Annotated in this window: 52 protein-coding genes (2 of these 52 only partly in view); 20 read left to right on the top strand and 32 right to left on the bottom strand. The window is 71.2% G+C overall.

The features are described 5' to 3' along the window. Together lysX and IEZ11_RS42565 are read left to right on the top strand one after the other, a co-directional pair. Positions 1 to 2688: the 3' portion of a bifunctional lysylphosphatidylglycerol synthetase/lysine--tRNA ligase LysX gene (gene lysX, locus IEZ11_RS42570; protein WP_189268439.1), read on the top strand. The gene continues 585 nt to the left of window position 1, outside the view; only the last 2688 of its 3273 coding nucleotides appear in the window; the start codon falls outside the window, past its left edge; the stop codon is at positions 2686 to 2688. 116 nt (positions 2689 to 2804) lie between these two features. Then, complete coding sequence (locus IEZ11_RS42565) at positions 2805 to 3638, top strand: polysaccharide deacetylase family protein (RefSeq protein WP_189268438.1); 834 nt, start codon at positions 2805 to 2807, stop codon at positions 3636 to 3638. Between the two features lie 29 nt (positions 3639 to 3667). Here the strand turns inward: IEZ11_RS42565 and IEZ11_RS42560 are convergent, their stop codons facing one another. After that, positions 3668 to 4342, bottom strand: coding sequence for a class F sortase (locus tag IEZ11_RS42560; RefSeq protein ID WP_189268437.1), 675 nt, complete (start codon positions 4340 to 4342; stop codon positions 3668 to 3670). Positions 4343 to 4686: 344 nt separating this feature from the next. After that, positions 4687 to 5034 (bottom strand): hypothetical protein, encoded by a 348-nt coding sequence (locus IEZ11_RS51470; protein ID WP_229713697.1) that lies wholly within the window; start codon positions 5032 to 5034, stop codon positions 4687 to 4689. Between IEZ11_RS51470 and IEZ11_RS51465 the strand changes: the two genes are divergently transcribed. Beyond that, complete coding sequence (locus IEZ11_RS51465; protein ID WP_229713696.1) at positions 4975 to 5508, top strand: hypothetical protein; 534 nt, start codon at positions 4975 to 4977, stop codon at positions 5506 to 5508. The two genes, IEZ11_RS51470 and IEZ11_RS51465, sit on opposite strands and share 60 nt — an antisense overlap. Positions 5509 to 5573: 65 nt before the next feature. Here IEZ11_RS51465 and IEZ11_RS42550 read toward each other — a convergent pair whose 3' ends face one another. From IEZ11_RS42550 to IEZ11_RS52110, 3 genes are all read right to left on the bottom strand, one after another. Then, positions 5574 to 6260: a hypothetical protein gene (locus IEZ11_RS42550; RefSeq protein WP_189268435.1), complete on the bottom strand. Its 687-nt coding sequence runs from the start codon at positions 6258 to 6260 to the stop codon at positions 5574 to 5576. A gap of 206 nt (positions 6261 to 6466) precedes the next feature. Then, positions 6467 to 7231, bottom strand: a complete 765-nt coding sequence (locus tag IEZ11_RS42545) for a bestrophin-like domain (protein WP_229713695.1) — start codon at positions 7229 to 7231, stop codon at positions 6467 to 6469. Between the two features lie 31 nt (positions 7232 to 7262). Further along, a complete protein-coding gene (locus IEZ11_RS52110) occupies positions 7263 to 7391 on the bottom strand; it encodes a hypothetical protein (RefSeq protein ID WP_268239959.1) in 129 nt (42 codons plus the stop codon). Positions 7392 to 8145: 754 nt separating this feature from the next. Here IEZ11_RS52110 and IEZ11_RS42535 point away from each other — a divergent pair. From IEZ11_RS42535 to IEZ11_RS42525, 3 genes are all read left to right on the top strand, one after another. Next, entirely contained in the window at positions 8146 to 9114 is a 969-nt protein-coding gene (locus IEZ11_RS42535; RefSeq protein WP_189268433.1) for an SCO0930 family lipoprotein, read from the top strand. A gap of 334 nt (positions 9115 to 9448) precedes the next feature. After that, a complete protein-coding gene (locus tag IEZ11_RS42530) occupies positions 9449 to 10261 on the top strand; it encodes an SAM-dependent methyltransferase (RefSeq protein WP_189268432.1) in 813 nt (270 codons plus the stop codon). Beyond that, complete coding sequence (locus IEZ11_RS42525; RefSeq protein ID WP_189268431.1) at positions 10258 to 12402, top strand: putative bifunctional diguanylate cyclase/phosphodiesterase; 2145 nt, start codon at positions 10258 to 10260, stop codon at positions 12400 to 12402. The genes IEZ11_RS42530 and IEZ11_RS42525 overlap by 4 nt, the downstream gene beginning before the upstream one ends. Before the next feature lie 107 nt (positions 12403 to 12509). Here IEZ11_RS42525 and IEZ11_RS42520 read toward each other — a convergent pair whose 3' ends face one another. Beyond that, a complete protein-coding gene (locus IEZ11_RS42520; RefSeq protein ID WP_189268430.1) occupies positions 12510 to 13394 on the bottom strand; it encodes a LysR family transcriptional regulator in 885 nt (294 codons plus the stop codon). 119 nt (positions 13395 to 13513) lie between these two features. Here IEZ11_RS42520 and IEZ11_RS42515 point away from each other — a divergent pair, with 119 nt between their 5' ends. The 5 genes from IEZ11_RS42515 to IEZ11_RS42495 all read left to right on the top strand — a co-directional run bounded on the left by IEZ11_RS42515 (position 13514) and on the right by IEZ11_RS42495 (position 18815). Beyond that, positions 13514 to 14185 carry a succinate dehydrogenase gene (locus tag IEZ11_RS42515; protein WP_189268442.1) on the top strand — a complete coding sequence of 224 codons (672 nt, stop codon included), beginning with the start codon at positions 13514 to 13516 and terminating at the stop codon, positions 14183 to 14185. A 2-nt stretch (positions 14186 to 14187) separates the two neighbouring features. After that, positions 14188 to 16137, top strand: coding sequence for a fumarate reductase/succinate dehydrogenase flavoprotein subunit (locus IEZ11_RS42510; protein WP_189268429.1), 1950 nt, complete (start codon positions 14188 to 14190; stop codon positions 16135 to 16137). After that, positions 16134 to 16883 carry a succinate dehydrogenase/fumarate reductase iron-sulfur subunit gene (locus IEZ11_RS42505; protein ID WP_189268428.1) on the top strand — a complete coding sequence of 250 codons (750 nt, stop codon included), beginning with the start codon at positions 16134 to 16136 and terminating at the stop codon, positions 16881 to 16883. The genes IEZ11_RS42510 and IEZ11_RS42505 overlap by 4 nt, the downstream gene beginning before the upstream one ends. Before the next feature lie 295 nt (positions 16884 to 17178). After that, on the top strand, positions 17179 to 17952 hold the full coding sequence (locus IEZ11_RS42500; protein WP_189268427.1) for a GNAT family N-acetyltransferase: 774 nt from the start codon (positions 17179 to 17181) through the stop codon (positions 17950 to 17952). Continuing rightward, positions 17952 to 18815 (top strand): lysophospholipid acyltransferase family protein, encoded by an 864-nt coding sequence (locus tag IEZ11_RS42495; RefSeq protein ID WP_189268426.1) that lies wholly within the window; start codon positions 17952 to 17954, stop codon positions 18813 to 18815. Before IEZ11_RS42500 ends, IEZ11_RS42495 begins: the two co-directional genes overlap by 1 nt. Here IEZ11_RS42495 and IEZ11_RS42490 read toward each other — a convergent pair. The 3 genes from IEZ11_RS42490 to IEZ11_RS42480 all read right to left on the bottom strand — a co-directional run bounded on the left by IEZ11_RS42490 (position 18770) and on the right by IEZ11_RS42480 (position 22800). Next, complete coding sequence (locus IEZ11_RS42490) at positions 18770 to 20155, bottom strand: DUF3500 domain-containing protein (RefSeq protein WP_189268425.1); 1386 nt, start codon at positions 20153 to 20155, stop codon at positions 18770 to 18772. The two genes, IEZ11_RS42495 and IEZ11_RS42490, sit on opposite strands and share 46 nt — an antisense overlap. Positions 20156 to 20198: 43 nt before the next feature. Next, positions 20199 to 22535, bottom strand: a complete 2337-nt coding sequence (locus tag IEZ11_RS42485; protein WP_189268424.1) for an ATP-binding cassette domain-containing protein — start codon at positions 22533 to 22535, stop codon at positions 20199 to 20201. Between the two features lie 73 nt (positions 22536 to 22608). Beyond that, positions 22609 to 22800: an antitoxin gene (locus IEZ11_RS42480; protein WP_189268423.1), complete on the bottom strand. Its 192-nt coding sequence runs from the start codon at positions 22798 to 22800 to the stop codon at positions 22609 to 22611. Positions 22801 to 22964: 164 nt separating this feature from the next. Between IEZ11_RS42480 and IEZ11_RS42475 the strand changes: the two genes are divergently transcribed. After that, a complete protein-coding gene (locus tag IEZ11_RS42475; protein WP_189268422.1) occupies positions 22965 to 25436 on the top strand; it encodes an ATP-dependent Clp protease ATP-binding subunit in 2472 nt (823 codons plus the stop codon). Positions 25437 to 25464: 28 nt separating this feature from the next. On the opposite strand, the gene IEZ11_RS42470 is transcribed toward IEZ11_RS42475, so the two are convergent. Next, complete coding sequence (locus IEZ11_RS42470) at positions 25465 to 26472, bottom strand: LLM class flavin-dependent oxidoreductase (RefSeq protein WP_189268421.1); 1008 nt, start codon at positions 26470 to 26472, stop codon at positions 25465 to 25467. Positions 26473 to 26551: 79 nt separating this feature from the next. Beyond that, on the bottom strand, positions 26552 to 26947 hold the full coding sequence (locus IEZ11_RS42465; RefSeq protein WP_189268420.1) for a (2Fe-2S) ferredoxin domain-containing protein: 396 nt from the start codon (positions 26945 to 26947) through the stop codon (positions 26552 to 26554). A 60-nt stretch (positions 26948 to 27007) separates the two neighbouring features. On the opposite strand from IEZ11_RS42465, the gene IEZ11_RS42460 reads away from it, so the two are divergent. Continuing rightward, positions 27008 to 27499, top strand: a complete 492-nt coding sequence (locus IEZ11_RS42460; RefSeq protein ID WP_189268419.1) for a phosphatase domain-containing protein — start codon at positions 27008 to 27010, stop codon at positions 27497 to 27499. A gap of 32 nt (positions 27500 to 27531) precedes the next feature. Here IEZ11_RS42460 and IEZ11_RS42455 read toward each other — a convergent pair whose 3' ends face one another. Next, positions 27532 to 27747 (bottom strand): dodecin, encoded by a 216-nt coding sequence (locus IEZ11_RS42455; protein WP_089106102.1) that lies wholly within the window; start codon positions 27745 to 27747, stop codon positions 27532 to 27534. Positions 27748 to 27945: 198 nt separating this feature from the next. On the opposite strand from IEZ11_RS42455, the gene IEZ11_RS42450 reads away from it, so the two are divergent. Beyond that, positions 27946 to 29208: an extracellular solute-binding protein gene (locus tag IEZ11_RS42450; protein WP_189268418.1), complete on the top strand. Its 1263-nt coding sequence runs from the start codon at positions 27946 to 27948 to the stop codon at positions 29206 to 29208. A 138-nt stretch (positions 29209 to 29346) separates the two neighbouring features. Here IEZ11_RS42450 and egtD read toward each other — a convergent pair whose 3' ends face one another. Genes egtD through egtA form a run of 4 tightly spaced genes read right to left on the bottom strand, consistent with a single transcriptional unit; the run spans position 29347 to position 33846 of the window. Continuing rightward, positions 29347 to 30309: an L-histidine N(alpha)-methyltransferase gene (gene egtD, locus IEZ11_RS42445; RefSeq protein WP_189268417.1), complete on the bottom strand. Its 963-nt coding sequence runs from the start codon at positions 30307 to 30309 to the stop codon at positions 29347 to 29349. Further along, complete coding sequence (gene egtC / locus IEZ11_RS42440; protein WP_189268416.1) at positions 30306 to 31193, bottom strand: ergothioneine biosynthesis protein EgtC; 888 nt, start codon at positions 31191 to 31193, stop codon at positions 30306 to 30308. Before egtC ends, egtD begins: the two co-directional genes overlap by 4 nt. Then, complete coding sequence (gene egtB / locus IEZ11_RS42435) at positions 31193 to 32521, bottom strand: ergothioneine biosynthesis protein EgtB (protein WP_189268415.1); 1329 nt, start codon at positions 32519 to 32521, stop codon at positions 31193 to 31195. The genes egtC and egtB overlap by 1 nt, the downstream gene beginning before the upstream one ends. After that, positions 32518 to 33846: an ergothioneine biosynthesis glutamate--cysteine ligase EgtA gene (gene egtA / locus IEZ11_RS42430; protein ID WP_189268414.1), complete on the bottom strand. Its 1329-nt coding sequence runs from the start codon at positions 33844 to 33846 to the stop codon at positions 32518 to 32520. The genes egtB and egtA overlap by 4 nt, the downstream gene beginning before the upstream one ends. 278 nt (positions 33847 to 34124) lie before the next feature. Between egtA and IEZ11_RS42425 the strand changes: the two genes are divergently transcribed. Continuing rightward, on the top strand, positions 34125 to 34961 hold the full coding sequence (locus tag IEZ11_RS42425) for a TIGR02452 family protein (protein ID WP_189268413.1): 837 nt from the start codon (positions 34125 to 34127) through the stop codon (positions 34959 to 34961). Positions 34962 to 35069: 108 nt separating this feature from the next. Here the strand turns inward: IEZ11_RS42425 and IEZ11_RS42420 are convergent, their stop codons facing one another. The 4 genes from IEZ11_RS42420 to IEZ11_RS42405 form a co-directional block, all read right to left on the bottom strand. Continuing rightward, complete coding sequence (locus IEZ11_RS42420) at positions 35070 to 35519, bottom strand: type II toxin-antitoxin system PemK/MazF family toxin (protein ID WP_189268412.1); 450 nt, start codon at positions 35517 to 35519, stop codon at positions 35070 to 35072. A gap of 455 nt (positions 35520 to 35974) precedes the next feature. Continuing rightward, positions 35975 to 37474, bottom strand: a complete 1500-nt coding sequence (locus IEZ11_RS42415; RefSeq protein ID WP_189268411.1) for an SPFH domain-containing protein — start codon at positions 37472 to 37474, stop codon at positions 35975 to 35977. Positions 37475 to 37607: 133 nt separating this feature from the next. Next, entirely contained in the window at positions 37608 to 37826 is a 219-nt protein-coding gene (locus IEZ11_RS42410; protein WP_189268410.1) for an NfeD C-terminal domain-containing protein, read from the bottom strand. A gap of 91 nt (positions 37827 to 37917) precedes the next feature. Next, on the bottom strand, positions 37918 to 39342 hold the full coding sequence (locus IEZ11_RS42405) for an amidase (RefSeq protein ID WP_189268409.1): 1425 nt from the start codon (positions 39340 to 39342) through the stop codon (positions 37918 to 37920). 222 nt (positions 39343 to 39564) lie between these two features. On the opposite strand from IEZ11_RS42405, the gene IEZ11_RS42400 reads away from it, so the two are divergent. Next, a complete protein-coding gene (locus IEZ11_RS42400) occupies positions 39565 to 40953 on the top strand; it encodes a glycoside hydrolase family 43 protein (protein ID WP_189268408.1) in 1389 nt (462 codons plus the stop codon). A gap of 164 nt (positions 40954 to 41117) precedes the next feature. Next, a complete protein-coding gene (locus tag IEZ11_RS42395) occupies positions 41118 to 41675 on the top strand; it encodes a DUF2637 domain-containing protein (RefSeq protein ID WP_189268407.1) in 558 nt (185 codons plus the stop codon). Here IEZ11_RS42395 and IEZ11_RS42390 read toward each other — a convergent pair. The 3 genes from IEZ11_RS42390 to IEZ11_RS42380 all read right to left on the bottom strand — a co-directional run bounded on the left by IEZ11_RS42390 (position 41647) and on the right by IEZ11_RS42380 (position 45832). Next, complete coding sequence (locus IEZ11_RS42390; RefSeq protein WP_189268406.1) at positions 41647 to 42510, bottom strand: SDR family NAD(P)-dependent oxidoreductase; 864 nt, start codon at positions 42508 to 42510, stop codon at positions 41647 to 41649. The two genes, IEZ11_RS42395 and IEZ11_RS42390, sit on opposite strands and share 29 nt — an antisense overlap. A 134-nt stretch (positions 42511 to 42644) precedes the next feature. Next, positions 42645 to 44246, bottom strand: coding sequence for an aldehyde dehydrogenase family protein (locus IEZ11_RS42385; protein WP_189268405.1), 1602 nt, complete (start codon positions 44244 to 44246; stop codon positions 42645 to 42647). A gap of 65 nt (positions 44247 to 44311) precedes the next feature. Next, positions 44312 to 45832: an MFS transporter gene (locus IEZ11_RS42380; protein ID WP_189268404.1), complete on the bottom strand. Its 1521-nt coding sequence runs from the start codon at positions 45830 to 45832 to the stop codon at positions 44312 to 44314. Positions 45833 to 45936: 104 nt separating this feature from the next. On the opposite strand from IEZ11_RS42380, the gene IEZ11_RS42375 reads away from it, so the two are divergent. Continuing rightward, positions 45937 to 46407 carry a MarR family winged helix-turn-helix transcriptional regulator gene (locus tag IEZ11_RS42375; protein WP_189268403.1) on the top strand — a complete coding sequence of 157 codons (471 nt, stop codon included), beginning with the start codon at positions 45937 to 45939 and terminating at the stop codon, positions 46405 to 46407. Positions 46408 to 46437: 30 nt separating this feature from the next. Then, positions 46438 to 47085 (top strand): hypothetical protein, encoded by a 648-nt coding sequence (locus tag IEZ11_RS42370; protein ID WP_189268402.1) that lies wholly within the window; start codon positions 46438 to 46440, stop codon positions 47083 to 47085. A 45-nt stretch (positions 47086 to 47130) separates the two neighbouring features. Here IEZ11_RS42370 and IEZ11_RS42365 read toward each other — a convergent pair whose 3' ends face one another. The 9 genes from IEZ11_RS42365 to IEZ11_RS42325 form a co-directional block, all read right to left on the bottom strand. Next, the gene (locus IEZ11_RS42365; RefSeq protein ID WP_189268401.1) at positions 47131 to 47976 is read right to left on the bottom strand and encodes an amidohydrolase family protein; all 846 of its coding nucleotides are present in this window, start codon (positions 47974 to 47976) and stop codon (positions 47131 to 47133) included. Then, positions 47973 to 48971 (bottom strand): aldo/keto reductase, encoded by a 999-nt coding sequence (locus tag IEZ11_RS42360; protein WP_189268400.1) that lies wholly within the window; start codon positions 48969 to 48971, stop codon positions 47973 to 47975. The genes IEZ11_RS42365 and IEZ11_RS42360 overlap by 4 nt, the downstream gene beginning before the upstream one ends. 122 nt (positions 48972 to 49093) lie before the next feature. Next, complete coding sequence (locus IEZ11_RS42355) at positions 49094 to 49849, bottom strand: SDR family NAD(P)-dependent oxidoreductase (RefSeq protein WP_189268399.1); 756 nt, start codon at positions 49847 to 49849, stop codon at positions 49094 to 49096. Next, positions 49846 to 50721, bottom strand: coding sequence for a fumarylacetoacetate hydrolase family protein (locus tag IEZ11_RS42350; protein WP_189268398.1), 876 nt, complete (start codon positions 50719 to 50721; stop codon positions 49846 to 49848). Before IEZ11_RS42350 ends, IEZ11_RS42355 begins: the two co-directional genes overlap by 4 nt. Before the next feature lie 91 nt (positions 50722 to 50812). Beyond that, on the bottom strand, positions 50813 to 51145 hold the full coding sequence (locus IEZ11_RS42345) for an L-rhamnose mutarotase (RefSeq protein ID WP_189268397.1): 333 nt from the start codon (positions 51143 to 51145) through the stop codon (positions 50813 to 50815). A gap of 4 nt (positions 51146 to 51149) precedes the next feature. Beyond that, the gene (locus IEZ11_RS42340; RefSeq protein ID WP_189268441.1) at positions 51150 to 52034 is read right to left on the bottom strand and encodes a carbohydrate ABC transporter permease; all 885 of its coding nucleotides are present in this window, start codon (positions 52032 to 52034) and stop codon (positions 51150 to 51152) included. Between the two features lie 80 nt (positions 52035 to 52114). Next, on the bottom strand, positions 52115 to 53032 hold the full coding sequence (locus IEZ11_RS42335; RefSeq protein WP_189268396.1) for a carbohydrate ABC transporter permease: 918 nt from the start codon (positions 53030 to 53032) through the stop codon (positions 52115 to 52117). Positions 53033 to 53044: 12 nt separating this feature from the next. Beyond that, positions 53045 to 54409, bottom strand: coding sequence for an ABC transporter substrate-binding protein (locus IEZ11_RS42330; RefSeq protein ID WP_189268395.1), 1365 nt, complete (start codon positions 54407 to 54409; stop codon positions 53045 to 53047). A gap of 144 nt (positions 54410 to 54553) precedes the next feature. Continuing rightward, the gene (locus IEZ11_RS42325) at positions 54554 to 55669 is read right to left on the bottom strand and encodes an enolase C-terminal domain-like protein (RefSeq protein ID WP_189268394.1); all 1116 of its coding nucleotides are present in this window, start codon (positions 55667 to 55669) and stop codon (positions 54554 to 54556) included. A 165-nt stretch (positions 55670 to 55834) separates the two neighbouring features. Between IEZ11_RS42325 and IEZ11_RS42320 the strand changes: the two genes are divergently transcribed. Continuing rightward, on the top strand, positions 55835 to 56453 hold the 5' portion of the coding sequence (locus IEZ11_RS42320; protein WP_189268393.1) for a FadR/GntR family transcriptional regulator. Its footprint extends 107 nt past the window's final position; the window shows 619 of its 726 coding nt (coding positions 1-619); the start codon lies at positions 55835 to 55837; the stop codon falls past the right edge of the window.

Here is a 56453-nt window from a genome sequence, read left to right as displayed (position 1 = left end):
GGCCTGGTCTCCGTCCGCAGCTACGGCGGCCGCCCGCCCCGCTTCGTCGCCTTCCTGCTCGGCCTCTTCGGCGCCCTCGCCCTGCTCAACGCCGCCGCCACCCTGTTCCGTTCGCAGCGCCTGGAAGCCGCCCTGCACGGCGACGAGGAGGCCCGCATCCGCGCCCTCCTGAAGGTCTACGGGGACCGGGACTCCCTCGGCTACTTCGCCACCCGTCGCGACAAGGCCGTCGCCTTCTCGCCCAGCGGCAAGGCCGCCGTCACCTACCGGGTCGAGGCGGGCGTCTGCCTGGCCAGCGGCGACCCCGTCGGCGACCCCGAGGCCTGGCCGCACGCCATCGCCGCCTGGCTGGACGTGGCCCGCCGGCACGCCTGGGCGCCCGCGGTGATGGGCGCCTCCGAGGACGGCGCCAGAGCCTACGTCCGCGCCGGGCTCGGCGCCCTCCAACTCGGCGACGAGGCGATCCTGCACGTCGGCGGCTTCGACCTGGGCGGCCGCGAGATGCGGGTCACCCGGCAGGCCGTCAACCGTGTCCGGCGCACCGGTGCGAACTGCCGTATCCACCGCCACGCCGACCTCACCGAGACGGAGATGGAGGAGGTCGTCGACAAGGCGGACGCCTGGCGCGACACCGAGACCGAACGCGGCTTCTCCATGGCCCTGGACCGGCTCGGCGACCCCGCCGACGGCGACTGCCTGCTCGTCGAGGCCGTCGCCGAGGACGGCCGGCTGCTCGCCCTGCTCTCCTTCGTGCCGTGGGGCGGCGACGGCGTCTCCCTCGACCTGATGCGCCGGGACCGCGCCGCCCCCAACGGCGTCATGGAGTTCATGGTCGCCGACCTGTGCGCGGCCGCCCCCAGACTCGGCGTGCGCCGCGTCTCGCTGAACTTCGCCGTCTTCCGCTCGGTCTTCGAGGAGGGCGCCCGGATCGGCGCCGGACCGGTGCTGCGGCTGTGGCGCCGGCTGCTGCTGTTCTTCTCCCGCTGGTGGCAACTGGAGGCCCTGTACCGCTCCAACGCCAAGTACCGCCCCGAGTGGTACCCGCGTTTCCTCTGCTACGGCGACGCGGGCTCCCTCGCCCGGATCGGCCTCGCCTCCGGCATCGCCGAGGGCTTCGTCTCCGTACCGTCCCTGCGCACCCTCTGGGGAAAAGGGCACCCGCGGACCGGACCGCGGCCCGTCGAGGCGCCGCCGTCCGCGCCGGTGCCCGGTGTCGAGGGAGGGGACGAGACCGGGCCCGGCGCACCGGACGCCGGCCTGCCCGACCAGTTCCGGGTCCGGCGCCGCAAGCTCGACCGGCTGCGGGCGGCGGGCGTCGACCCCTACCCGGTGGCCTCCGGTGTCCCGCCCGGCTCCCTCGCCGGGGTGCGCGACGGCGAGACGGTCACCGTCGCCGGGCGGATCATGCTGGTCCGCGACTTCGGCGGCATCGTCTTCGTGACGCTGCGCGACTGGTCCGGAGACCACCAGCTCGCCCTCACCCGCGACGGGTCGGGACCCGCTCTCGGCCGCTTCACCGCCGACACCGACATCGGCGACCAGATCACCGCCACCGGCCGGGCGGGACGCAGCGGCCAGGGCGAACCGACCGTGTTCGTCACCGACTGGCAGCTCACCGCCAAGTGCCTGCGCCCGCTGCCCGACAAGTACCGCGGCCTCGCCGACCCCGAGGCCAGGGTCCGCCGCCGCTACCTCGACCTCGCCACCAGCCCCGCCGCCCGCGACGTGGTCCGGGCCCGCTCCACCGCCGTACAGGCGCTGCGCCAGGGCCTCCTGGACCGTGGCTACCTGGAGGTCGAGACCCCGATCCTCCAGCAGATCCACGGCGGCGCCAACGCCCGCCCCTTCACCACCCACAGCAACGCCTACGACCTCGACCTCCACCTGCGCATCGCCCCCGAGCTCTACCTCAAACGGCTCTGTGTCGGCGGCCTGGAGAAGGTCTTCGAACTCGGCCGGACCTTCCGCAACGAGGGCGTCTCCCACAAGCACAACCCCGAGTTCACGATGCTGGAGGCCTACCAGGCGTACGCCGACTACGACGTGATGCTCGATCTCGCCCGCGAGCTGATCCAGGGTGCCGCGACCGCCGCCCTCGGCGCACCGGTGGCCCGCCGGGACGGACGCGAGTACGACATCTCCGGCACCTGGCCGGTCAGGACCGTGTACGGGGCGATCTCCGAGGTGCTGGGGGAGGAGATCGGCCCCGGCACCGAACTGCTGCGGCTGCACCGGCACTGCGACCGCCTCGGCGTGCCGTACACCGCCGACGACGGCCCCGGCGACGTGGTCCTGGAGATGTACGAGCGCCTGGTGGAGGAGCGGACCCAGCTGCCCACCTTCTACAAGGACTTCCCGACCGACGTCTCCCCGCTGACCCGGCAGCACCGCACCGACCCCAGGCTCGCCGAGCGCTGGGACCTGGTCGCCTTCGGGACCGAACTCGGCACCGCCTACTCGGAACTGACCGACCCCCTGGAACAGCGCCGCCGGCTCACCGCCCAGTCGCTGCTCGCCGCCGGCGGCGACCCCGAGGCGATGGAGCTCGACGAGGACTTCCTCGACGCCCTCGAATACGCGATGCCGCCCACCGGCGGGCTCGGCCTCGGCGTCGACCGGCTGGTCATGTTCCTCACCGGCCTGACCATCCGCGAGACGCTCCCCTTCCCGCTGGTCCGCCACCGCTGACGCTTTTGGGCCTTTTCTTGCCGAAACCTTCCACTGCTGGTCCGTGCGGGTGCTTTCCGGCCGCCGCACCGGTGTCGAAGTGGTGCGCCGGAGCCCCGCCGGGCGACTGATGAGTCATGCAGAAGGATCAGTTGTTCACCCGACGCCGGCTGCTGCTCGCCGGCGGTGCCGCTCTGGGAGCCGCGGGTACCGCGGGAATCGTGCTGGCGAGCAGTTCCGAGGAGGCGGCCGGCGGAGTCGCCCCGGCCGCGGGAGCGCAGGCCCGCCCGGCGCTCAAGTCCTCCTCCTTCCGGCTCCAGCCGCTCACCGGATACGGCCCGCCGCCCTCCGGGCAGGCCAAGCTGAAGGTCCGCAAGGAACCCATCACGGAGATCTCCCGGCGCGGCAGACACATGATGCTCACCTTCGACGACGGCCCCAACCCGAACTACACGCCGCACATCCTGGACACCCTCGCCAAGTACGACGTGCGGGCGATGTTCTTCCTGTGCGGGGAGTGCATCGTCGTGAACCGGGAGCTGGTCGCGCGGATGGCCGAGGAGGGGCATGTGGTGGGCAACCACACCTGGACACATCCACTGCTGACCACCCTGAACCGCCGTGAGATCCGCGACGAGATGACGAGCACCAGCGAGGCCATCGAGGACACCTACGGCGAACGCCCGCAGTGGTTCCGCGCGCCCTACGGCGCCTGGAACCGAGCGGCCTTCCAGCTCGGCGCCGAGATGGGCATGGAACCGATGGCCTGGACGGTGGACAGCACCGACTGGACCGTCCCGGGCACCCGCACCATCGTCGACACGATCGAGAACGGCGCCGCCCCCGGTGTCGTGGTCCTCTCCCACGACGCCGGGGGCGACCGCTCGCAGAGCGTCCAGGCCCTGCGCGAGTACCTGCCCTATCTGCTGGACAACGGCTACCACCTGACCGTGCCGCGCCGCCGCACCTGACCGGGGCCCGCGCCCGCCCGGTGGTGGCCTCAGCGGGCCTCGACCAGGCGGGCGAAGACCACGACGTTCCCGTCGTAGCCGTTCTGCTTCGAGAAACCGCCGCCGCAGGTGATGACCCGCAACTCCGGCGTGCCCTTGGAGCCGTAGACCCGGTCGCCCGGGAAACCGGCCTTCGCGAAGACCTCGATCCCGTAGATCTCGAACACGGCCGTCCGGCCGTCCTGGCGGTCGACCTCGATCCGGTTCCCCTTCTTCAGGGAACCGAGCCCGTAGAAGACCGCCGGTCCCTTCGTGTTGTCGACATGGCCGACGATGACGGACGTGCCCTTCTCCCCGGGCGAGACACCCCCGGTGAACCATCCGGCCAGGTTCGGGTCGTCCGGCGGCGGTGCCGCGATCCAGCCGTCCGTGTCCAGACCCACCGGCAGCACCGGAGCGTCGACCCGGATCGCCGGGATCCTGATCCGGTCCGCCGCCGCGAACGACAGCGCGGCGGGCGCCGTGGCGAAGGTGCCCGGGACCGTGGTACGGCTGTCCGGGGCGGCGGCCGAGGCCGGCTGCGGCGGACCGGCGTCGAACTCTCCCGAACCGTTCCGGATGAGTGCCAGACCGGTCAGCAGAACGAGCGCTATCACGCCCCAGGGGGCACGCTTCCGCCGCCGCTCCTCCTCTTCGGCCAGCTCGGAAAGTTCGGACGCAGACATTCGCCAGCCCCTCTCGACGCGGCCGCCTTCAGGTGCGTGTCGCACATGGGAAAAAGCTAAGTCCCCCGCGCGCGTGCGGCGACGGGGCGACGGGCGAACGGGTGGCCCGCGGGTCTTCCGGTGCGCCATCCGAGTTGCCGTTCCCAGGTTTTTTCTGACGGTCCGTGACCTGCGGCAATATCTGATTGTGCGCTTTTCTCCCGGCGTGTCCCCTCACCAGGACGGACCATTCTCGAAATGCGGGCGTGTTCAGGGCATCTGAGGGTCTTGTCGGGAGGTGCTTTCTCGCCGATCCACCGGGGACCGTTCCCGGGGCGCCTTCCGCGGAGGAAGAGATGCGAAACTCACGTGCGCTGGCGGCCGCGTGCACCGTGGTCGCCGTTCTCGGCGCCGCCGCCCCCGTGGCCGTCGCCGACGGCCTGGGCAACCCAGGCGGCCCGCCCAACACCCAGGCCCCGGTCGTCGGTGGGACGGGCGTCGCCCCCGGGACCGGTGTCGGTGGTGTCGGTGGTGTCGGCGCTGTCGGAGGTGTCGGTGGCGTAGGCGCGGTCGGTGGCGTCGGCGCCGTAGGCGGTGTCGGCGGCGTCGGGGTCGCCCCCGCTGTCGGTGGTGTCGGTGTCGTGCCCGGAGTCGTGGTTCCCGGTTTCGGCCTGGGCGGGTTCGGGGGTGACGGGCGTTTCGACAACGGCCACGGCGGACGGGGCGGGGAGGGGCGCGACGACTTCGACGGCCGCGGTGACGGGCGCTTCGACAACTTCGACGGCCGAGGCGACGGCGCGCGTGACATCGTCGCCCAGCCCCGGTCGATCGCCACCGGCCAGCGGCTCACCGTCACGGTCAACAACTGCCGCAGCGGCGTCATGACCTCCCGTGCCTTCCACACGACACCGCTGTTCCCGTTCGGCGGCGACATGGCGCGCGGTGTCGCCACCATCGAACGGAACGCCAGCCCGGGCCCCTACGACCTGACCGTCCGCTGCGACGGCCGCACCCTGCTCCGGCCGGCCGCGTTCTTCGTGCTCGGCGGGGTGCGCGGCGGACTCGGCGGCAGCATCTCCACCGGGGCCACCCCGACCGACATGGCGATCGGCGGCGGCATGGTCGGCGCGGCCGTACTGGCCGGCTGCGGGTTCTGGCTGCGTCGCCGGCACGAGAAGCGGATCTGACCCGGCGGGCCTGTGCCGTGGTCCCCCGGTGGACCGGGGCACAGGCCCGCCCGGCCGCGTCCCGGTCAGGCGCCGCCGTCCTCGTCCGCGCGCCTGCGCGAGAGCCGGTACGCCGTGCCGACCGAGCCGACGACGAGTGCCGTGCCGAGGCCCAGCTCCTGGAGGTCGAACCCGCCGATGCTGCCGCCCTCGCCTGCCTGGACACCCCGTCCGGGCGGAATGGGCTGCGGGTTGAGCGACTCACCGCTGCCGGAGCCGCTGTCCGTGCCGGCGCCGGTGCGGCCGTCGCCCTGCCCGTCCGTACCGCTGTCGGCGCGTCCGTTCCCGTCCTCGTCGCCGTGCTCGTCGGTGCGGCCGCCGGTGTGCCCGTCGCCGCCTCCGGCCGGTTTGCCGTCGGCGATGGCCAGTTCGGTCGACAAGGTGGAACCGTCGCAGTCGAACGTCACCCGGTAGGACGCCTTGGGCTTCGCGTTCCGGTCGACCGTGGCCGTCACCGAGTCCCGCTCCGACGGGATGCTGACCGTGTCGAACACCCCCGAGGTGACCCTCGCGGTGCCCCGGCAGCCGCCGCCGCGGTCCAGGTGCAGACTCACCCGGCCGCCGGCCGCCACGGTGGCGGGGGTGACCCGGAAGCCGAAGGGCGTGGCGTCCCGGCCCCCGTCGCCGCTGTCGCTCGCGAGGATGGCCGGAGCGGAGAGGGCGAGGGCACCGACACCCAGCAGTGCGGCCGAAGCAACGCGTATCGCGCGCATGGTGGTTCCTCCGGTCCCCGAGGAGCAGCATGCGGACCTGTTCCGCCAGTGCCGGGAATGCACCTCGATGATCGGAACGCTAGGAACATCCGCACACGCGCGCGAACGCTGTAGGGCGAACGGGGGGCATGCCTGAGCCGTCCGGGGGACACCGGCGGCGTGGCGCGGTGTCCCCCGGGGCGCTTTGCGGTGTTCGCTGCCCTTCGCTACCCCTTGAGGTGCGGGAAGAGGTTCAGGAACGGCTGTACCGTCGCCGTGATGCCCCGGCTGTACGGTTCGTCGAAGTCCCAGATCAGGAACAGCATGAAGGTGATGGTCGCCGTGAACAGGCCGGCGAGGACCAGCTCGCGCCGGGTGCGTTTGATCTGCAGCGCGAAGACCATGCCGATGGTGATCGCGGCTCCGGTCAGCAGCCCGATCCACACCACGGTCGGCATGGTCGCCCCGGTCGAGTCGGCCCGGGCGCTGCGCGCCTGGTCGAGAGCGGCCACCTGGTCCACCAGCGGCTGGTAGGCCTGCGCCTGGAAGTCGCTGGCGGGCTGGTAGTCGGTGACGTCCTGACGGATCTGCGCGAGCAGATCGGTACCGCGCTGCGAGAGTCGGCCGTGGTCGGCCATCTCCTTCCACTCCTTGTCGACCACCTGGGCGGCGTAGGCGTCGACGTCCGCGCGGATCCGGTCACGGACGTCGGGCGGATACACCCGCACCCGTTCGTAGATCTCGTGCAGCGCCTGCGCCTCCGCCTGCACATGGTCCTGGGCGCCGCTGCGGGCCTCCCACACCCCGGCCACCGCCAGTCCCAGGACGATGGCGTAGATGACGCCGATCCACATGGTCATGTACTCGATGACGTCCGGCGTCTCGGAGGGATCCTCGTCCTCCGCCGCCCTCTTGTCGCGGAGCAGGGTGATGACGACGACCACGGCGACGGCCGCGAGCATCCCGAGGACGAGAACAAGCCATTCCGGCAACGGAAGCCTCCAGGAATCAGTGGGTCGGCCGTCAGCGCGCGCGGAACGCGGCGACGGCGATGATCGCGGGTACGGCGATGAGCAGGACGTAGGTGACCGGCGAGGTGCGGTTCGGGGCCGCCGTGCCGGTCGACGGGACGTGGTACGGCGGGTAGGTCACCGGGGTCGGTGAGGGCCGCGGGGTGGGCTTCGGCGACGGGGTGGGGGTCAGCGTGGGCGTCGGCCTGGGCCTGGGCCTGGGCCGGGGGGCCGGTGGCGGGACGGGTGTGGGTTTCGCGGCCGGCGCCGGCCGGGGCGGCGGTGCCGGCCGCGGGGTCGGCGGGGCGGGGCGCGGCGGCTTCGGCTTCGGGCTGGGTCTGGGGGTGGGCTTCGGGGTCGGTTTCGGCGGCGGGGTGGGCGTCGGCGTCGGTGTCGGGCTGGGTGAGGGACAGGGCGGCGGGGTGGGGGCCGGACACGGCGGGGGAGTGGGCCAGGAGCCGCCGGCGACGGCCACCGCGTGGATGCCGTCGGGGCCCGTCGAGGCGGAGGCGCAGGCGTCGGCCGACGCCGTGCCGACCGGGCAGCCCATCAGGGTCCACGTCAGCGTCAGCAGGGCCAACACCCGTGGGACGGGCGCGAGTCTGGTCGCTTCGGGTGCATGCACGACGGAGATCATGGAGCGTCGGGCGCCGTCGCACGCCCGAGTACCGACTGATTGGCCCGAACGGGCGACTTGTGGCGTAAACCGGTTTGAATCACACGGCCCGGCGGATGGCTCGAAGCGTACGCCCGTGCGGGGCGGGGCCCGCGGCCACCGGGTGCCGAAAGAAATTTGTGCGCCCGTTGAACACTTCGGCCCCCGGCATCCGTACCTGGTGTCGTGCGGCGGCGCAGAGGCGCTGCGATAACCAGGCGATTATTAATGGGAGTTGACGATGAAGACCTCGTGGAGGAGCGCCTCGCTGGTGGCCACGGCCGCGGGGGTGATGGTGTTCGCGACGGCGTGCGGTCAGGACAACGTGACCACTCCGTCCTCGGCGGCCCAGAACGTCGGTGCCACGGCCCCGGCCGGCATCGGCAGCATCACCAACCCCTCCGCCTCCACCGGCGCGGGCAACGGCTACGGCGCCGACGGCAGCCAGGCCTCCAGCTCCCCGGCCACCGTCGCGCCCGCCGGCAAGCTGACCGTGGCCAGCAACCCCGACCTGGGCAAGGTGCTGACCGACGGCAGCGGCCTCACCCTCTACCGCTTCGACGCCGACACCGCCAATCCCCCCAAGTCGAACTGTGACGGCGACTGCGCCACCACCTGGCCGCCGGTCCCCGCCGACGACGCCACGGCCGGTGCGGGCATCGACAAGTCGCTGCTCGGCGAGGTCACCCGCTCCGACGGCAGCAAGCAGCTGACCGTCGGCGGCTGGCCGGTGTACCGCTACGCCAAGGACGTCAACGCCGGTGACGTCAACGGCCAGGGCGTGGGCGGCAAGTGGTTCGCGCTGGCTCCCGACGGCAAGAAGGCCACGCTGGCCGACCTGCCCGGCCTGTCGGTCCGCAAGGACGCCAAGCTCGGCGACATCATCGTCGACAAGAACGGCATGACGGTCTACCGCTTCATCAAGGACAAGGCGTGGCCCAAGGTCGTCTCGAACTGCACCGGCGACTGCCTCGTGAAGTGGCCGGCCGTCGCGGAGGTCGCCTCCAGTGACACCAAGGGCATCGTGAAGAAGGGCCTGATGGGCTTCACCCGCCCCGACAACGGCGCGAAGCAGCAGACGGTCAACTGCTGGCCCATCTACACCTTCTCCGGTGACGCCAAGGCCGGAGACACCAACGGCCAGGGTGTCGGCGGCACGTGGTACGCCGTCTCGCCCGAAGGAAAGCTGGTCGGCGCGCCGGCCAGCTAGGGATCACCTTCCCAGGTCCGACCGCCCGCCCCCTCCACACCGCACGGAGGGGGCGGGCTCTTTGGCGTCCGATTCCGGTGCTTCCCGACTCGCCCCGTCTGCAGCGCCCCGTCAGGGGCGCGGGGCTGTGTCGACATGCGGCTCCGCCGCGTGGGCGCGAGCAACCACGAATCACCCGCACCCGACGAACAAACCGAACGCGCCCCAAACCGAACACCGAATTCCCAGGCAGTGACCGGGAACGGACGGTCAATTTCCGTTTCGGCTCGCCCTGTTCGCAGGCGATCAGTAGCCTCTGCTCGAACACCGGATCGCCTCAGCCTTGGAGAGATACATGGAGCGTCCCGCCTGGGCCCCCCGGAGCATCGACATCTCGGTGCCGAGCGTTTCGCGTATCTACGACTTCTACCTGGGCGGTTCGCACAACTTCGAGGTCGACCGGGAGGCCGCCCGCAGGGCGATGGCACACCTGCCCGGCCTGCCGAAGATCATGCAGGCCAACCGTGCCGTCATGCGCCGTGCGGTGCGCTACGCGGTGGGCACCGGCATCGACCAGTTCCTGGACATCGGCTCCGGCATCCCCACCTTCGGCAACGTCCACGAGGTCGCCCAGGAGGCGCACCCCGGCGCCCGCGTGGTGTACGTCGACCACGACCCGGTCGCGGTGGCGCACAGCAACGCCGTCCTGGCGGGCAACGAGGACGCGGACGTGGTCGCGGCCGACCTCCGCAAGCCCCAGGAGATCCTGTCGAGCCCTCAGGTGGAGCGCCTCATCGACCTGAATCGGCCAGTGGCGTTGCTTCTCGTTGCCATACTTCACTTCGTGGAAGACGCGGACGACCCGTACGGGGCGGTGGCACAGCTGCGCGACGCACTCGCGCCCGGCAGCCTGCTTGTTCTCACGCATGCCTCGTACGAGGGAATCCCGTTGCCGGCCGAGCGGGCCGAGGGCGCGGTGGACGTATACAAGGACATTCGCAACCCGCTGATCATGCGCTCGCGCGACGAGATCGCGCGGTTCTTCGAGGGGTACGACATGGTGGAACCCGGACTGGTGCCGATGCCGCACTGGCGGCCGGAGTCGGCGCCGGAGGACGAGGATCCGTACGCCTTCTCCGGATTCGCCGGCGTGGGGATCGCGGCGTGACCGCGGAGCCGGGCGGCCCGGAGGACAGACTGCGCAGGTTCGCGACGATCTGGAGCCGGGCGGTGTTCCCGGTCACCTCGACGTCCCTGACCCGCCCGGAGTTCGAGGAAGAACTGCTGCCGCTGGCCCGCCGGCTCAGCGAGATCCTGCTGGCGCACGGCTTCGACGCCGACGAGGCCCGGCAGGTGGGCGCCGCGCTCATCGACGCGCACTGCACCGACCCCGAGGCGCTGACCCGCACCCTCGACTGCGTCGACGCGTACCTGGTCCTGTACTGCGGCGAGGACGGCCCCCAGGAGGAGCTGCGGATGCGGTCCTCACGGATCCAGCACGCGATGGCCGCCGGGTTCGCCCAGGCGCTGCGCGAGCGCACGCTGGCCGAGCAGGAGGCCATCGCGCAGGCCGCGTTGCGCGCCCAGGGCGTGGTCGCCCAGGCACTGCACGCCAGCGAGGCCCGCTTCCGGGCCGTCTTCGAGGGCGCGGCGATAGGAATCGGCATCGCCGACCTCGACGGCAACGTCCTCCAGGTCAACGGCGCGCTGCTGCGCATGTTCGGCGGCTCCGAGCAGACCCTGCGCAGCCGCAACGTCCTGGAGTGGGCGCACCCCGAGGACGCGCCGCAGACCTGGCGGCTCTACGAGGAGCTGGTGCGCGGCGAGCGCGAGCACTACCACGTCGAGAAGGCCTTCAACCGCTCCGACGGCACGGTCCTGTGGACCAACCTGACGGTCTCCCTGCTGCGGGACGCGGACGGCGAACCGCAGTACCAGCTGGCCCTCATGGAGGACACCACCGAGCGCCGGCTGCTCAACCTCCGGCTGCGCTACGAGGCCACCCACGACGCGCTCACCGGCCTGCCCAACCGCACGCTGTTCTTCGAGCGCCTGGAGAAGGCACTGTCGGCCGGCGAGGGCCAGCGCTTCGGCCTGTGCTACCTCGACCTGGACGGCTTCAAGACCATCAACGACAGCCTCGGCCACTCGGCCGGCGACCGGCTGCTCGTCGAGGTCGCCGACCGGCTGCAGTCCTGCGCGACCGCGCCCGGCGAGATGGTCGCCCGGCTCGGCGGCGACGAGTTCGTGGCGCTGACCACGGGCCCGGCCACCCAGCGCGAGGTCGACGACCTGGCCGACCGCATCATGAACGCACTGGTCACCCCGATCAGCATCGACGGCCGCGACCTCATGGTCCGCGGCTCCATCGGCATCGTCGAGGGTCCGGCGGGCGAGCGCACCCCGGCCGAGGTGCTGCGCAGCGCCGACATCACGATGTACCGGGCCAAGTCGGCGGGCGGCAACCGCTTCGAACTGGCCGACCCGGAGGCGGACGCCCGCGCGATCACCCGGCACGGTCTGACCACGGCGCTGCCGGCCGCCCTGGACCGGAACGAGTTCTTCATCGAGTACCAGCCGCTGGTCCACCTCGGTGACGGCAGCGTGCGCGGTGCCGAGGCCCTGGTCCGCTGGCTGCATCCGCAGCACGGCGTCCTCGGCCCCGACCGGTTCATCCCGCTCGCCGAACACACCGGTCTCATCGTCCCGTTGGGCCGCTGGGTCCTGGAGGAGTCGATCCGGCAGGCCCGGGAGTGGCGGGAACGCTACGGTGAGGACACCGTTGCCGGCCCGCTGCGGATCAACGTCAACCTCTCCCCGTGCCAGCTCAGCCATCCCGGCCTGGTCCAGGACACGGTGGACATCCTGGAGCGGACCGGAGTGGCCCCCGAGGCGCTCTGCCTGGAGGTCACCGAGTCGGCGCTCATCGGCGCCGACGACGACCTCCTCAAACCCCTGCGGCGCCTCGCCGAGATGGGCGTGGACATCGCCCTGGACGACTTCGGCACGGGGTACTCCAACCTCGCCAACCTCCGCCGCCTCCCGGTGAGCATCCTCAAACTGGACCGCTCCTTCACCCAGAGCATGCAGCAGTTCCCGGCGGACCCGGTCGACCTCAAGATCGTCGAGGGAATCGTCTCCCTGGCCCACAGCCTGGACCTGGCGGTCACGGTGGAGGGCGTGGAGACCGGCGCCCAGGCCGAGCAGCTGCGCATACTCGGCTGCGACACCGCCCAGGGCTGGTACTACGCCCGACCGGGCCCGCCGGAGAGACTCCACGACCTCGCACTGGTGGACGCGACGGGCTGACCCGCCCGCGGCACCGGCCGGTCGGTACGGCGCGGGCCCCGCGCCCCGAAAGGGGCGCGGGGAACTGCGCGACCAGCCCCCCCACACCCGCACCCGACAACGCTCCGTCACTTCTCCAGCAGCATCCGCTGCAGCTCCCGAGCGGCCCGAGGCGGCGCCACGTCACTCCGGTGCGCCAGCGCGATCGTCCGGTACAGCCCCGGCCGGGCCAACGGGGTCACCCGTAGCCCCCGCCCCGACCGGGCGGCGACCATCCGCGGCACCACGGCCACCCCCAACCCGGCCCGCACGAACCCCAGCACCGCGTCCATCTCGCCCCCCTCGACCGCGAACCCCGGCTCGAACCCGGCGGAGCGGCACGCCGCGACGGTCAGCTCCCGCAGGTCGTACCCGTGCCGGAACATCACCAGCCGCTCCCCCTCCAGATCGGCGATCCGCACCCCGCCCCGCCCTCGGCCGGGCGCCGTCGCCTCGGGCGAGGACACCACCACCAGGTCCTCCCGCAACAGCTCCACGGTGGTCAGCGCGGGCGAGCCTGGCGGCAGCGGCAGCACGATCAGCGCCAGGTCCAGCGCCCCGCGCGCCAGCTCCCGGACGAGATCATGGGACCCGCTCTCCTCGATCAGCAGCTGGATCCCCGGATAGCGGTCGTGGAAGGCCCGCAGCACGTCCGGCAGCAGCCCGGTGCACAGACTCGGCGTCGCCCCCAGCCGCACCCGGCCGCTGCGCAGCTGCACCAGTTCCTGCACCTCGTACCGGGCGGTGTCCGCGTCCGCGAGGATCCGCCGGGCGAGCGGCAGCAGCGCCTCGCCCGCGTCGGTGAGGGTGATGTTGCCCCGCGCCCGCAGGAAGAGATCCGCCCCCAGCTCCCGCTCCAGCGCCCTGATCTGCTGGGACAGCGACGGCTGGGCGACATGGACCAGCTCGGCGGCCCGGGTGAAGTGCCGGGTCTCCGCCACGGCGACGAAGTACTGAAGCTGCTGGAACTGCATGGTGACACGATAGTCGCTGCCTATCGAATCAAGCCGTAGCATGTCTTGGACCGATGGGGCTGTTCGGCCCTACCGTCCTGGACATGGCTCTGGCAACGCGGACGGACCGACGGCCGTCCATGGCACGCACGATGTGGGACAGCTCCGTCGGCAAGAAGACGGTGATGGCCGTCAGCGGCCTGATCATGCTGCTCTACCTGGTCGTGCACATGATCGGGAACCTGAAGATCTACTTCGGGGCGGGCGAGTTCAACGGCTACGCCCACTGGCTGCGCACCGTCGGTGAACCGTTCATGCACTACGAGTGGACGCTCTGGCTCGTCCGGATCGTCCTGGTCGTCGCGGTCGTCGCGCACGCCACGTCCGCCTACCAGCTCAGCCGCCGCGACATCAGGGCACGCCCGAGCAAGTACGTGCACAAGAAGCCGCGGGCCTCCTACGCCACCCGCACCATGCGCTGGGGCGGGATCATCCTCGGCCTCTTCATCGTCTGGCACGTCCTCGACCTGACCACCGGCACCGTGCACTCCGGCGGCTTCCAGCCGGGCCACCCGTACCAGAACGTCGTGGACACCTTCTCCACCTGGTACGGCGACGTCATCTACATCGTCGCGATGCTCGCGCTCGGCCTGCACGTCCGGCACGGCTTCTGGAGCGCGGCCCAGACGCTCGGCGCCGGCAGCCGCTCCCGCGACCGCGCCCTGAAGACCGTCGCCGACGTCCTCGCGCTGCTGCTCACGGCCGGCTTCATCGCCGTACCCGTGGGTGTCATGACCGGAGTGGTGAGCTGAACATGACCGACTACGTGAACTACACGACCGGCGAACCCGTCGCCGACGGCACGGCCCCCGACGGCCCGATCAACGAGCGCTGGGACAAGCGCCGTTTCGAGGCCAAGCTGGTCAACCCCGCCAACCGGCGCAAGCACACCGTGATCGTCGTCGGCACCGGGCTCGCGGGCGGTTCCGCCGGCGCCACCCTCGCCGAACAGGGCTACCACGTCGTCCAGTTCTGCTACCAGGACTCCCCGCGCCGCGCGCACTCCATCGCCGCGCAGGGCGGGATCAACGCGGCGAAGAACTACCGCAACGACGGCGACTCCGTGCACCGGCTGTTCTACGACACCGTCAAGGGCGGTGACTTCCGGGCCCGGGAGTCCAACGTGCACCGGCTCGCGCAGATCTCCGTCGAGATCATCGACCAGTGCGTGGCACAGGGCGTGCCGTTCGCACGTGAGTACGGCGGTCTGCTCGACACCCGGTCCTTCGGCGGTGTGCAGGTGTCCCGGACCTTCTACGCCCGTGGGCAGACCGGGCAGCAACTGCTGCTCGGCGCCTACCAGGCGCTGAGCCGGCAGATCGCCGCCGGGAACGTGGAGATGCACCCGCGCACCGAGATGCTCGACGTGATCGTCGTCGACGGGCGGGCGCGCGGGATCGTGGCCCGGGACCTGGTGACCGGGAAGATCGACACGTACTTCGCGGACGCCGTGGTCCTCGCCAGCGGCGGCTACGGCAACGTCTTCTACCTGTCGACGAACGCCATGAACTCCAACGCCACCGCGATCTGGCGGGCACACCGGCGCGGCGCCTGGTTCGCCAACCCGTGCTTCACCCAGATCCACCCCACCTGCATCCCGCGCACCGGCGACCACCAGTCCAAGCTCACCCTGATGAGCGAGTCGCTGCGCAACGACGGCCGGATCTGGGTGCCCAGGGCCAAGGGCGACACCCGGCCCGCCCACCAGATTCCCGAGGAGGAGCGCGACTACTACCTGGAGCGCATCTACCCGTCCTTCGGCAACCTGGTCCCGCGCGACATCGCCTCCCGCGCCGCGAAGAACGTCTGCGACGAGGGGCGGGGTGTCGGGCCCGGCGGGCAGGGCGTCTACCTCGACTTCGCCGACGCCATCCGGCGGATGGGGCACAAGGCCGTCGAGGCCAAGTACGGCAACCTCTTCGACATGTACCAGCGGATCACCGACGAGGATCCGTACCAGGTGCCGATGCGGATCTATCCCGCCGTGCACTACACGATGGGCGGGCTGTGGGTCGACTACGACCTGCAGACCACCGTCCCGGGGCTGTTCGCGGTCGGCGAGGCCAACTTCTCCGACCACGGCGCCAACCGGCTGGGCGCCTCGGCGCTGATGCAGGGCCTGGCCGACGGCTACTTCGTCCTGCCGGCCACCATCAACGACTACCTCGCACGTCACCCCCACCAGGAGGCGGTGACCCACGAACACCCCGTCGTGCAAGACGTGTTGGCGGAGACCGAGGACCGGCTGAACCTGCTGCTGTCCGTCGACGGCGACCGCACCCCCGACTCCTTCCACCGCGAACTCGGCGAACTGATGTGGGAGTTCTGCGGCATGGCCCGGACGGACGCGGGGCTGCGCAAGGCACTTGAGCGCATCCCGCAGATCCGCGAGGAGTTCTGGCGGCGGATCAAGGTGCCGGGGACCGGCGAGGAGTTCAACCAGTCCCTGGAGAAGGCCAACCGCATCGTCGACTACCTGGAACTGGCCGAGCTGATGTGCCTCGACGCGCTGCACCGCGCCGAGTCCTGCGGCGGCCACTTCCGGGAGGAGTCCCAGACGCCGGACGGCGAGGCCGCCCGCGACGACGACGAGTTCGCCTACGCGGCCGCCTGGGAGTTCACCGGTACCGGGGACGCCCCGGTACTGCACAGGGAAGACCTGGTCTTCGAGTACGTACACCCCACCCAGCGGAGCTACGCATGAAGCTCACCCTGCGCGTCTGGCGGCAGCCGAACGCCGACGCCGACGGCGCGATGTCCACCTACGAGGTGGACGGCATCTCCTCCGACATGTCCTTCCTGGAGATGCTGGACACCCTCAACGAGGAACTCATCCTGCGCGGCGAGGACCCGGTCGCCTTCGACCACGACTGCCGTGAGGGCATCTGCGGCGCGTGCTCCCTCGTGATCAACGGGGACGCGCACGGACCCGAGCGCACCACCACCTGCCAGCTGCACATGCGGTCCTTCGCGGACGGCGACACGATCGACATCGAGCCGTGGCGGGCGTCGGCCTTCCCGGTGATCAAGGACCTGGTGGTGGACCGGTCGGCGTTCGACCGGATCATCCAGGCCGGCGGGTACGTCTCCGCGCCCACCGGGTCCGCGCCGGAGGCGCATGCCACGGCGGTGCCGAAGGCCGACGCCGACTTCGCGTTCGAGCACGCGGAGTGCATCGGGTGCGGGGCGTGTGTCGCGGCCTGTCCGAACGGGGCGGCGATGCTGTTCACGTCCGCCAAGGTGAATCACCTGAACGTGCTGCCGCAGGGCGCGCCCGAGCGGGAGACGCGGGTGCTGGACATGGTGGCGCAGATGGACTCGGAGGGGTTCGGTGGCTGCACGCTGACGGGGGAGTGTGCGACGGCCTGCCCGAAGGGGATTCCGCTGGTGTCGATCACCAGTATGAACAGGGAGTGGTTGCGGGCTGCCCGGAAGGTGGGGAAGCGGTAGCGCCGTTGCGGGGTGCTGCGCCGTCGTGGCTGGTCGCGCAGTTCCCCGCGCCCCTTTCGGGGGGCGCTTCAGTGAACGTTCGCCGGAAGCCACGGCCCCGTCTCGCGTTTCCTTACGGCCGTCTGATCACGGTGGCGTTAGTCTCGGGCCTCTGTGAGTGACCGGAAACGGTCCGACCCCCGGCATTCAGCAGTCCCACATCCACGGGTCCCGCGCATGTCACGCCGAGTCCAGCCTGCCACGGAAGAAAGCAGGTGCAGATTTCCTCAGCTTCCGCTCGGCGCAGGAGACCTCCATGACCGCCATGCCCGCCTCACCCCCCGCTCTCGCCGCCCCGCCCGACGGCACCGGCTATCTGGTGCAGCTCGCCCGTGACGAGGACGACGTCCGGGCCGCACAGCGGCTGCGCCACCAGGTGTTCGCCGGAGAGATGGGCGCCCGGCTCGACGGGCCGGAGCCGGGCCTGGACGTCGATGCCTTCGACGCGTACTGCGACCACCTGCTCATCCGCGAGGCCCTCACCGGCGAGGTCGTGGGCACCTACCGGCTGCTGCCGCCGGAGCGTGCCACGGTCGCCGGCCGCCTGTACTCCGAGGGCGAGTTCGACCTGAGCCCGCTCGCCGGGATCCGCTCCGGGCTGGTCGAGGTCGGCCGCTCCTGTGTGCACCCCGCCCATCGCGACGGCGCCGTGATCGGTCTGATCTGGGCCGGCATAGCCCGGTACATGGTGGACCGCGGCCACGAGTGGCTGGCCGGCTGCTGCTCCGTCCCGCTCGCCGACGGCGGTGCCCTCGCCGCCGCCACCTGGGACCGGGTCCAGGCCAAGCACCTGGCGCCGGAGGAGTTCCGGGTACGGCCGCTGCGGCCCTGGGTGCCCGCCGGTCCGGCCCCCGAGGGACGCGCCGAACTGCCCGCCCTGCTGCGCGGCTACCTCCGCCTCGGTGCCTGGGTGTGCGGCGAGCCCGCCCACGACCCGGACTTCGGGGTCGCCGACCTGTACGTGCTGCTGTCGATGCGCCGCGTCAACGCGCGCTATCTGCGGCACTTCCTCTCGCTCGTCCCGGCCTGATGAGCGTCTGGCTGCCCAGCGCGCCCTGCACTCCGGGCGCGTGCGTGGAGCGCGCAGGGTCGCTGACCGCCCTGCCCCGGGCCGTGCTGCGGTTCGCCGCGGTGCTGGCCCTGATGCTCGTCGCCGTCACGCTGGTGCCGCTCGGCGGGTGGATACCCGCCGCATGGGTGCGGCGGTTCTCGCGGACGCTCGTCCGGGCCGCCGGGGTCCGCGTCCGGATCACCGGCAGCGCCCCGGGCACCGGAGGGGTGCTCCTGGTCGCCAACCACATCTCCTGGCTGGACATCCCGCTGCTGGCCGCCGTACGGCCGGCGCGGATGCTCGCCAAGAAGGAGATCCGTGCCTGGCCGGTGGCCGGCGCGCTGGTGGCCGGGGCCGGGGTGCTGTTCATCGACCGGGACCGGCTGCGGGCGCTGCCGGAAACGGTCGGCCGGATCGCGGGGGCGCTGCGGGAGGGGGCCGCGGTGGTCGCCTTCCCGGAGGGCAGCACCTGGTGCGGCCGGGCCCAGGGGCGCTTCCGGCGGGCCGTGTTCCAGGCCGCGCTGGACGCCGGTGCGCCCGTGCAGCCGGTGCGGCTGCGCTACCGGCTGGAAGCGGGAGCGGCCAGCACCGTGCCCGCCTATGTCGGCGAGGACACGTTGCTGGCCTCCCTGTGGCGAGTGGTGACGACCCGCGGCCTGGTGGCCGAGGTGGACGTACGGCCGCTGATCGCGGCGGGCAGCCACCCGGATCGTCGTACCCTCGCCCGCGCCGCCCAGCCGGGGACCCACGAGCCCGCCTGGACGCACGCGGCTCTGGTGAGCCCCGAGCGGGGTTCTCAGTGGTCGGTCTCCAAGTGGAGCTTGAGCAGGTCGACCCCGTAGTCGCCGCCGTTGGGCGTGCGGATGATGGTGTGGATGTGCTGCTGGGTCGGGGTGCCGTTCGGGCCGCCCATGCCGCCGCCCGGCCCGCCGGAGGGCATGCCGCCGGTGGGCTGCCCGGTCATCTGGCCGGTGGGCTGTCCCGAGGGCTGTCCGCCGCCGGAGCCGGTCTTCGTGCCGTAGGCGAGCGGGGACTGGGCGTCGTACTCGATGAGCACGACCGGGCTGTGCACCCGGTAGTAGAAGGCCGAGGTGTCCTTGGTCCTGCCCAGCCAGTAGAAGTACGTCTGGTCCAGGTGCTTCTCCACCTCGGTCATCTTCACCCCGGCATGGCCGTCGTCCATGTAGCCGACGTACACCCGGACCAGGTCGAGGAGCTTGTCCCGCTGGGCCGGGGTGAGTTCGGAGCCGGGCAGGCCCTGGTAGGCGAGCTTCAGGTTGTCGGAGCCGGCGCCCGCCTTCATGTCGGTGCCGGACTTGCTCACCTCGGCGTCGATCACCTTGGCACGCTGGGCCGAGGTCAGGGAGCGGATGAGGGCCAGACCGGCCCTGGTCTCCGGCTTGAAGAGGGTGATCTTCTCGCCCTTGTAGGTGGCCGAGGTCGGCTCGGAGCCCATGAAGGTCGGCGTCATCACGACCTGGTCGCCCAGCACGAAGTAGTTGATGGCGACATGGTGGCCCTCGTACTGGAAGCCCCAGGGCTTGCCGGTCGACGGGGTGCCCATGAAGGTGAAGAAGTAGGCGCCCTCGGTCAGGGTCTCCCGGTTGCCGCCGTTGTAGTCGCCCAGGAACTGGTTGAGCTTCATGATGTTGCGGGTCTGGGTGAGACCCTTCGCGGACAGCGCCGCACCGAGCAGCGCAAAGCCCAGCTCCCGCTTGCGGTCCGTGATGTCACCCATCCGGACGCCCTTGCGCTCGTAGCCGTCTACGTTGCTCCAGGCCAGCCACTCGTCGTCGGCCACGTCGAAGGTGCAGGACTTGCGCTCCTGCCGGCTGAGCCCGTCGAGGAACGCCTGCGCGGCCTTGACGACCTTGTCCGTGGAGACGCCGGTGGAGTGGATCGAGTACAGGTCGTCCACGACCTTGCCGTCCGTGGTGAGGCCCGTGAAGTCCTTGTACTTGACCTCGGTCTGGCCGGGGCCCATGCCGCCGGCTCCGCCGGGGCCGCCCGACGGCATGCCGCCGTCGGGAGCTCCGGAGGGCGAACTCGACCCGTTGGACGAGCCGTTGGAGCAGCCGGTCATGGTCGCCAGGGCGGCGACACCGCCGGCGAGCAGCGCCTTGTTCATGAACCAGCGGCGGCTGCGTTCGGCTTCGGGGGTGCGGGGGTGGTGTCCGTGCATGCGCCCAAGCTTCCGGGGCAACCTGAAGCCTTCCTGAAGACCGTCAGGGAAGGGAACGGGACAGATGGGGCGCGGTGACGCTGTCCCCGGTCCGGGCGACCTCGGCCGGCGGGCCCGCCGCGACGATCCGGCCGCCCCGGTCCCCGCCGCCCGGCCCCGGGTCGATCACCCAGTCGGCCTCCGCGACGACCGTCATGTCGTGCTCGACCACCACGACCGAGTGTCCGGCGTCGACCAGTCCCTGCAACTGGCGCATGAGCACCTCGACATCGGCCGGATGCAGCCCGGTCGTCGGCTCGTCGAGGAGATAGAGCGAGTGGCCGCGCCGACCGCGCTGCAACTCGCCCGCCAGCTTGATGCGCTGGGCCTCGCCGCCGGACAACTCCGTGGCGGGCTGGCCGAGTCGGAGATAGCCGAGGCCCACGTCCAGCAGCGTGGCCAGGCTGCGTGCGGCGGCCGGGATGTCGGCGAAGAACTCCGCCGCGCCCTCCACTGTCAGGTCCAGCACCTCGGCGATGTTCCGTCCCCGGTATGTCACTTCGAGCGTCTCGGGGTTGTAGCGGGCCCCGCCGCAGTCCGGGCAGGGCGCGTAGGTGCTCGGCAGGAACAGCAGCTCCACGCTGACGAACCCCTCGCCCTGGCAGGTCTCGCAGCGGCCGCCGGCGACGTTGAAGGAGAAGCGGCCGACGCCGTAACCGCGGTCCCGTGCCTGTCCGGTGGCCGCGAACACCTTTCGCACCACGTCGAACAGGCCGGTGTAGGTGGCCAGGTTGGAGCGCGGGGTACGGCCGATCGGCCGCTGGTCGACGGAGACCAGGCGGCCGATCCCGGGCGTCTCCTCGGTGATCTCGCCGATCAGCGTCGACTTACCCGACCCGGACACCCCCGTCACGGCGGTGAGGACACCGAGCGGGAACTCGGCGGTGACCGCACGCAGGTTGTGCCGGGTGACCGGACCGATCCGCAACCAGCCCGTCGGGGACCGGAGTCGATGCACCGGCTTGGGCTCCCGCGCGAACAGGTAGCGGGCGGTCGCCGACTCCGCGACCCCGGCCAGCTCGGCCACCGGGCCGCTGTGCAGCACCTCGCCGCCGTGCTCGCCGGCCCGTGGGCCCACGTCCACCAGCCAGTCGGCGCCGCGCACCACGTCCAGGTGGTGCTCCACCACGAACACCGAGTTCCCGGCCGTCCTCAGCCGCTCCAGCACCGTGAGCAGCGCCTCGGTGTCCGCCGGGTGCAGTCCGGCCGACGGCTCGTCCAGGACGTAGACCACCCCGAACAACCCGGAGCGCAACTGGGTTGCCAGGCGCAGCCGTTGGAGCTCGCCCGCGGAGAGGGTGGGGGTGGCCCGGTCGAGGCTCAGATAGCCGAGGCCCAGCTCGATGACCGGGGCGAGGCGCGAGGTGAGGTCCGCGGTGAGGACCCGCACGGTCTGTGACCCGCCCCGGCCGCCGAGGAGTCCGGCCAGCTCGGTCAGCGGCAGCGCGACGAGCTCCGCGATCGTACGGCCCGCGAAGGTCACGGCGAGCGCCTCCGGCCGCAGCCTGCCGCCGCCGCACACGGGACAGGGCGCACTGGTCAGGAACCGCTCCGCCCGCGCCCGCAGGGCCGGGCTCCTGGAGTCCGAGAAGGTCTTCAGCACATACCGGCGGGCGCTCATGTACGTGCCCTGATACGGCCGTTGGATGCGGTCGGCGTCCCGGACCGGGTGCACGGTGACCACCGGCTGCTCGTCCGTGAAGAGGATCCACTCCCGCTGCCCGGCGGGCAGTTCCCGCCACGGCCGGTCCACGTCGTGGCCCAGTGCGTCCAGGATGTCCCGGAGGTTCTTGCCCTGCCAGGCGCCCGGCCAGGCGGCGATCGCGCCCTCGCGGACGGACAGCGACGGGTCGGGTACCAGTGACTCCTCGGTGGTCCGGTGCACCCGGCCCAGGCCGTGGCACTCCGGGCAGGCGCCCGCCGCCGTGTTGGGGGAGAACGCGTCGGAATCCAGCCGCCCGGCACCCGGCGGGTAGTCCCCGGCGCGCGAGAACAGCATGCGCAGGGAGTTGGACACGCTGGTGACCGTGCCGACCGAGGAGCGGGAGGTGGGCGCCGAGCGGCGCTGCTGGAGCGAGACCGCCGGCGGCAGCCCGCTGATCTCCGCGACCTTCGGCGCCCCGACCTGGTGGATCAGCCGCCGCGCATACGGCGCGACCGACTCGAAGTAGCGCCGCTGGGCCTCTGCGTAGATCGTCCCGAACGCCAGCGACGACTTCCCCGACCCGGACACACCGCTGAAGACGGCCAGCACGTCCCGGGGAATGTCCACGTCGACGCCCTTGAGGTTGTGCTCACGGGCGCCACGGACACGGACGTACGTGTCGTGGGGACTGTGCATCGGGCGGACACTCCGGGGCAGGCGGCTCGCGGGGCAGGGACAAACCCCGCGATCCTGGCCCGCGCGCCCTTCGCTACTGCGGAGGGTTGCCCTGCCTCCGCTCGCGCTCGATGTAGTCCTCGGCCTGCTTCTGGGCCGCGTCGACCTGGGACTGGTACTTGTTGCCGGTCCGCTGGTCGATCATGTCGCCGCCCTTTTCGACGCCCTGTCTGGCCTGGTCCTCGTGGCCCTTGAGCATCCCCTTGAGCTTGTCCAGCATGGACATGGCAGCCCTCCTCGGTGGTTGCGGCTTCCACCCCCAGCCTCACCGGCCGGGGCGCCGTCCGCATCTCGGCGGCCGTCCCCGTGCGGGCCCGGCGTGCCTGTGCGAGCTTGGAATACGCGGAATCCCGCCTACCGCAGAGCCGAGCGCAGAAAGGCCCGGGCCTCATGAGCACTCCCGGTTTCGGATTCGGACGCAGTCCCTTCGAGGAGTTCGACGAGCTGATGTCCCGCTTCTTCGGCGGTTCGGGGGCGGGAGCCCAGCCCCGCCGCCCGCAGCGCGTCGACATCGGCAGCCTGCTGTCCGAGCGGGCCCGGGAGCTGGTCGCCGAGGCCCGCGACCTCGCCGCGGCCGAGGGCAGCGAGGAACTGGACGCCCGGCACCTGCTGGCCGCGGCCACCACCCACGACTCCACCCGGCGGCTGCTCACCGAGGCGGGCGCCGACCCCGACCACCTGCGCGAGCGGCTCACCGCGGGCCACGGCGGCGGTGCGAAGACCGAGCCCACCGCCCTCACCCCGGCCGCCAAACGCGCCCTGCTCGACGCCTACCAGATCTCCCGCGCCGAGGGCGCCTCCTACATCGGCCCCGAGCACCTGTTGCGCGCGCTCGCCGCCAACCCGGAGTCGACGGCCGGGCGGGCGCTCGGCGACAGCGGCTGGGAGCCGGCCCGGATGCCGGCCGAGGGCGCGGGGGAGCGCAAGAAGCCCAGCACCACGCCGACCGTCGACGAGTACGGCCGTGATCTCACCGAGGACGCGCGGGCCGGGCGCCTGGACCCGGTGATCGGGCGGGACGAGGAGGTCGAGCAGACCATCGAGGTGCTCTCCCGGCGCAGCAAGAACAACCCCGTCCTGATCGGCGACCCCGGTGTCGGCAAGACCGCCATCGTCGAGGGCATCGCGCAGCGGATCGTCGCCGGGGACGTGCCCAGGACCCTCGAAGGCAAGCGGCTGGTCTCCCTCGACCTGGCCGGGATGGTCGCCGGCACCAAGTACCGGGGCGAGTTCGAGGAACGCCTGAAGAAACTGCTCGACGAGGTCCGCGAACACAGCGACGAACTGGTGCTGTTCCTGGACGAGTTGCACACCGTGGTGGGCGCGGGCGGCGGTGGAGACGGCTCCCTCGACGCGGGCAACATCCTCAAACCCGCCCTCGCCCGGGGAGAGTTGCACCTCATCGGCGCGACCACCGTCGACGAGTACCGCAAGCACATCGAGAAGGACGCGGCCCTGGAACGCCGGTTCGCGCCCATCCTGGTCGGCGAGCCGACCGTCGACGACACCATCGAGATCCTGCGCGGCCTGCGCGACCGCTACGAGGCCCACCACCAGGTCCGCATCACCGACGAGGCGGTCGTGGCGGCCGCCGAGCTGTCCGACCGGTACATCACCTCCCGGTTCCTGCCCGACAAGGCGATCGACCTGATGGACCAGGCGGCGGCGCGGGTCCGGCTGCGCTCGAAGACCCCGCCCACCGACGCGCGGGACATCGAGCACCGGATCGCCGCCCTGAACCGCGAGAAGGACCAGGCCGTCGCGGACGAGGAGTACGAGCGGGCCAAGGAGGTCCGCGACCGCATCAAGGAGACCGAGGCCGAGCTGGCGCAGGCCGGTACCGCCGAGGAACACGCGCCCAAGGTCACCGCCGAGGACATCGCCGAGGTCGTCTCCCGCACCACCGGCATCCCGGTCGCCGAGCTCACCGAGGAGGAGCGGGAACGGCTGATGAAGCTGGAGGAGCACCTGCACGAGCGGGTCGTCGGCCAGGACGAGGCGATCACCGCCGTCGCCCGCGCGGTCCGCCGCGCCCGGGCCGGCATGAGCGACCCCAACCGGCCCGTCGGCAGCTTCCTCTTCCTCGGCCCGACCGGCGTCGGCAAGACCGAACTGGCCCGCGCCCTGGCCGCCGCCCTCTTCGGCGACGAGACCCGCATGATCCGCCTCGACATGAGCGAGTTCCAGGAGCGCCACACGGTGTCCCGGCTGGTGGGCGCCCCGCCCGGATACGTCGGCCACGAGGAGGCCGGCCAGCTCACCGAGGCGGTACGCAGGCAGCCGTACGCCGTGCTGCTCCTGGACGAGGTGGAGAAGGCGCACCCGGACGTCTTCAACACCCTGCTCCAGCTCCTGGACGACGGCCGCCTCACCGACGCCCAGGGCCGCACCGTCGACTTCAAGAACACCGTGGTCATCATGACGTCGAACATCGGCGCCGACCGCATCCTGGCCGCCGGCACCGAGGACTACTCCAAGGTCCGCGAGGCGGTCATGCCCGCCCTTCAGCAGCACTTCCGGCCGGAGTTCCTCAACCGCATCGACGAGATCATCGTCTTCCGAGGCCTGGACCGCACCCAACTGCGCGAGATCGTCGACCTGTTGCTGGAGCACACCCGGAGCCGGCTGCGCGCCCAGGACGTCGCGCTCGACGTCACCGACGCGGCGGCCGTGCTGCTCGCCAACCTCGGTCACGCGCCCGACTTCGGCGCCCGTCCGCTGCGCCGCACGATCCAGCGCGAGGTCGACGACCGTCTCGCCGACCTGCTCCTCTCCGGTCAGCTCCTGGCGGGCGAGCGGGCGGTGGTGGACGCGGCCGACGGCGAGATCGTGATCCGGTCCGACAAACCGGCCACGGTCTGATCGCCCTGATCTCCATGGATCGCTCTGCTCAGGAGCTCACGATCCCGGCCAGCCGCCGGTAGGAGTCCAGCAGCGCCGTGCGGTCGTACGTGCTCGTGGTGACCAGCACCTCGTCGGCGGCCGTCTCCTTCAGGACCGTCTCCAGCTCGTGCGCGACCTGGTCCTCGGTGCCGGCGATGTGGCCGGCGAGCCCGGACTCGTAGAAGCCGCGTTCCTTCGCGGTCATCGTCCGGGTCTCGACGGTCTCGGCCGGGGGCAGTGGCGGGAAGCTGCCGTGGGTGCGGGAGTACGCCATCGACCAGGCCTCCGGGACCAGGATCCGGCGGGCCGCCTCCGGGGTGTCGGCGACGGCGACCGTGCCGGAGATCACCACATACGGCTCGGTCGCCCAGGGGGAGGGCCGGAAACGGTCGCGGTAGCGGTCGATCCCGCGCCGCATCCTCTCGCGGCCCCGCAGGTCGCCGATGACCAGCGGCAGCCCGGCGCGGGCCGCGATGTCCGCGCCCTCGCCCATCGCCAGCACGAACGGCGGCACCCGCAGCCCCTCCGCCGGGCGGGCCCGCACCCCGGTCGGCGAGGTGCCTTCGAACCAGCCGAGCAGCTCGCCTAGCTGCCCCGCGAAGTCCTCGGCGTCACCCTTGTCCCGGCCCAGCGCCCTGCGCACGCCGTCGGTGAAGCCGACCGACCGGCCGAGCCCCATGTCGATCCGCCCCGGATACAGCGACTCCAGCACCCCGAACTGCTCGGCCACCACCAGCGGCCGGTGGTTGGGCAGCATGACCCCGCCCGTGCCGACCCGGATGCTGCGGGTCGCGGCGGCCACGGCCGCGGCCAGCACGGTCGGCGCCGACCCGGCGACCCCGGGCACACCGTGGTGCTCGGACACCCAGAAGCGGTGGTAACCGAGCGCCTCCACCTCCCGCGCCAGCGCCACGGTGTCCCGCAGCGCCTCGCCGGGCGCATGCCCCTCGCGGGTGCGGGAGCGGTCGAGGACGGAGAACCGGGTTGGGGCGACGGTGGCGGCGGTGGCGTTCACAGAGGGTTCAACAGCCGCCCGGCCACAGGATTCCCGGCCACAGGATTCCCGGCCACGCGATGCCCGGCCCAGGCGGGCGTCAGCGGCGGGAGCGGGCCCGGGCGCCTCGCGGCGGGCGGATGAACTGGAGCTCCAGGGTGACCGGAGGCTCGGACAGCCCCGGGCCGCCGGCCGCCGCCCAGGCCAGGACCTCGTCCGTGCAGTCGTCGTCCATGGCGAAGCCGACCCACGCCGGGCGGCCGCCCGCGCGCCGGCCGGCCGTCGAGGGCTGTACGACGAGCACGTTGGCCTGGTCGCAGGGGCCGAGGCAGTCCGTCGTACGCACCGCGAAGCCGCCGTCGGCCGCCCCGGCCCGCAGCCGCTCCAACTGCCCGACGTGGTCGGTGCCGGGGTGCTTGCCGGGGTTGCCGCAGCAGCAGCCCCGGCAGAGGACGACCGTGCAGGGACGGTCCGCGGTGAACTCGGAGAACAGCATGCGCGCAGTGTTTCAACCGCTCTCCGGGCCACTGTCGGCGGCCCGTTCTAGGGTTGCCGCGTGGCAGAGAGCAGCAAGCGTCCGATCGCCGTGTTCGACATCGACAACACCCTCGCGGACACCGCGCACCGACAGCGATTCCTGGAGCGCAGACCCAGGGACTGGGACGCGTTCTTCGCGGCCGCGCCGCACGATCCGCCGATCGCCGAGGGGATCGCGCTGGCGGTGGCGACCGGCGAGGAGTGCGAGATCGTCTATCTCACCGGGCGGCCCGAACGCTGCCGGCGCGACACGCGGGACTGGCTCGCCGCCCACGGGCTCCCCGAGGGGCAGGTGCACATGCGGCGCAACGCCGACCGCAGGCCCGCCCGCCACACCAAGCTGGAGATCCTGCGCCGGCTCGCCGAACGGCGCGAGGTCCGCGTCCTGGTCGATGACGACGAGCTGGTGTGCGACGCCGCCGAACGGGCCGGGTTCAGCGTCGTACGGGCCCGCTGGGCCGACCGCTCGGCGGCCCTGGAGCAGGCCCAGGAGGGTGAGGGGCGGACCTGAGACCGGGGCTCGGCCGGTCGGACAGGAGCCCGTCAGCCCTCGTCGTCGATGCGGAAGCCCACCTTCAGGCCCACCTGGTAGTGCTCGATCTGCCCGTTCTCGATCTGGCCCCTGACCTGCGTCACCTCGAACCAGTCCAGGTTGCGCAGGGTCTGGTTGGCGCGTGCGACACCGTTGCGGATGGCCTGGTCGATGCCCTCGTGCGAGGTGCCGACGATCTCGGTGACCCGGTAGGTGTGGTTCGGCATCGGGGAGCTCCTCTCGTCGTCACTCCACGGTGCCGCATCCGGAAGCGGAGCGCGAGGCGTCGGTTCCGAAACGCCGACAGCCCTTGACCCTCCGTATTGGTCCATACCAAAATCCCGTACACCCGCACGAGCCCCGGTGCTCGTTTCCCCCACGTCGGGCCCCTTCGCCTGTCCGTCAGACAGAACAGGACCCCCCTCGTGACACATCGCCGCACGCTCGGCCTCGTCTGCGCGTCCGCCGCCCTGCTGAGCGCCTGTGGAGTCCTGCCGGGCGGAGGGGGCGGGCGGCACACGGTCACGGTGTGGCTGATGCGGAACAGCGCCTCGGCGGACTTCCTGCGCCGGTTCACCGCGGACTTCGAGCGCACCCATGAGGACATCCGCCTGGACATCCGCATCCAGGACTGGACCGGCATCGTGGACAAGGTGCAGGCGGCCCTGAAGAGCGACTCCGACGACGCCCCGGACGTCATCGAGGTCGGAAACACCCAGGTCCCGCAGTACGTCGAGGACGGCCGGCTCACCGACCTCACCCTGGAGTCGATGCGCGACTGGGGCAAGGACCGCTGGCTGCCCGGCCTCGCCGAGCCCGGCCGGGACGACTCCCGCCAGTACGGCATCCCCTGGTATGCCGCCAACCGGGTGGTCATCTACCGCAAGGACCTGTTCAGGAAGGCCGGGATCGGCTCCCCGCCGAAGACCCGCGAGGAGTGGCTCGCCGACACCGGGAAGCTCGACTCGGACGGCAGACAGGGGATCTACCTCGCCGGGCAGGACTGGTACACCCTCTCCGGATTCGTCTGGGACGAGGGCGGCGACCTCGCCCAGGAGACGGACGCCGAGTGGAAGGGCACCCTGGACAGCCCGGCCGCGCTGCGCGGGATGGAGTTCTACCGGCAACTCCAGGCGCTCGGCAAGGGGCCCGTCGACGCCGACGAGGAACACCCGCCGCAGGCCCAGGTGTTCGCGGGCGGCCAGATCGCGCAGATCGTCGCGGTGCCGGGCCTCGCCCAGTCGATCGTGCAGGAGAACCCCGAACTGAAGGACGAGATCGGCTACTTCCCGGTGCCGGGCCTCACCGCGGCCCACCCCGGCGCCGTCTTCACCGGCGGCTCCGACCTCGTCGTACCGCAGAACACCGACCGTCCCTACGACGCGACCGCCGTCGTCGGCGCGCTCACCGGCGCCAAGTGGGACACCGACCTGGCCCGCACCATGAACTACGTGCCCAACAAGACCACGCTGGCGAGCGCGGTGGCCGGGGAGGAGGGGGTCGCCGCCATGGCGGCGGGTGCCGCGCGGGGACGGGCGACCCCCCACACCCCGGACTGGCCGGCGGTCGAGGCCGACAACCCGATCAAGGGCTACATGACCAAGGTGCTCCGCGGGGCGGACCCCGCGACCGAGGCCCGCCGCGCCTCCCGACGCATCACCGAACTGCTCGCGCCTGATTTCGGCTGACCTGGCGCATGACCGGACAGGCGGTGCGAAGTCGGCCGCGGTTCGGCAGCGTCCCAAAGGGCGCGGGGAACCGCGCGACCAGCCACGACGGCGCCGCGGACGACCGACGACACGGCGCGGCACACCCAGCGGAGCGGCTCAGCGCGCGAAGCTCAGCGACAGCGCGAAGCGTCCCTGCGAGTCAGTCCACCAGTTGGCCAACTCCAGCCCGGCGGTGGCCAGTTCGGTGCGCACGCCGTCCCGCCGGAACTTCGCCGACACCTCCGTGCGCAGTTCCTCGCCCGCCGTGAAGTCCACGGCCAGATCGAGCGCGGGCACCTTCACGGTCTGCGCCGCCCGGGAGCGCAGCCGCATCTCGATCCACTCGTTCGCCGTGTCCCACAGGGCGACATGGTCGAAGGCGTCCGGGTCGAAGTCGGCGCCCAGCTCCCGGTCGACGACGGCGAGGACGTTCTTGTTGAACTCGGCCGTCACCCCGGCCGCGTCGTCGTACGCCCGGACCAGTACCTCCTCGTCCTTGACCAGGTCGGTGCCGAGCAGCAGCGCGTCGCCGGGGGCGAGCAGGCGGCGCACCGAGGCCAGGAACCCGGCCCGCTCGGCGGGCAGCAGGTTGCCGATCGTGCCGCCGAGGAACGCCAGCAGCCGCGGCCCCGGCGTCGCGGGCAGCTCCAGCCGGCCGGTGAAGTCGGCGATCAGGGCGTGCACGGTCAGTTCCGGCCGCTCCGCGACGAGCGCCTGGCCGGCCTGCGTCAGCGCGCTCTCGCTGACGTCGACCGGGACGTACACCTCAAGGCCGGTGAGCGCGTCGATGAGCAGGCGGGTCTTCTCGGAGGAACCCGAGCCCAGCTCCACCAGGGTGCGGGCACCGCAGGCGGCGGCGATCTCGCCGGACCGAGTGCGCAGGATCTCCCGTTCGGCCCGGGTCGGGTAGTACTCGGGCAGCTCGGTGATCTGCTCGAACAGCTCGCTGCCCCGGGCGTCGTAGAACCACTTCGGCGGCAGCGTCTTGGGGGTGGCGGTCAGGCCGGTCAGGACATCGGCGCGCAGCGCGGCGTCCGTCGCGTCCTCGGGAAGGGTGCGGGTGACACGGAAGGGACTCACGTACAGGGCTCCTTCGGGGAGGTGGGCGCCCCTGCCCGGACGGGGCCGGGAGTGGGGGAGGGTGCCGGGTCCTCGACCGGGTTCTGGACGGGTTTGTCGATGGGCTTCTCGATGGGTTTCCCGATGGGACTCCCGGCCGGTTTCCCGACGGGGGCGAGTTCGACGCCCGCTCGGCTCGCGGTGAGCAGGGTGCGGTCGGGGACCTCCCGCCAGCGCGGGTCGTCGTCGTACGGCTCGGAGGCGACGACGACGCGGTGGCCGGGTTCCGAGAGGTAGCAGAGGCTGTCGCCCCAGGCGGTGGCGGCGATGGTCGCGCCGTCGGTGAGCAGGAGGTTCAGCCGGGCGCCGGGGGCCGCCTCGGCCACCTGCTGAACCGTTTCGGCAAGGGCTGGGCCCGGCGCCGCACCGGACCGCAGCCGGTGCAGGACCAGTGCCCAGACGAACGCCGAGTCGGTGCGCGCCTCCATGGACAGCAGGTCGGCCGGGGGCAGCAGCGGGACGAGCGGGGTCATGGACCCCGGCCAGCCGGGGATCGCACCGTTGTGGCTGAACAGCCAGCTGCCCGCGGCGAACGGCGCCGCCGCGGCCTCCCCGTCCGCACCCGCCAGGGACGCGTCCCGTACGGCGGCCAGCAGCGCGCCGGTGCGGACCACCCGGGTCAGGTCGGCGAAGGACCCGTCGGCCCAGATCGGCACGGCCCGCCGGTAGCGGGCCGGCCGCGGATCCGCCGGGGCGTACCAACCCACCCCGAAGCCATCCGCGTTGACCGTCCCGTACTGCTGCCGCCTGGGTGCCCACGACTGCCGGTACAGGGAGTGCTCGGGCTCCACGAGGAGCCGCCCGAGTGGCTCCTCGGGCCCCAGGAAGGCCAGGTGACGGCACATCAGACGGTCTCCGCGGCGGAGCGGGCGGTGCGGAAGCCGGAGAAGATCTGCCGCCGGATCGGGTAGTCCCAGTTGCGGAACGTCCCCCGGCAGGCCACCTGGTCCACGGCGAACGAACCGCCGCGCAGCACCTTGTACTCGGGGCCGAAGAACACCTCCGAGTACTCCTTGTACGGGAAGGCGGCGAAGCCCGGGTACGGCTCGAAGTCGCTGGCCGTCCACTCCCATACGTCACCGATCAACTGCCGTACACCCAACGGGGACTCGCCCTGCGGGTAGCTGCCGGCCGGGGCCGGGCGCAGATGCCGCTGGCCCAGGTTGGCATGGGCCGGGGCCGGGTCGGCGTCGCCCCACGGGTAGCGCCGGGACCGGTTCTCGCCGGGGTGGTGCCGGGCGGCCTTCTCCCACTCGGCCTCGGTGGGCAGCCGGCGCCCGGCCCAGCGGGCGTAGGCGTCCGCCTCGTACCAGGACACGTGCAGCACCGGCTCCTCGGGCGGTACGACCTCCGTGATCCCGAACCGGCGGCGCAGCCACTGGCCGCCCTCCCGGTGCCAGAACTGCGGGGCGGAGATGGCGTGCTGCCGGATGTGCGCCCAGCCCTCCGGCGCCCACCAGCGCTCCTGCTCGTAGCCGCCGTCCTCGATGAACGCCAGGTACCGGCCGTTGGTCACCGGGGTGGTGTCGATCCAGTAGGACGCCACCTCCCGCCGGTGTGCGGGGCGTTCGTTGTCCAGCGCCCAGGGTTCGGTGGAGGTGCCCATGGTGAACGGGCCGCCGGGGACCAGGACTTCGGCGGGGCCGGTGAACGGCGGCGCCGGTTCCGGGTCCGGGGCGGTCAGGGCCTGCGGGCCCTTGCGGAGCTGATGGGTGATCAGCATCGTCTCGTCGTGCTGCTGTTCGTGCTGCGCGATCATGCCGAAGGCGAAGCCCGCCTCGGTCAGCCGGGTGCCGCTGAACGCCGCGCCGTCCAGCAGGTCAAGGGCGCGCCCGCGCACCTCCGCCGCGTACTGCCGGGCCTCGGCGGGCGGCAGCAGCGGCAGCGAGGGCCGCTCGGAGCGCGGATGCTCGAAGGCGTCGTAGAGGCTGTCGATCTCGGGGCGCATCGCCTCCCGGCCGCCGACGTTGCGCAGCAGCCAGAGCTCCTCCTGGTTGCCGATGTGTGCGAGGTCCCAGACCAGCGGGGACATCAGCGGGGAGTGCTGGGCGGTGAGGTCGGGCCCCTCCACGCAGCTGGTCAGCAGCGTGGTGCGGTCCCGGGCCGTGGTCAGGGACCTCAGCGCCCGCTCCCGCAGGGCCGCGATATCGATGTCGACGTCGGTCTCGGTCATGCGCTGATGTCCTTCCCATGGGCGCGACCGGCCGTGCCGCGCAGTCGGTCCAGCAGGTCGTCGGCCGGGCAGCGGCCCCGCAGGACGTACCGGTCCCGGTACGCCGCCACGGCATCGACGACCCCGGGGGCCGCGCCGAGCCTCGGCAGGGCCTCCAGCGCCGCCGCGAAACAGGTGACGGCCGCCTCGTGCAGCTCCGGGTCGCCGAGCCCGGACCGGGCCGCGTCGAGCCAGAGCGGATTGTGCGGGGCGGGCTGCGGTCCTGCCCGCTCGGCCAGCGGTTTCACCGTCCGGTATGCGGTCTCGGCGGCCTCGGGGTCGTCGAACAGCGCCGCCGTCACCGCCAGCGGCACGATCCACCCGTCGTCGCCGGGCTGGGCGTCGATCATCCGCAGCTCCAGGTGGCCGCGCGGTCTGACCGGCGGGAACAGCGTGGTGAGGTGGTACGCCAGATCCGCGCCGGTGGGCGCCCCCGACCGGGTCCAGGCCCGGAAGGTGAGGTCCTCGGGAACCTCCCAGGGGCCGCCGTCCCGCCGTACGCACATCACCGGCGCGTCGAGGACGTGCCGGGCCCAGGTCGCCCGCGGGTCGCCGTCCAGCGGGGGCGCGCCCGCGCGGCCCGCGCCGATCTCCATCCACAGCAGCTGCCGGGTGGAGACCCAGCCGGTGGGCCGGTTCCCGACCAGCGGGGAGTTCGCGAACGCGGCCACCAGCACCGGGCCCAGCTGATGGGCCAGCCACCAGCGCCGGGTGTACCCGAGCGGGCCGGGCTCCTCGTGGCCGGCGTCCAGGCAGACCTGGACGGACGCCGAGGAGCACATCATGTGGCGGCCCGCGGTGCCGGTGCGGTCCAGGCAGGCCTCCATCGCGTCGTAGCGCGGTTCGCGCAGGAAGCGGCGGGGCGTGTGCCAGGGATCGTGACCGGCGCCCACGAGTCCGAGGTCCTGTTCGGCGAGGACCTTGCGGACGGCGTCCAGGTCGGCGGAGACGGTGCCGATGCACTCCGTGAGGGAGGCGGCGGGCGGCGAGCTGAGCTCCAGCTGGCCGCCGGGTTCGACGGTGAGTGCCGAACCCAGGGGCACCGTGCGCAGTGCGGCGTATGCCGCTTCGAGTCGTTCGGGTGTTACCGGGAGCTGCGGCTCGCGCAGCTCGTGGACCAGCCATTCCACTTCGACCCCGAGCGTGCGGGGTGGGCCGGTCTTGAAGCAGATGCCCTTGACCAGGGCCTCTACCTCCGCCTCGGTGACAGCGGTGCGGTCGTCCGAGAAGTCGGTCCTCACAGAGCCGTCGGTACAGTCGCCGCCGTCGGATATCGAGTCGGACATGTCGGGATCCTCCTGAGATTCCACCATGCCACCGCCCCGGCCGTGGATGCGTCCGGGACGGCATCGTCCGTTCCACCCAAGACCGTCGCGTCCATTCGCACAAGGGTGCCCATGGGGCCGTTCTGGATCGGTAACCTCTGCTTCCTCGTGTGTTTCCGACCGTTTCGGGCCATGGAAACTCCGTTGCACGGCATCACCAGCATCGCCCAGGATGCCTACATGAGCACGACGGGGGAGGCCGCGCGGGCCGCGGCCATGGCGTCCACGGGGGTGGCGCCATGAGTGCGCGCCTGCGCGGCATCGCCCAGCAGACCGAACAGATCGTGGCGGCGGGAAGCTACCGCACACCCGACGGCCGGGAGATCCTCCTGGCGCCCGATATCGCGGCCGCACGGGCCGGGACGCGGCTGTACGGCCCGGAGCCGGTACCGGTCCCGTCCGCCTCGGCCCCTTCCGCCCCGGACCCGGACGCCGTCTTCGAGGTCACCGGCGAGAGCAGCCTGGAGGCCGCCCGCCGTCTCGCCGACCGCCCGGTGGCCGTGCTCAACTTCGCCTCGGCCCGTAATCCGGGCGGCGGCTATCTGAACGGCGCCCAGGCGCAGGAGGAGGCCCTGTGCCGGGCCTCCGCGCTGTACACGTGCGTGCGTGAGGCCGCCGCGTTCTACGACCATCACCGCGCCCACCGCGACCCGTTCTACACGGACCGCGTGATCCACTCCCCGGCCGTCCCGGTCTTCCGCGACGACCGCGGCCGCCTCCTCGCCGAGCCCTGCCGCGCGGGCTTCCTGACGGCCGCCGCACCCAACGCGGGCGTGATCCGCCGTACGGCCGCGGACCGCGTCGGCGAACTGCCGGGCGCCCTCGCCGTACGGGCCGAACGGGTGCTGGAGGTGGCCGCCGCCCACGGCTACCGGCGGCTCGTCCTCGGCGCCTGGGGCTGCGGGGTCTTCCAGAACGACCCCGCTCAGGTCGCCGGCGCCTTCCGGGGCCTGCTGGGTCCCGGCGGACGGTTCGCGGGCACCTTCGCACACGTGGTGTTCGGGGTCCTGGACCGCACGCCGGGATCCGCGGTCCGGGCCGCCTTCGCCGAGACGTTCAGGACCGCTGAGGTCTGAGCGGACCCGGTGAAGCCGGCTACGAGCCCGTGCCCCGTAGGGGCGCGGGGAACTGCGCGACCAGCCACGACGGCGCGGCGGACGGCATATCCCAGCGGAGCGCCCCGCTCAGTTCCAGCCGTAGCGCTCGTGCAGCCGGTTGCGTACGAGGTTGAAGCGGCCGCGGTCGAGTGCGCAGGCCTCGCGGCGCATGCCGTCCTCGTGCAGCCGCAGTACGCGGTCCACGTCCACCCAGGAGTCCCGCCCGGTGCGGTCCCACGGCCCGCTGCCGATCGCCACCCACTCGCGGTCGTTGTCGTGCCGCTTGCTGGAGAGCTGGACGGCGAGCAGGGTGCCGGCCGCCTCCCGGGCGACGACCAGCACCGGCCGGTCCTTGCCCCGCCCGTCGTTCTCCTCGAAGGGCACCCAGGTCCACACGATCTCACCGGGGTCGGGATCGCCGTCGTGGGCGGGGGAGTACTCGGTGTGCACCTTGCCGACCTCGCGCGGGTCGGCCTCGGTGGTCGCGGTGCGGCCGTACCGGCCGGGGATGTTCTCGTCGTCGATGTACGCAGTCACGAGGGCACTTTAAGGGGCCGCAGCCTGCGGGAACAGGCGGGGTCCCGGTCCGGCGCAGCCCCGCTTCGATCAACCCGGCGGTGATGTCAGGGCGTTCGGTGCGCGGAAGCTGACCGGCCCCGGGGACCGGCTCGAACCGGCCCGGTGGGAAGGCCTTCGCGAAGGCGGCTCCGTACGCGGGCGTGACGATACGGTCGCTCTCGCCCCAGATCACCAGCACGGGCTGCCGCACCCGACCCAGTGGGGACAGCAGCCCGGGGGCGGTCATCCGGCCGCCGTCGGCGAGCGGCCGCATGGTCGCCATGTCGGCCTGACGGCGGGCGAGTTCGGAGGCCGAGCGGGCCACAGTGCTGGAGCCGCTGCGCCGGCTCGACGCGCAGGAGCGACCACAGGGGTCCCCCGGCGCGGCCGGTTCGGGGACCCCTGCTCTGCTGCTGTTAGCCGTCACTCGCCTGCTACGGCTGCTGCTCGCCGTCCTGCTCCATCGGCACCTTCTGGGGCTTCGGAGCCGTGACCCCGTTCAGGGCCGGTGAAGTCCTGCCCGGTGTCTGACCGTTCTGGTTCATCGAGGCAAGGAGCTGGCGGGCCAGCCCCAGTCCGGTGCCGCCCATCGTGAGCGCCTTCGCGAACAACTCGGCCATGCCGTCGGCGCCGTTGAGCAACACCATGTTGTCGACGTTGCCGAAGGCGGACGCGCCCGCCTTGACGATCTCCGGCCAGTTCTCGGCGAGTTGCTGGGCGACGACGGCCTCCTGGTTCTCGGCGAGCGCGGCCGCACGGGCCTTGATGGCCTCCGCCTCGGCGAGACCTTTGGCCTTGGCCGCCTCGGCCGCCGCCAGCCCCCTGGCCTGGGCGGCGGCCGCCTCGGCCTCACCCGTGGCCCGGGTCGCGGCCGCGTTCGCCGCACCCCGGGCCTTGGTCGCCTCGGCCTCGGCGGCCGCGGCCGTCTTGACCCGGGTCGCCTCGGCCGCGGCCGCCAGTTCCGTCTCCTTCGCCTGGGCCTGGGCCGCCGAGATACGCGCGTCACGCTCGCCCTCGGCCAGCGTGCGCTTCTCGTAGGCCGTGGCGTCGGCCGGCTTGCGGACGTCCGCCTGGAGCTGCTGTTCGCGCCGGTACGCCTCCAGTTCGGCGACCCGCGTCTCCTGGACGACGACCTCCTGCCGGGCGGCCGCGTCGGCGAGCGGACCGGCCTGGCGCGCCTGGGCACCGGCCTTGTCGCGCTCGGCCTGGTAACCGGCCTGGAGGATCTCGCTGTCCCGGGTGGCCTCCGCCATCCGGGCGAGCGACTGCTGTTCCGCCTCGGTGGCGAGACGGTTCGCCTCCGCCTGGGCGATCCGCGCGTCCCGCTGCACGGCGGCGGCGTGCGGCATGGCCAGGTTCTTGATGTACCCGGTCGGGTCCTCGATCTCGTGGATCTGCAGGGAGTCCACGATGAGCCCCAGCTTCTCCATCTCCGTGCCGCAGGCGGCCCGGGTCTGTCCGGTGAGCTTGTCGCGGTCCCGGATCATGTCCTCCACCGTCAACCCGCCCACGATGGACCGCAGATGACCGGCGAACACGTTGTGCACCCGCTCGGACACCAGCTTCTGCTGGTCCAGGAAACGACGGCCCGCGTTGGCGATCGACACGAAGTCGTCGCCGACCTTGAAGATGACCACACCCCGCACCTTCAGCGGAATGCCCTGGAAGGTCACACAGTCCACCGACAACTGGGTCTCCTTGAGGTCAAGGGAGAGCTTGCGCACCGCCTGCACGCCCGGCATCACCAGCGTCCCGCGCCCCGTGACGATCCGGAAACCCATGCCCTCTTCGAGGCCCTCGGTCCGATGCTTCGAACCGGAGATGATGAGCGCCTCGTTCGGCTCGGCGACCCGCCACATCATCTTGAACATACCGACCAGCGCGAGTACGGCTGCTAACGCCGCCCCCGCAACGACGCCGACGACCATCGGCATTCGCCCCCTTTGAATGGTGCCCTTCCGGCACCGAACGAGGGGAGTGTGCGCCCGTCCGAGCTCCTGTTGAAGACGCTGACGGCTCCTTGTTGCCGTCTTGACGCACAAGCGCCTCACCTGGGGTCAGTGATGCTCAACTCTCGTACGCGGGCGTGACATAGACCGTCCGCGGGGCCAGGTACTCGACCACCATGACCACCGTTCCCCGCTCGAAGCGGCCGGTGCCGTCGGCGGCGTACGCGAGGAAGTGCTCGGCGCCCCCGCGGACCCGGACGATCACCTCGCCGACGAGTCCGGGCCCGATCGTTCCGGTGACCCGCCCCATGAGCCCCACCATCGACGCATCGTCCATGGCCAGAGGGTACGGTCCGGTCATGCGACAGGAAAGCGGCGGGTGTTGACGCGACCGGAGTTCACGCGGCCCCTGTTCATGCGAGCCGTGTTCATGCTGCTGGGGAGTCCTCGGTCACCGGCTGCGGCGGCCAGAGCTCGTGCCAGCGCAGTTCGGCCTCCAGTTGGGCGGCGACCGAGACCAGCAGCGGCTCGCTGTCCGCCGGCCCGAGCAACTGGGCGCCCACCGGCAGTCCGTCCCCGGTGAACCCGGCGGGCACGTTCACCCCCGGCCACCCCAGCACGTTCCACGGCCAGGCGTACGGGCAGGCCGCGATCATGGCCCGGTCGGTGGCGAACTGCCCCAGCCACAGCAGCGCGCCGACGTGCGGCGGGGGAGCGGCGGTGGTCGGCGCGAGCACCATGTCGTACGACGTGAAGAAGGTGCCGATCCTGCCGCGCAGGGTGGCCTCCGCGCGCCGGGCGGCCCGCAGCGGGGCCCCGTCGAGCAGCCGGCCCAGGCGGGCCGCCTCCAGGGTGCGCCGGTCGAGCAGGTCCGGGTGCGGTGCCTCGCGGACGCGTTCGGCGATCCCGACCGTGGCGCGCGGCACGAAGGTGAGCCCGATCTGGCCGTAGGGCGGGTCGGCCTCCTCGACGGTGTGACCCAACGCGGCCAGTTTCCGGGCGAGTTCGAGGACGCGGGTGCGTACCTCCGGCCGGAGCCGGGCGGGGAGCGCGGTGAACGGAGGCTTGAGGGAGAGGGCGATCCGCAGCCGCCCGGGGTCGCGTCCGACCGCGTCGACGAGAGTCAACTGAGCAGGCCGGTGCGGGTCCTGCGGATGGTTCCCGCTCGCCGCGTCCAGCAGCAGGGCCGCGTCCGCGACGGTGCGGGCCAGGGTGCCGTTGACCGTGATGCCCTGGAACGACTCGCCCCGCGGCCAGGTGGAGATGCGGCCGCGCTGCGGTTTGATACCGACGAGATGGGTCCAGGCGGCCGGGATGCGCACGGATCCGGCGCCGTCCGAGCCGAGCGCCGCCGGCACCAGCCCCGCCGCGACGGCGGCCGCCGAGCCGCCCGAGGACCCGCCCGGAGTGTGCCGAGGCTGCCACGGGTTGCGGGTGGCGCCGAAGGCCGGCCCCTCCGTGAACGGCCACTGCCCCAGCTCGCAGGTGTTGGTCTTGCCGACGATCACGGCCCCGGCCGCGCGCAGCCGCCGTACCGCCTCCCCGTCCTCCGTCACCGGCGGGAACTCGCCCCGGCAGCCGAAGGCGGTCGGCTCGCCGGCCACGTCCATGTCGTCCTTCACCGCGACCGGCACCCCGAGCAGCGGCCGGCGCACCCCGGCGGCCAGATCCCGGTCGGCCGCGTCCGCTTCGGCGAGGGCCGCGGAACGGCGCACGATCCGGAAGGCGTTGAGGGAGGTCTGGGTGGCCTCGATGCGGGCGAGACATGCCTCTACCAGCTGACGCGACGTCAACTCACCGTCGGCCAGGGCGCGTACGGACTCGGCGAGGCCTGCGGAACGGTCGTACGGCATGCGGGGATCCACCTCCGGGGCACAGCGTTTACCGGAGAGTAACGTCCAATCGGCCGGCGCCGGACAGGTTTCGCACAGCCGACGTCCAGCTGTGGCCCAGTCCTGCGCAAAGCATTGACGTGAACCTGCCGCTGCTCTTAGTTTCTGGCGACTTCTCGAACCATGTTCGAAATACCGGACGCGCCGCTGCGTCCATGTCTGCACGAGCCCCGGAGAGCCGCCGTGACCACACGTCCCCCCACCCCGTCCCGTCGCACCCTGCTGCGCGCCCTGGCCGTCCTGCCCGCGACGGCCCTGGCCCTGGGCGAACTGCCCACCCTGCTCGGCGCGGCCGAGGCCGCCGCCCCCGCGAGCGGCTACGCCACCCGCTACACCATCGTCCCGTTCCTCAACAGTGACGACGGCACGGTGAACGTCTACCAGTCCGACGACGCGACGGACTTCCGCCTCCTCCAGTCCTCCGCCTACACCCCGCCCAGCAACCGCATCCGCGACGCGAGCATCTTCAAGCACACCGACGGCTACTACTACGTCACCTACACCACCCACACCTGGGAGGACGAGAGCACCACGATCGGTTTCGCCCGCAGCTCCGACCGGGTCAACTGGACGTTCCTGTACGACTACACGATCCCGATCACCGACCTGTCCCGGGCCTGGGCACCGGAGTGGTTCGTGGACAGCGACGGCAGCGTCAACGTGATCGTGTCCTGCTCGACGACGGACGACGAGTGGATCTTCACCCCGTACGTCCTGACGGCGACCGACTCCGCGCTCACGTCCTGGACCTCCCCGGTCGCCCTGTCCGGCATCGGCTCCAACCACATCGACACGTACATCGTGAAGGTCGGCTCGACGTACCACGCGTTCACGAAGAACGAGACGGCGAAGTACATCGAGTACGGCACCGCCTCCAGCCTCAAGGGGCCCTACACCATCTCCAAGACCGGTGACTGGGCCGGCTGGGGCAGCTACCGCGAGGGCCCGTCGGTGATCCAGCTCGACAACGGCGGCTGGCGGATCTTCTTCGACGGCTACGGCGACGGCAACTACTACTACAGCGACAGCTACGACACGTTCGCCACCTGGAGCACCCCGACCGCGCTCGCGACCCTCTCGGGCACGGCCCGCCACTTCACCGTGATCAAGGAGACGGTGTCGGGCGGCACTTCGGTGACGAAGAACGCGACCCGTTCCTTCCAGTCCGTCAACTACACCACCCGCTACTGGGAGGAGGTGTCCTCCCTCCTCAACCTCCCGGTCGTGACCAGCTCCAGCGCCTCGGCGGACAAGACGGCCGCGACCTTCACGGTCGTGGCGGGCCTGGCCGACTCCAACGGCTACTCCTTCCGCGACTCGTCCGGCAACTACCTGCGCCACTACAACTTCCGTGGCCGCTTCGACGCGAACGACGGCACGACCACCTTCGCCCGGGACGCCACCTTCGTCGCCCGCACGGGTTCGTCCAGCGGCTCGGTGCGCTTCGAGTCGTACAACTACCCGGGCTACTACCTGCGCCACTACAACTACCAACTGCGCGTCGACATCTCGGACGGCACGGACCTCTTCCGCCAGGACAGCTCGTTCGCGGCGGTGTCAGCCTGGGCCTGACCCGCACCGATGTCGACCTGGGTAAACATTCTGATGATCCGTCAGTAGTTCCCGCGAGTTCCCGGGACTTCCCGTGGAAATGTGCAACGGGTGCGGGGGCGGGAGGGTGGAGTGACCAGGCGTGAGGGCCCGGCGAGCACCAAGACGCTCGCCGGGCCTTCGACGTGGAGGCGTGGGTGCGGCCCCTGTGTGCGCTGGTTGTGGCAGGAGTTGCGGCTTGTACGTCACACGTCCATCAGCGGTCGTTCGTTCTGCAGGGTGGGGCCGACCGGGTGAGTGCGTCGTTGTGGCCGTTGTCGGCGGACGGGCTGCTGCTGTTGGCCACGCCGGGTCTGCCGAAGCAGGAGAACGGTGTCGGCCGTCGCGCCAAGTGGGCGGTCTGGACGGCGTTCTTGCGGGGGATCGCCGTCTCCTTGGCTTTTGATCGTCTTCGCGGCGCCGCCGCTGGAGTGGCGGTCGGTGCTGGTGGCCGGCCGCCGGTGGCCTTGTCGCTGTCGGTGGAACTCCTGGACCACCGGACCGGTGGCCATCGTCCGGACGGGACAGGGCGGCGGCTTGACCGGGATGGGGCGGATCCAGGTGCGGCGGGGCTGACGCTCACGCGCAGTACCCATGGCTGCCCCGACCTCTCCAGGAGGGCGGGGCAGACTCGGTGTTCGGCGCCGGACGCCGCGGCGCGAATCAGTGGGCCTGTCAGTGGCCGGACACCTGTGCGGAGGTGATCGTCGCGCCGTCGCCGTTGGCCTCAAGCGCAACGTGCTTCCACGTCTCCCAGGTTTCGAGGCGGGACTTGTAGAGGTCGGGCACGAGCTGGGTGGGGAAGGTTCCGAAGAAGACGCGCAGCGGCGGCTGTTCGGCGTCGACGATCTTGAGCAGGGCGGGTCCGGCGGCCTTCGGGTCTCCGATCATGCCGGCGGGGAGGCTGTCGCGCTGTTCTGCCATGGCGGCGCGCAGCGGGTCGTACGCGGACTGTGTTTCGGCCCAGACGGCGCTGTTGCCCGCCCAGTCGGTGGCGAATCCGCCGGGCTCGACGAGTGTCACGTCGATGCCCTGGCCGGCGACTTCCTGGGCCAGGGATTCGGTCAGGCCCTCCAGCGCCCATTTGGACGCGTGGTAGCCGCCGAGCAGGGGGAAGGCCGCGACACCGCCGAAGGTGGAGATCTGGACGATGTGTCCGGATCCCTGTTCGCGCAGGATCGGCAGGACCGCCTGGGTGACGTTCAGTACGCCGAAGAGGTTGACTTCGAGCTGGTCACGCAGCTGCGCGACGCTGATCTCCTCGACGGCGCCGAACAGGCCGTATCCGGCGTTGTTGACGACGACGTCGATGCGGCCGAGACGGCTGTGGGCCTCCTGGACCACGCTGAACGCCTGTTCGCGGTCGGTCACGTCGAGCTGGAGCGGCACGATCGCGTCGCCGAACTGCTTGACGAGGTCGTCCAACGCGGCGGTGTCGCGTGCCGTGGCGGCGACGCGGTCACCGCGGTCGAGGGCGGTGAGAGCGAACTCGCGGCCGAATCCGCGGCCGGCTCCGGTGATGAGCCATGTCTTGGACATGAGTGTTCTCCATGGGTCTGTCGGGCTTGACGTGGATGGTCGAGGTGCTGCCGGGATGTTTCGAGCGCAGGGAGGAACGGTCACTGGCTGCGCCGCGAGCGGCAGTGGCTTGGTGTGAGGGGGTCGGGCTGCGGTCAGAAGTCCTTGCGGGCCATGTTTGCGCGGGTGGCGGACCCGACCATGCGGGTCAGGTTGAGCCAGGTCGGGCGGGTCGTGTAGCGGGCGTTCGCGGCCATGAGCCGGTCGAAGGGGGCCTTCTTGGTGTAGAGGAAGTGGGTCATCGACACGAACTGGTCGTAGAGGACCGCCTTCTGTACGTTCGCGTAGCCGAGGAGGTTGCCGAAGTTGCCGTGGCCCGAGACGACTTCGCCGTCGCGGTCGGCGCCGCCCCAGATCAGGTAGGGGTTGGTGAAGAGCAGTGCGGGGATGGTGTTGACGGCGATGGCTCCGTACCGCAGGTCGTCGATCGCGGTGTCGAGCGCCGCCTGGTGGGCCTTCTTGGTGTCCTCGTCGATGACGATCATGCACGCGAGCGAGCCGAGCAGCCGGTTGTTGCAGTACGTGACCGCCTGGGCGAGGAACTTCTCGGCGTCCGCGGGCGCGTCGAGCGTGATTTCGGCGATGACCTGGCAGAAGGCCTCGTTCGCCGCGGCGAAGCCGTCCGGTTCGGCGCCGACGATGAACAGTCCGTCGCTCGCCGCCTGTCTGCCGTGCTCGGGAACGAGTACCTCGGCGTCCGGGTACTGGGCGGCGAACCGCTCCTTGGCGGCGCCGCTGCCGGGGTAGTAGCTGCTGATGGCGGGGGTCTCCTCGACGAACGCCTTGCGTATGGCGTCGAGGAACTGCTGGCGCTGGGGCCAGTGCTTGGAGGTGACCAGGGTCTGGGCGCGCCCGCACACGGCCCCTCCGTTGATCTTCGCGAGGGACACGTACTGCTGGGCCTGGTGGACGATCTCCTTGTCGGTCCAGGGCCGGTCGCCCGGCACGACGATGCACGGGTTGTTGCCGCCGCACTCGGCGACGACGGGGGTGTCGGTGGCCGCCGTGATCGCCTGGGCGGTGGCGGCGCTGCCGGTGAAGTAGATCGCGGTGAGCCCGGGCAACTGCGTCAACTCGACACTCTGGTCGGCGTCGCAGTAGGCCAGTGCCCCGATCTCGACCAGGGGGGCGAAGACCTTCTGCCAGACGGCGTCACTGGCGGCGTTGAGCGGGTGGGGCTTGTGGATCACCGCCTTGTTGTCCCAGAACAGCGCCTTGACCGTCTCGGTGGACGCGCTGTAGTTCCCGGCTCCCAGCACGGCGATGACTCCGGGAGCTCCCTCGCGGGGGTCCACCTGGCGGGGTTCGCCCTTGACCCGCAGGTGCCCGCGCTGCCGGCCGGCGGTCATCCCGTCCTTGCGGGTCTGGGGGTAGACCTCGATGTCGTAGGTCCCGTCGCCGATCTCGGTGATCTGCTTGGCGGTCAAGGGCTTGCCGCGCAGGATCGACTGGTACAGGTCGACGGTGGCGGCGATGGTTCCGCCGATCAGGCCGACGGTGGAGTTCAGGTTCAGGCCTACGGAGAAAACGTGCTGTTCGACCAGGCCGTCCTTCATCGTGCCGTCGGCCTCGGCGAGCTGCTCGGCGTACTGGGCCATGTTGCGCTGGATCTGGTCGAGCAGCTTCAGCCGCTTCTCCAGCGAGGTGGCGGCCCAGGCGTCGGGCTTGAGGGTCTGAAGAGCGTTCGTGGCGTGCATGGCTGGTTCTCCTTGTCAGGTACAGGAAGTACTGGTGCCGGGGGAGTTCTGTGGTGCTCGGGCGGTCAGAGGACGACCGGGGCCTCGCCGCTGCGGATCTCCTCGGGGATTCCGTTGCGGAAGAGAAGCGCGCTGAGCAGCGCGCCGCCGGCGAAGATGCCGGCCGCGACGGCGTAGGCCACCGAGTAGCCGTGCAGGGCCGCGTTCTGGAGTGCCGCGGCGCCGGTGCCGTGCGAGGCGATGTAGTTGCCGGCGGCGGACGCGCTGAGCGTGCTCAGCAGCGCGATGCCGATCGAGCCGCCGACCTGCTGCGTGGTGTTCACCAGCGCTCCGGCGACGCCGTGGTCGCTCTCCTGCACGCCGCTGGTTCCCAGGTTGGTGGCTGTCGGGAAGATCATGCCCACGCCGACGCCGAGCAGTACCAGCGCAGGCAGGATGCTCTGCGCATAGCTGCTGTCGGCATCCAGCCGGGTGAGCCACAGCAGGTTCCCGGCGGCCAGCAGCATGCCCGCCGGGATGCTGACACGGGGGCCGACGAAGCGCGGGAGCACGCTCAGCGCGAGGACGGAGCCGGCGAGAGTGCCGCCGATCAGCGGCAGGAAGGCCAGCCCGGTCCGGACGGGGGTGTAGTGGAGCGTGACCTGCAAGTAGTAGGTGAGGAACAGGAACGCTGAGAACACTCCCGTGTTCACCAGCAGCAGCGCGAGCAGCGAGGCGGCACGGTTGCGGTCGGCGAAGATCCGCAGCGGCATCAGCGGTGCACCCGCCCGTGCCTGCCAGGCGAGGAACCCGGCCAGCAGGACCGCGCTCGCGGAGAGGCTCGACCAGGTGGCGGTGCCCGACCAACCGACGACCTCGGCACGACTGAAACCGAACACGAGCGCGAACAGGCCGCTGGTGACCATCAGCGTGCCCAGCACGTCGATCCGTGCCCGTGCCGCCGGCCGGTCGGGCCTGACGGTCAGCAGCGTGCCCACGACCGCGACCACCGACAGTACGAGGTTGACGTACATCGTCCAGCGCCAGTTCAGGTGTTCGGTCAGCAGGCCGCCGACGAGCAGGCCCACGGCGGCTCCCAGCCCTGCGACCGTCCCGAAGACGCTGAAGGCGCGTGCGCGCTCGGCCGCGCGGGTGAAGGTCGCCTGGACGGTGCCCAGGGCCGCCGGTGCCAGCAGTGCGCCGCCGACGCCCTGCACTGCGCGGGCCGCTGCGAGTACGCCGAAGTTGCCGGCCGCCCCGCCGAGCGCGGACCCGATCCCGAACACGGCGAGGCCGACCAGCAGGGTCCGGCGCCGCCCGAGCGTGTCGGCGATGCGTCCGCCGATCAGCAGGAGGCTGCCGAACGTCAACGCGTAGGCGGTGATGGCCCACTGGCGCGAGGAGTCGGAGAAGCCCAGCGCCCGCTGGGCCTCGGGCAGTGCGACGTTCACCACCGTGACGTCCAGTGCGATGACCAGCTGCGCCAGTGACATCACCGCCAGGACCCACCAGCGACGCCGGTCGGATATGGACTGCGTGCTCGCCGCGGACGACGCGGACTTCCCCCCGGTGGCGCCGGTCGGCGCCGTCTCGGCATGCCTGGCCATCACTGGCTCCAATCAATGAGTTCCTCAATGAAGTTGTCCAACATAAGCATGAGTGATTCAATGAAGTCAAGAAGGTGTTTGGGTGCGGACGGGAGGACCCCACGATGCGATCAGAAGTCGACCAAGAGGCCGAACGAGTGAGCCTGTTGCGGTTGGTGGTCTCCGCCTCGGACCTGGTCCGGCGGCAGACGGAACTCACGCTCCGGGGGACCGAGCTCACCGAACCCATGATCACGATGCTGTGGGTCCTCCAGCCGAGCACGGACATGTCCATGCGCGAACTGGCGGCCAAGCTGAACTACGACCCGTCGAACGTCTCCCTGCTCGCTGACCGACTGGTCACGATGGGCCTGGTGCAGCGCCTGCCCCACCCCACTGACGGCCGCCGGCGCGTCCTGCGGCTCACCGAGCGAGGCGACGCGCTCTACCACGAGATACTCGCCCAGCTCTTCGAACGGTCGCCGATCTTCAAACTCTCCCCCGAGGAGCAGCAGCAGCTCAGAGATCTGCTCACCAAGATCCGGTCGTTCGAGTCGGCCGCGGACGACCACATCAGACGGGTGCTCGACAGCTGAGGTCGCCCCCGCGGCCACGCCCACGAGACGGTGCGCGACTACCGCGACGGCCAGCTCGACGGCAAGGGGGCGGAGGCCGAACCGGGCGCCCCGGTCACCGCGCAGACCGTCGAGGAGGGTTCCTGCGGCGAGACGGTGATGGCGATCGGTCTCACGCCCCGTGCCCGGGACGCCCCGGGCAGGGATCGTCCGAGCGTGGTGAGCTGTCCGGTCGTGCTGCGTGACTGGCTGTCCGCCGGGGAACGGGTGGCCCTTATGGGAGCGGGCGGCATCGGCCTGCACGCGGGAGTCCGGCGGGGTGCCTGCCAGGGGAGAGTGCGAAATCGCGGCCGCCCCGGGCCGGCTCGCAACCTGATCCGCGAGGTCTCCGACGCGAGCGACACCAGACCGCAGCGGTGCCGGGCCCGCGTCCAGCAGGAGGGCGGACGCAGCCTTACGCCGGTGGCCCAGCTGCGCGAGAGCTGGGCCACCGGCACGCCGGGAACGGCAAGGACGAGTCGGGCGGAGATCTCCCCGGCGATGCGCCGACTTGGGCTCATCAGGTTTCTTCGGGCCGACGGTTCGGCCGGACGGGACGAGGGACCAGGGCGGGTGAAGCCGCGGACGAAGTCGCTCGACTTCCTGATCTCGTCTGCCTGTCTCCCACTCGGCACTGCGCTCTCTCAAGGCCGGAGCTGACGTGTTGAAGATCGTGTCGAGTCGTCTCGTCCGTGACGGGCTGGTTCAGATTCGGTAGACGCGTGTGGCCGTCGCGGCGAAGAGAGCGGTGCGCTCATCGGCGGAGAGGCCGCCGGCGAGGGTCCGGGCACTGGAGAGGACGACGTCGTAGTCGGCGGCGAGCGTGCAGACCGGCCAGTCGGAGCCGAACATCAGCCGGTCGACGCCGAAGGCCTCCAGGGCGATGTCCATGAACGGTTGCAGGTCGTGGGGTGTCCAGCTGCTCCAGTCGGCCTCCGTGACCAGTCCCGAGAGCTTGGCGACGACATTGGGCAACCGGGCCAGTTCCCGCAGGTGCCGGGCCCACGGGTCGACCTGGCCGGTGGCGACGGGGGGTTTGGCCAGGTGGTCGAGGACGAAGACGAGGCCCGGAAGCGCGGCGGCGGCCCGGATCGCGGCGGGCAGTTGCCACGGGGTGATGACCAGGTCGTACACCAGGCCCGCATCCTGGACCGTCCGCAGCCCGTGCTGCACGGCGGGGCGCAGGAGCCAGTCGGGGTCGGGCTCGGACTGGACCTGGTGCCGGATACCGACGAGATGTGTGCCTCCGTGACCCTCTTTGAGCGCATGGAGTCGGTCTGCGACGTCGGCAGCGGTCAGGTCCGTCCAGCCGACGACGCCCGCGACGAGGTCGCTGCCCGCGCACAGGGTCAGGAGTTCGGGGGTCTCCTCGGCGACGGTGACGGTCTGCACCACCACGGTCCTGGTCACACCTGCGGCACGGGCCTGCGGCTGGAAGTCGGAGAGCAGGAACGAGCGGCGGAGCGGCCGCAGGGCCTCCTCCCTGGTCCAGTCCTGGTCACGGACGGCCAGGTCCCAGAGGTGGTGGTGGGCGTCGACGATCTGTGTCATGTCGCGGCTCCCGTGTCCGTGGGCAGCGGGGCGTCCCAGGGGAGGAGCCCGCTCAGGCGCAGGGTGTTCCAGAGCTCGGCGGGGACGGGGCGCTGGATCATGCGGGCCGCGTCCTCGGCCTCTTCCGCGGTGCGGGCGCCGACCAGGACGCCGGCGACGGCGGGATGGCCGAGCGGAAACCGCAGGGCAGCCGCTCGCAGCGGGGTGCCGTGCTGCTCGCAGACCGCTTTGAGGGCGAGGGCACGATCGAGGACGGCCGGGTCGGCAGGTCGGTAGTCGAAGGTCGCCGCCGGGCGCGGGTCGGCGAGGAGCCCGGAGTTGAAGACGCCGCCGACGATGACGGAGACGCCTCGGTCGGTTGCCTGGGGGAGCACCGTGCTCAGGCCTGTCTGGTCGAGCAGGCTGTAGCGGCCGGCCAGGAGCACGACGTCCACGTCGGTGTCGCGAATGAAGCGCTCCAGCATCCCGGTCTGGTTCATGCCGGCGCCGATCGCTCCCACGATGCCCTCGGCGCGCATCCGCTCCAGCTCCGGATACGCGCTGCCGAACGCCTCGTCCTCGTGGTCGTCGGGGTCGTGGAGGTAGACGATGTCCACGCGGTCCAGGCCGAGGCGGGTGAGGCTCTCCTCCAGACTGGCGCGCACGCCGCGGGCGCTGAAGTCCCAGACGCGGCGGTGCGTGGCGGGGACGGCGAATCCGTTGGCACTGTCGTCGCCCGCTGGTGAGGCGGGACGCAACAGCCGTCCGACCTTGGTGGAGAGGGTGAACTCCTCGCGGGGTTTGGCGCGCAGGACCTCGCCGAGACGGCGTTCCGAGAGGCCGAGACCGTAGTGCGGTGCGGTGTCGAAGGTGCGAATGCCGTTGTCCCAGGCCGCTTCGACCGCCGCCGAGGCCTCCTTGTCGCCGACCGCGGTGAACAGGTTGCCGATCGCCGCCGCCCCGAAGGCCAGCTCTGTGACGCTCACGGTGCTGCGTCCTAGCGTCGTCGTGCGCATGAGTGGGGGGTGCCTCTCTTGGGTGGGGCCCGACCGGGCCGACGGGGGGCGAGTCTTCGGCCTCGCAGGCTCGGACGGTGCTCGCCCTGGTCGGGGCTGGGCAGTCTGGTGCGGGGGTGGGGTCAGCTTGCGACGGGGCGCAGCCGCAGGCCCGCCATCCCGCCGTCGACGGCCAGGGCCGTGCCGGTGGTGGAGCCCGCGAGCGGGCTGGCGAGATAGACGATGGCTGCCGCGACCTCCTCGGGGGAGACGAGCCTGCCGTGCGGTTGACGGGCGTTGAGGGCGGCGCGCTCGGCTGCGGGTTCGGCTGCGGCGTCGAGCAGACGGGAGACCCAAGGGGTGTCCACGGTGCCGGGGTTGACGCAGTTGACGCGGATGCCTTCGCGGATGTGGTCGGCGGCCATGGCCAGAGTGAGGGAGAGCACAGCCCCCTTGCTCGCGGAGTACAGGGCGCGCTGGGGCAGTCCTGCCGTGGCGGCGATGGAGCACACGTTGACGACGGCGGCGTGGCGGGAGGCGCGCAGGTGTGGCAGGGCGGCCCGGGTGGTACGGACGATGCCCAGGACGTTGACGTCCAGGACCGCGTGCCACAGCGCGTCGGGGTTGTCCTCCACGGTGCCGACGGCTCCCCTGCCGGCGTTGTTGACCAGGATGTCCAGGCCGCCCATGGTGGTGACGGCCGCCTGGATCGCACCGCGGACGGAGTCGTCGTCGCCGACGTCGGCCCGGCAGCCGTGCATCGGTTCGGTGATTCCCCGGGGGTCGAGGTCCAGGACGCAGACCTCGGCTCCGCGGTCGGCGAGGAGACGAGCGGTGGCGGCGCCGATACCCGAAGCACCGCCGGTGACGACGGCCCGCAGGCCCTTCAGCTCGCTCATGCCGTCGCCTCCCTTGCCGCGGTGAAGGTCTGACGCTGGCTGCCCAGGCCGTCGATCTCCAGCTCGACGACCTGGCCCGGTCGCAGATACGGGGCATCGGGCAGCCCCAGTGCGACGCCCGCGGGTGTCCCGGTGTTGATCACGTCGCCGGGCTCCAGGACCATGTACTGGCTCAGATACCAGATCACGTGGGCCACGTCGAAGATCATCTGCTTGGTGTGGCCGTGCTGTCGCTGTACCCCGTCCACGCGCAGGCGCAGGCCCAGGGACTGCGGGTCCGGCACGTCGTCCGCCGGGACCAGGACCGGTCCCAGGGGGTTGAAGCCCTCGCAGGACTTGCCCAGGTCCCACTGCGACGAGTACTCCAGCTGGAACTCCCGCTCGGACACGTCGTTGCTGATCGCGTAGCCGGCCACGTACTCCAGCGCCGTGTCCGGCGAGGCCAGGTAGCGGGTGCGCCGGCCGATGACGACGGCGAGTTCGACCTCCCAGTCGGTCTTCGTCGAACCGCGCGGAATCGGCACCGTGTCGTAGGGACCGACCACCGTACCGGGATCCTTCATGAACACCACCGGCCGTGCGGGGATGGCGGCACCCGTCTCCTCGGCGTGGTCGCGGTAGTTCAGCCCGATGCACACCACCTTTCCCGGGCGGGCCACCGGCGCCCCGACGCGCACACCGGAGACCGGCAGTTCCCGGAGGCCCCGGTCAAGGGCGTCGCGTACCAGACGCAGCCCACCGGCCTCCCAGAAGCCCCGGTCGATGTCGCGGGTCACCGGAGACAGGTCGAGCACCCGCTCCCTGCCGTCGACGTCGGCTGTCAGGACGGCCGGGACCTCGTGTCCGGCGTCTCCGTACCTCATCAGCTTCATGGGGAAGTTTTCTCTTTCAGGGATTGCACCAACCGGCTCGGGCCGGTCGTCGGGTTGGGCCACGCGATGGCCCGGGTCGCTGCCGTGCCGGTCAGTCAAGATGGAAGACCTCTTCCGCCTCGGCCCAGCGTTCGCCTTCCGCAGCGCCGGCCAGGGGCAGCTGGCAGGGGTCGGTGAGGGTCCACCACCGCTGGGTGTCCGGGTCCGCGGCGATGGCGGCCATGTCCGAGGCGTAGTCCTCACCCGTGTACTCGTAGTACGCGAACAGGGTGTCGTCCCGGAGGAAGATCGAGTAGTTCGTGATGTGTGCTCGGCGCAGTGCCGCGAGCACGGGGGCCGGGACGGCACGGTGCAGTGCGAGATATTCCTCGGTCCTGTCCGGGCGCAGCCGGACGACGGAGCCGATGCGGAGGGGCGCTGCCATGCCGTCACTCCTTGGTCGCGCCGGCGAGCATGCCGGACACCAGGGCTCGTTGGGAGAAGAGGAAGACGATCAGGACCGGCACGATGGTGATGAGGGTGGCCAGGGCCAGTTCGGGCCGCAGGATCTGGTTGCCCGTGCCGCTGGAGGTGTTGAACAGCGGCGAGGCGGCGAGCAGGTTGTTCAGCCCTACCTGGGCCGGGTACTTGGAGCTGTCGGGCAGCATCACGAACGGCAGGAAGAAGTTGTTCCAGTTGCCGACGAAGTTGAAGAAGCCGACGAGGGCGATCACCGGCTTGGCCAGCGGCATCGCGACGAGACGGAAGACCTGCCACTCCGAGCAGCCGTCGATCCGCGCGGCGGCCAGCAGGTCGGCGGGGACGTTGGAGGAGAAGTAGATGTAGGTGAGGTACACCCCGAACGGGAAGAAGGAGAAGGGCAGGATCACCGACCAGATCGTGCCGTCCAGGTGTACGGCGTTGATCTCCAGGTAGAGGGGCAGCACCATCGCGGCCGTCGGCATGAGCATCACGAGCATGGTGATCGTGAGCAGCGTCCGTCGCCCGATGAACTGGGTGAGGGCCAGCGCGTACCCGGCGGGGATCGACGTCACGAGGGTGACGACCAGCGCACCGAACGTGTAGACCGCAGAGTTCTGCAGCCAGGTGAGGATGGCGCCGTCCTGAAAGGCGTAGAGGTGGTGCCAGGCGTCGGTGATCGAACCGAGGGACCCGAAGGAGAACGGGTTGTCCCGCACGATCTGGCTGTCGGTCTTGGTCGGGGCCAGGAGGAGCCAGACCACCGGCACGCAGAAGAAGAGCAGGAACAGGCCCATCACGATCAGCCAGGCCAGCCGGGCGGCCAGCGAGCTGGGGCGGTGGATCCGGCGCATGGGTTTCCTCGGGCTGGTACGGGCGCCGGCGGTGTGGGGCGGCTGGGTGCGGCGGACGGTGGTCGGGGGAGCTGTGGTCATCATTCGTCCCTGTCGAACAGGCCGGTACGGAAGACGACGAGCGCCGCACAGGCGAGGCCCAGGATGAGGAGGTCGACGGAGAGCGCCGCCGCGCCGTTGAAGTCGCCCGCCTGGAAGGCGTACTGGTAGGACAGCTGGTTGGGCGACCAGCTGTCGGGGATCATGCCCCAGCTGGCCACGGAGACGAGCTGAGGTTCGACGAAGAGCTGGGTACCGGCGGCGAAGGCCAGGATCAGCATGTACGCGATCCACTTGGTGACCATGGGGATCTGGATGCGCAGAGCGATCTGGAGGGTGCTGGCTCCGTCGATGCGGGCGGCCTCCAGGACCTCGTCCGGGATGTTGTTGAGCGCGCCGTACATGACCACGATCCAGCCCCCGGCCCCGGTCCAGAAGGCGATCACCGTGAAGAGCACCGGCAGGTGGCCGGGCGCGTTCACCTGGGCGAGCGTGTTCCAGCCGAAGTCCTTCAGCAGCCAGCCGACGGGGCTGGCCGCCGGGTCGAGCAGGATCAGCCAGAGCAGCACGCTCGCCACCCCGGCGAGGGCACCCGGCAGATAGAACAGGAACCGCAGCGTGGAGGAGGCTCTGCGCATACGGCCGTGCAGCATCAGGGAGAGCAGCACCACCAGGAACATCAGACTGGCCAGCCAGACCAGCAGGTACAGGCCGATGTGCAGGAAGGCCGGTGCGAAGCGGTAGTCGGCGAACGTGCGGGTGAAGTTGCCGATCCCGACGAGCTGGTTGCGGGAGTTGGACAGCGCCAGCCACACCGCGTAGCCGGTGGGCAGGACGCCGAAAGCGAGCAGGAGCAGGACGTAGCCGGAGACGAAGACGTAGCCGGCGCGTCCTGCCGGGTTGCGGGCGGAGCGGCCGCTTGGGCGGCCGCCGCGCTCGTTCGCGAGGTGGGTGGTCATCGGTCCGCTTCGCTAGTTGACGGTGTATCCGAGGGACTTGGCCTTGTCCGTGATGGCCGTCTGCCAGGTGCCCAGGGTGTCGGTGAGGGTCTTGCCGGAGTTCAGGGCCGGGATCACGGTGGAGGAGTAGATCGCCTCCTGGCTGTACTGGGTGGCGGACCAGCCGGGCCAGATGAGCTCCGCGGCCTGCTGGAAGACCGGGCTGACGTCCTTGGCGAAGTAGCCGGTCTTCTTCTGGTTGGCGAGCCAGGCGACGGCCGCCTCCTTGTATGCGGGGTAGGTGGCCGCGGTGGCCTGGTAGGAGTTGGAGGTTGTCATCCAGCTGACCAGGTCGGAAGCCGCCTTGAGGTTCTTGCTGTGGGAGGAGACGAACCACAGGCCACCGCCGACGTTGCCGGTGTAGTTCTTGGCGTCGCCTCCGAACTTCAACGGTGCGGCGGCGGCGATCCGGTTCTTGGGGATTTTGAAGGTGGAGTTGAACAGCACCTGCCCGTACCAGGAGGGGCCGGGGAGCATGAGGACCTTGCTCGCCTTGTTCTTGATGAAGCCGGCGCTGAAGACGGTGTCCTTGGAGACCGAGCCCTTGGCGATCAGGCCGTCGAGCAGCTTCGCCATCCGGGTGCACTTGGGGTCCTGCAGGTTCACGGTGACCTTCTTGGCACCGGTCGTGGTGCTGGCGGGGCACTGGCTGGCCCAGAAGTACACCTCGGGCGTCCACGCGTCCCCGGCGGTTCCGACCAGGTAGCCGGGGTGCTCCTTGGCGACCTTCGCGCCAAGGGCCTGGTACTGCTCCCAGGTGGTCGGGACGGAGTACCCGAACTTGTCCATGAGGGACTTGTTGTACCAGAGCACGTTCTGGGCCAGGTCGTTGCGCAGGCAGTAGGTTGCGCCGTTGAAGGTGCAGGGGTTCAGCGCGCCGTCGGCGAAGCCGCTCAGTGTGGACTCGGGGATCAGTCCCTTGTCGACGGGCGCCGCGTAGGGGGTCTTGCCCTGGGAGGCCCAGCTGCCGTCGTTGACGTTGGCGCTGAAGGCGACGTCGGGCCAGCCGCTCCCGGTGCGGTCGAACAGCTGGACCTTGGTCTGCAGATCGTTGGCGCCGTTCGCGTCCCCGCTGTACGTGACGATCTTCATCTTCACGTCCGGGTGCGCCTTCTGGTAGGCCTGCACGCCGGGGACCCGGGCGGCGTCCGCCCAGACGGTGATCTCGCTGCCGGCCTGCTGGGTGGCGGGCTTGAAGGCCGCGGGGGAGGAACTCGCCGCAGGAGTGGGGTCGGCGTTCCCGCACGCGGCGAGCGCGAGCAGGGAGACGGCGCCCAGGGCCGCGCCGGCTGCGCGTCTGACCTGGCGGCGGGAGGTGACGGGAACGTCGTTGTTCATGACTGACCTCATGTCTGCGTGTCAGTGGAGATGTCCACGGGATGTCGGCGGAGGCGCCGGATAGGAGAGGCGTGGAGGGATGTCGTACCGAAGGCGTGGAGGGAACGGGTACGGCGGAATCGGGAGCGGGGGACTCGTGGTCGATCAGGCCTTCGGCGGTGTAAAGGTCTCCTTGTCGACAAACCGCTGGAGGATGGGAGGGTAGTCCAGGCCCGCGGGCAGGGCCACGCCCGGCCCGGTGGGGGCGTGGACGAGTCCGTGGGCGTCGATGCCGCTCTCGCGGCTGATGGGATTGCCCATGACCAGGGACTCGTAGTACGTGGTGTTCGAGATGGCCATGCACAGGTGCCGGTTGGGGATCTCCGGCCCGTGCACCTCCGCGCGCAGCCGGTAGGCGTCCGCGAGGTGGGCGGTGCGCATGGCGCCGGTGAAGCCGCCGCGCAGCTGGGTGGAGGCGCGGACGCCGAAGGTGGCGGCGCCGGCCTGGATGAAGTCGGCGGAGTTCATGTGGGCCCCGTCGGAGGTCTCGGCGACCAGGAGGGGCACTGCCACCGCGTCGGCGAGGCGCTTGTACGCGGTGATGCTGAACTCCCGGATCGGCTCCTCGTACCAGAGGTAACCGGCGTCGGACAGGGCGTGCCCGAGGTGGATCGCGTCGGGGAGGTCGAATCCGGCGGACGCGTCGAACATCAGGGGGACGGCATCTCCCACGTGTTCCCGGAGGGCCACCGACAGCCGGGCGTCGCGGCGTGCGTCGCCCCACGCGTGGAGCTTGATGGCGGGGTACCCGAGTTCCAGGGCCTGGTCGGCGATGTCCAGGTACTCCTCCGTCGAGGAGTAGGTGACGGTGGAGGCGTAGGCGGGTATCGCGGTGCGGAAACCGCCCAGCACCTGCCAGGTCGGCCGGTCGGAAAGTCTGCCGGCCAGATCCCACAGCGCGATGTCGACGAGACCGAGCAGGTAGAGCGGCAGCTCCTCGGTGCGGTCCAGTTCCCACATGCGGTGCCAGAGCCATTCCCTCTGCAGTGGGTCCTGGCCCACGAGCTCCTTGCGCAGGAAGCGGTCCAGCAGGTCCGCGAGGATGACTGCGCTGCCCCGGCGGGGCGCCATCGCCACCCCCTCGTTCCCTTCGTCGGTGACGATGCGCAGCACTGCGGCCTCGCCGTCCGGCGGGCTGCCCAGCAGCCCGTCACGCCAGACGAACGGCGGACTGGCTCCTGGAACCCGGACCGGATAGCTCTCCACATCGACAATGCGCACGGTGTTGCCCCTTGCGACGGCAGCTGCTGCTGCGAAATTTTCGTGTAACGTAAGTCGTCATACGAATGCTGTCAAGGCTTCCGGCGCAGTAGACTCGGCCGTCGTCCACACCAGTAAGGGGGTCACATGGCGAAGAGCGGCAGAAGTGGCGTCGGGGATCCACCGATGCTCAAACCCTGGCCCAAGCGTCCTGCCCGGCTGGCTCACGCCGTCGTGGAGTCCCTCACCGACGCCATCGTGTCGGGCACCCTCCCGCCGGGCTCCGCTCTGCCGGTCGAACCCGAACTGTGCGAGACGTTCGGCGTCAGTCGCATCACCATCCGCGAGGCCGTCAAGTCGCTGGAGGGCAAGGGGCTGGTACGGGCCCGGCAGGGCTCGGGTACCACCGTCACTCAGTCCGAGGAGTGGAATCTTCTGGATCCCGTCGTCCTGGCCGCCACGGTCCGGCACGACGACGAACTCGTCGTACTCGACCAACTCGTCGGCGTGCGTTCGGCGTTGGAGGCCCAGATGGCGGCCCAGGCCGCCGAACTCGCCACCGACGACGACCTCCGGGCCGTACAGCGGCTGCTCGGCCAACTGGACGAGGAGATTGCCACTCCTGCCCGCTTCGTCGAGACCGACGTGTCCTTCCACGACCGGATCATGCAGGCGTCCCGGAACAGGCTGGGCCGCTCCATCATCCGGACCGTCCACACGCAGGCGCGCGGCACGTTCCTGTACACCGGCACTCCCGACGTTCACGCCTGTGAGCAGGCCAACGCCGAACACCGCCAGGTGGCCG

Origin of the sequence: Streptomyces fuscichromogenes (assembly GCF_014645815.1) — a bacterium.
GTDB classification, from domain to species: domain Bacteria; phylum Actinomycetota; class Actinomycetes; order Streptomycetales; family Streptomycetaceae; genus Streptomyces; species Streptomyces fuscichromogenes.
This window is presented reverse-complemented; position numbering and strand designations above follow the sequence as displayed.

Excerpts from the sequence above, each read along its gene's own strand:
- IEZ11_RS42465 (WP_189268420.1), bottom strand. The coding sequence starts at position 26,947 with ATGCTGTTCTCCGAGTTCACCGCGGACCGTCCCTGCACGGTCGTCCTC.
- IEZ11_RS42335 (WP_189268396.1), bottom strand. The coding sequence starts at position 53,032 with ATGACCACCCACCTCGCGAACGAGCGCGGCGGCCGCCCAAGCGGCCGC.
- IEZ11_RS42360 (WP_189268400.1), bottom strand. The coding sequence starts at position 48,971 with ATGCGCACGACGACGCTAGGACGCAGCACCGTGAGCGTCACAGAGCTG.
- IEZ11_RS42480 (WP_189268423.1), bottom strand. The coding sequence starts at position 22,800 with ATGTCCATGCTGGACAAGCTCAAGGGGATGCTCAAGGGCCACGAGGAC.
- IEZ11_RS42415 (WP_189268411.1), bottom strand. The coding sequence starts at position 37,474 with ATGCCGATGGTCGTCGGCGTCGTTGCGGGGGCGGCGTTAGCAGCCGTA.
- IEZ11_RS42530 (WP_189268432.1), top strand. The coding sequence starts at position 9,449 with ATGGAGCGTCCCGCCTGGGCCCCCCGGAGCATCGACATCTCGGTGCCG.
- IEZ11_RS42515 (WP_189268442.1), top strand. The coding sequence starts at position 13,514 with ATGGCACGCACGATGTGGGACAGCTCCGTCGGCAAGAAGACGGTGATG.
- IEZ11_RS42425 (WP_189268413.1), top strand. The coding sequence starts at position 34,125 with ATGAGTGCGCGCCTGCGCGGCATCGCCCAGCAGACCGAACAGATCGTG.
- IEZ11_RS42405 (WP_189268409.1), bottom strand. The coding sequence starts at position 39,342 with ATGCCGTACGACCGTTCCGCAGGCCTCGCCGAGTCCGTACGCGCCCTG.
- IEZ11_RS42350 (WP_189268398.1), bottom strand. The coding sequence starts at position 50,721 with ATGAAGCTGATGAGGTACGGAGACGCCGGACACGAGGTCCCGGCCGTC.
- IEZ11_RS42375 (WP_189268403.1), top strand. The coding sequence starts at position 45,937 with ATGCGATCAGAAGTCGACCAAGAGGCCGAACGAGTGAGCCTGTTGCGG.
- IEZ11_RS42550 (WP_189268435.1), bottom strand. The coding sequence starts at position 6,260 with ATGCGCGCGATACGCGTTGCTTCGGCCGCACTGCTGGGTGTCGGTGCC.
- IEZ11_RS42330 (WP_189268395.1), bottom strand. The coding sequence starts at position 54,409 with ATGAACAACGACGTTCCCGTCACCTCCCGCCGCCAGGTCAGACGCGCA.
- IEZ11_RS42355 (WP_189268399.1), bottom strand. The coding sequence starts at position 49,849 with ATGAGCGAGCTGAAGGGCCTGCGGGCCGTCGTCACCGGCGGTGCTTCG.
- IEZ11_RS42560 (WP_189268437.1), bottom strand. The coding sequence starts at position 4,342 with ATGTCTGCGTCCGAACTTTCCGAGCTGGCCGAAGAGGAGGAGCGGCGG.
- IEZ11_RS42455 (WP_089106102.1), bottom strand. The coding sequence starts at position 27,747 with ATGCCGAACCACACCTACCGGGTCACCGAGATCGTCGGCACCTCGCAC.
- IEZ11_RS42565 (WP_189268438.1), top strand. The coding sequence starts at position 2,805 with ATGCAGAAGGATCAGTTGTTCACCCGACGCCGGCTGCTGCTCGCCGGC.
- IEZ11_RS42505 (WP_189268428.1), top strand. The coding sequence starts at position 16,134 with ATGAAGCTCACCCTGCGCGTCTGGCGGCAGCCGAACGCCGACGCCGAC.
- IEZ11_RS42390 (WP_189268406.1), bottom strand. The coding sequence starts at position 42,510 with ATGTCCAAGACATGGCTCATCACCGGAGCCGGCCGCGGATTCGGCCGC.
- IEZ11_RS42385 (WP_189268405.1), bottom strand. The coding sequence starts at position 44,246 with ATGCACGCCACGAACGCTCTTCAGACCCTCAAGCCCGACGCCTGGGCC.
- egtB (WP_189268415.1), bottom strand. The coding sequence starts at position 32,521 with ATGACCGAGACCGACGTCGACATCGATATCGCGGCCCTGCGGGAGCGG.
- IEZ11_RS42340 (WP_189268441.1), bottom strand. The coding sequence starts at position 52,034 with ATGCGCCGGATCCACCGCCCCAGCTCGCTGGCCGCCCGGCTGGCCTGG.
- egtA (WP_189268414.1), bottom strand. The coding sequence starts at position 33,846 with ATGTCCGACTCGATATCCGACGGCGGCGACTGTACCGACGGCTCTGTG.
- IEZ11_RS42510 (WP_189268429.1), top strand. The coding sequence starts at position 14,188 with ATGACCGACTACGTGAACTACACGACCGGCGAACCCGTCGCCGACGGC.
- IEZ11_RS42475 (WP_189268422.1), top strand. The coding sequence starts at position 22,965 with ATGAGCACTCCCGGTTTCGGATTCGGACGCAGTCCCTTCGAGGAGTTC.
- IEZ11_RS42495 (WP_189268426.1), top strand. The coding sequence starts at position 17,952 with ATGAGCGTCTGGCTGCCCAGCGCGCCCTGCACTCCGGGCGCGTGCGTG.
- IEZ11_RS42365 (WP_189268401.1), bottom strand. The coding sequence starts at position 47,976 with ATGACACAGATCGTCGACGCCCACCACCACCTCTGGGACCTGGCCGTC.
- IEZ11_RS42490 (WP_189268425.1), bottom strand. The coding sequence starts at position 20,155 with ATGCACGGACACCACCCCCGCACCCCCGAAGCCGAACGCAGCCGCCGC.
- IEZ11_RS42500 (WP_189268427.1), top strand. The coding sequence starts at position 17,179 with ATGACCGCCATGCCCGCCTCACCCCCCGCTCTCGCCGCCCCGCCCGAC.
- IEZ11_RS42485 (WP_189268424.1), bottom strand. The coding sequence starts at position 22,535 with ATGCACAGTCCCCACGACACGTACGTCCGTGTCCGTGGCGCCCGTGAG.
- IEZ11_RS42410 (WP_189268410.1), bottom strand. The coding sequence starts at position 37,826 with ATGGACGATGCGTCGATGGTGGGGCTCATGGGGCGGGTCACCGGAACG.
- IEZ11_RS42345 (WP_189268397.1), bottom strand. The coding sequence starts at position 51,145 with ATGGCAGCGCCCCTCCGCATCGGCTCCGTCGTCCGGCTGCGCCCGGAC.
- egtC (WP_189268416.1), bottom strand. The coding sequence starts at position 31,193 with ATGTGCCGTCACCTGGCCTTCCTGGGGCCCGAGGAGCCACTCGGGCGG.
- IEZ11_RS42380 (WP_189268404.1), bottom strand. The coding sequence starts at position 45,832 with ATGGCCAGGCATGCCGAGACGGCGCCGACCGGCGCCACCGGGGGGAAG.
- IEZ11_RS42520 (WP_189268430.1), bottom strand. The coding sequence starts at position 13,394 with ATGCAGTTCCAGCAGCTTCAGTACTTCGTCGCCGTGGCGGAGACCCGG.
- IEZ11_RS42535 (WP_189268433.1), top strand. The coding sequence starts at position 8,146 with ATGAAGACCTCGTGGAGGAGCGCCTCGCTGGTGGCCACGGCCGCGGGG.